The 57,671-nt window shown below is 54.9% G+C and carries 38 protein-coding genes (2 of these 38 cut by a window edge); 11 read left to right on the top strand and 27 right to left on the bottom strand.

What is annotated here, in order from left to right; translation table 11 throughout:
- Together ABD971_RS04945 and ABD971_RS04940 are read right to left on the bottom strand one after the other, a co-directional pair.
- Nucleotides 1-1,040: the 5' portion of a DUF1501 domain-containing protein gene (locus tag ABD971_RS04945; protein ID WP_339946021.1), read on the bottom strand. It extends 469 nt beyond the left edge of the window; 1,040 of the gene's 1,509 nt are visible here — the first part of the coding sequence; the start codon lies at nt 1,038-1,040; the stop codon falls past the left edge of the window.
- A 120-nt stretch (nt 1,041-1,160) separates the two neighbouring features.
- Nucleotides 1,161-4,322, bottom strand: a complete 3,162-nt coding sequence (locus tag ABD971_RS04940; RefSeq protein WP_345319990.1) for a PSD1 and planctomycete cytochrome C domain-containing protein — start codon at nt 4,320-4,322, stop codon at nt 1,161-1,163.
- A gap of 12 nt (nt 4,323-4,334) precedes the next feature.
- Between ABD971_RS04940 and ABD971_RS04935 the strand changes: the two genes are divergently transcribed.
- Nucleotides 4,335-4,568 carry a hypothetical protein gene (locus ABD971_RS04935; protein ID WP_345319988.1) on the top strand — a complete coding sequence of 78 codons (234 nt, stop codon included), beginning with the start codon at nt 4,335-4,337 and terminating at the stop codon, nt 4,566-4,568.
- A gap of 335 nt (nt 4,569-4,903) precedes the next feature.
- Here the strand turns inward: ABD971_RS04935 and xylA are convergent, their stop codons facing one another.
- Nucleotides 4,904-6,220: a xylose isomerase gene (gene xylA / locus ABD971_RS04930; RefSeq protein WP_345319984.1), complete on the bottom strand. Its 1,317-nt coding sequence runs from the start codon at nt 6,218-6,220 to the stop codon at nt 4,904-4,906.
- 237 nt (nt 6,221-6,457) lie between these two features.
- Between xylA and ABD971_RS04925 the strand changes: the two genes are divergently transcribed.
- Together ABD971_RS04925 and ABD971_RS04920 are read left to right on the top strand one after the other, a co-directional pair.
- Nucleotides 6,458-7,612, top strand: a complete 1,155-nt coding sequence (locus tag ABD971_RS04925; protein WP_339946013.1) for a XylR family transcriptional regulator — start codon at nt 6,458-6,460, stop codon at nt 7,610-7,612.
- A 275-nt stretch (nt 7,613-7,887) separates the two neighbouring features.
- Complete coding sequence (locus ABD971_RS04920) at nt 7,888-9,489, top strand: pyridoxal phosphate-dependent decarboxylase family protein (RefSeq protein WP_345319981.1); 1,602 nt, start codon at nt 7,888-7,890, stop codon at nt 9,487-9,489.
- Nucleotides 9,490-9,696: 207 nt separating this feature from the next.
- Here the strand turns inward: ABD971_RS04920 and ABD971_RS04915 are convergent, their stop codons facing one another.
- From ABD971_RS04915 to ABD971_RS04905, 3 genes are all read right to left on the bottom strand, one after another.
- Nucleotides 9,697-12,945, bottom strand: a complete 3,249-nt coding sequence (locus ABD971_RS04915; RefSeq protein WP_345319979.1) for a sulfatase-like hydrolase/transferase — start codon at nt 12,943-12,945, stop codon at nt 9,697-9,699.
- A 182-nt stretch (nt 12,946-13,127) separates the two neighbouring features.
- Nucleotides 13,128-14,477: a sulfatase family protein gene (locus ABD971_RS04910; protein WP_345319977.1), complete on the bottom strand. Its 1,350-nt coding sequence runs from the start codon at nt 14,475-14,477 to the stop codon at nt 13,128-13,130.
- Nucleotides 14,474-16,129, bottom strand: a complete 1,656-nt coding sequence (locus tag ABD971_RS04905; RefSeq protein WP_345319975.1) for an arylsulfatase — start codon at nt 16,127-16,129, stop codon at nt 14,474-14,476. The genes ABD971_RS04910 and ABD971_RS04905 overlap by 4 nt, the downstream gene beginning before the upstream one ends.
- A gap of 312 nt (nt 16,130-16,441) precedes the next feature.
- On the opposite strand from ABD971_RS04905, the gene ABD971_RS04900 reads away from it, so the two are divergent.
- Nucleotides 16,442-17,959: a sulfatase-like hydrolase/transferase gene (locus ABD971_RS04900; RefSeq protein WP_345319973.1), complete on the top strand. Its 1,518-nt coding sequence runs from the start codon at nt 16,442-16,444 to the stop codon at nt 17,957-17,959.
- A gap of 58 nt (nt 17,960-18,017) precedes the next feature.
- Here the strand turns inward: ABD971_RS04900 and ABD971_RS04895 are convergent, their stop codons facing one another.
- The 5 genes from ABD971_RS04895 to ABD971_RS04875 form a co-directional block, all read right to left on the bottom strand.
- Nucleotides 18,018-19,961 carry an arylsulfatase gene (locus ABD971_RS04895; RefSeq protein ID WP_425571259.1) on the bottom strand — a complete coding sequence of 648 codons (1,944 nt, stop codon included), beginning with the start codon at nt 19,959-19,961 and terminating at the stop codon, nt 18,018-18,020.
- A 146-nt stretch (nt 19,962-20,107) separates the two neighbouring features.
- Nucleotides 20,108-21,526: a sulfatase family protein gene (locus ABD971_RS04890; protein ID WP_345319971.1), complete on the bottom strand. Its 1,419-nt coding sequence runs from the start codon at nt 21,524-21,526 to the stop codon at nt 20,108-20,110.
- Nucleotides 21,527-21,565: 39 nt separating this feature from the next.
- On the bottom strand, nt 21,566-21,742 hold the full coding sequence (locus ABD971_RS04885) for a hypothetical protein (RefSeq protein ID WP_339946001.1): 177 nt from the start codon (nt 21,740-21,742) through the stop codon (nt 21,566-21,568).
- Nucleotides 21,743-21,868: 126 nt separating this feature from the next.
- Nucleotides 21,869-23,038 (bottom strand): DUF1559 family PulG-like putative transporter, encoded by a 1,170-nt coding sequence (locus ABD971_RS04880; protein ID WP_339945999.1) that lies wholly within the window; start codon nt 23,036-23,038, stop codon nt 21,869-21,871.
- Between the two features lie 695 nt (nt 23,039-23,733).
- Nucleotides 23,734-23,856 carry a hypothetical protein gene (locus ABD971_RS04875; RefSeq protein ID WP_345319968.1) on the bottom strand — a complete coding sequence of 41 codons (123 nt, stop codon included), beginning with the start codon at nt 23,854-23,856 and terminating at the stop codon, nt 23,734-23,736.
- Between the two features lie 634 nt (nt 23,857-24,490).
- Between ABD971_RS04875 and ABD971_RS04870 the strand changes: the two genes are divergently transcribed.
- The 6 genes from ABD971_RS04870 (at nt 24,491) to ABD971_RS04845 (ending at nt 33,528) form a co-directional block, all read left to right on the top strand.
- Entirely contained in the window at nt 24,491-26,401 is a 1,911-nt protein-coding gene (locus tag ABD971_RS04870) for a potassium/proton antiporter (RefSeq protein WP_345319966.1), read from the top strand.
- Nucleotides 26,402-27,187: 786 nt separating this feature from the next.
- Nucleotides 27,188-28,483, top strand: a complete 1,296-nt coding sequence (locus ABD971_RS04865; RefSeq protein ID WP_345319964.1) for a DUF1559 family PulG-like putative transporter — start codon at nt 27,188-27,190, stop codon at nt 28,481-28,483.
- A gap of 256 nt (nt 28,484-28,739) precedes the next feature.
- On the top strand, nt 28,740-30,284 hold the full coding sequence (locus ABD971_RS04860) for a hypothetical protein (RefSeq protein ID WP_345319962.1): 1,545 nt from the start codon (nt 28,740-28,742) through the stop codon (nt 30,282-30,284).
- 495 nt (nt 30,285-30,779) lie between these two features.
- A complete protein-coding gene (locus ABD971_RS04855; RefSeq protein ID WP_339945989.1) occupies nt 30,780-31,850 on the top strand; it encodes a DUF1559 family PulG-like putative transporter in 1,071 nt (356 codons plus the stop codon).
- Nucleotides 31,851-32,061: 211 nt separating this feature from the next.
- Nucleotides 32,062-32,529: a carboxypeptidase-like regulatory domain-containing protein gene (locus ABD971_RS04850; protein ID WP_339945987.1), complete on the top strand. Its 468-nt coding sequence runs from the start codon at nt 32,062-32,064 to the stop codon at nt 32,527-32,529.
- A gap of 162 nt (nt 32,530-32,691) precedes the next feature.
- The gene (locus ABD971_RS04845) at nt 32,692-33,528 is read left to right on the top strand and encodes an SAM-dependent methyltransferase (protein WP_345319959.1); all 837 of its coding nucleotides are present in this window, start codon (nt 32,692-32,694) and stop codon (nt 33,526-33,528) included.
- 482 nt (nt 33,529-34,010) lie between these two features.
- Here the strand turns inward: ABD971_RS04845 and ABD971_RS04840 are convergent, their stop codons facing one another.
- From ABD971_RS04840 to ABD971_RS04795, 10 genes are all read right to left on the bottom strand, one after another.
- Nucleotides 34,011-35,516: an arylsulfatase gene (locus ABD971_RS04840; RefSeq protein WP_345319957.1), complete on the bottom strand. Its 1,506-nt coding sequence runs from the start codon at nt 35,514-35,516 to the stop codon at nt 34,011-34,013.
- A 64-nt stretch (nt 35,517-35,580) separates the two neighbouring features.
- Entirely contained in the window at nt 35,581-37,278 is a 1,698-nt protein-coding gene (locus ABD971_RS04835; RefSeq protein ID WP_345319955.1) for a sulfatase family protein, read from the bottom strand.
- Nucleotides 37,279-37,708: 430 nt separating this feature from the next.
- Nucleotides 37,709-38,605 carry a 3-keto-disaccharide hydrolase gene (locus tag ABD971_RS04830; protein WP_345319953.1) on the bottom strand — a complete coding sequence of 299 codons (897 nt, stop codon included), beginning with the start codon at nt 38,603-38,605 and terminating at the stop codon, nt 37,709-37,711.
- Nucleotides 38,606-38,767: 162 nt separating this feature from the next.
- Complete coding sequence (locus tag ABD971_RS04825; protein WP_345319951.1) at nt 38,768-40,906, bottom strand: sulfatase-like hydrolase/transferase; 2,139 nt, start codon at nt 40,904-40,906, stop codon at nt 38,768-38,770.
- A complete protein-coding gene (locus ABD971_RS04820; RefSeq protein WP_345319949.1) occupies nt 40,896-42,254 on the bottom strand; it encodes a Gfo/Idh/MocA family protein in 1,359 nt (452 codons plus the stop codon). The genes ABD971_RS04825 and ABD971_RS04820 overlap by 11 nt, the downstream gene beginning before the upstream one ends.
- Before the next feature lie 162 nt (nt 42,255-42,416).
- A complete protein-coding gene (locus tag ABD971_RS04815; protein WP_425571255.1) occupies nt 42,417-43,793 on the bottom strand; it encodes a Gfo/Idh/MocA family protein in 1,377 nt (458 codons plus the stop codon).
- A gap of 78 nt (nt 43,794-43,871) precedes the next feature.
- Nucleotides 43,872-45,473, bottom strand: a complete 1,602-nt coding sequence (locus ABD971_RS04810; protein WP_345319947.1) for a sulfatase family protein — start codon at nt 45,471-45,473, stop codon at nt 43,872-43,874.
- A gap of 58 nt (nt 45,474-45,531) precedes the next feature.
- The gene (locus ABD971_RS04805) at nt 45,532-45,834 is read right to left on the bottom strand and encodes a 3-keto-alpha-glucoside-1,2-lyase-like domain-containing protein (protein ID WP_345319946.1); all 303 of its coding nucleotides are present in this window, start codon (nt 45,832-45,834) and stop codon (nt 45,532-45,534) included.
- Between the two features lie 10 nt (nt 45,835-45,844).
- Nucleotides 45,845-47,485, bottom strand: coding sequence for a LamG-like jellyroll fold domain-containing protein (locus tag ABD971_RS04800; protein WP_345319945.1), 1,641 nt, complete (start codon nt 47,483-47,485; stop codon nt 45,845-45,847).
- Nucleotides 47,482-48,021: a sigma-70 family RNA polymerase sigma factor gene (locus ABD971_RS04795; RefSeq protein WP_339944861.1), complete on the bottom strand. Its 540-nt coding sequence runs from the start codon at nt 48,019-48,021 to the stop codon at nt 47,482-47,484. Before ABD971_RS04795 ends, ABD971_RS04800 begins: the two co-directional genes overlap by 4 nt.
- Before the next feature lie 284 nt (nt 48,022-48,305).
- Here ABD971_RS04795 and ABD971_RS04790 point away from each other — a divergent pair, with 284 nt between their 5' ends.
- Complete coding sequence (locus ABD971_RS04790; RefSeq protein ID WP_345319944.1) at nt 48,306-49,829, top strand: sulfatase family protein; 1,524 nt, start codon at nt 48,306-48,308, stop codon at nt 49,827-49,829.
- 127 nt (nt 49,830-49,956) lie between these two features.
- On the opposite strand, the gene tnpA is transcribed toward ABD971_RS04790, so the two are convergent.
- The 6 genes from tnpA to ABD971_RS04760 all read right to left on the bottom strand — a co-directional run.
- Nucleotides 49,957-50,412, bottom strand: a complete 456-nt coding sequence (gene tnpA, locus ABD971_RS04785) for an IS200/IS605 family transposase (RefSeq protein WP_345319942.1) — start codon at nt 50,410-50,412, stop codon at nt 49,957-49,959.
- Nucleotides 50,413-50,602: 190 nt separating this feature from the next.
- Complete coding sequence (locus ABD971_RS04780) at nt 50,603-53,218, bottom strand: tetratricopeptide repeat protein (RefSeq protein ID WP_345319940.1); 2,616 nt, start codon at nt 53,216-53,218, stop codon at nt 50,603-50,605.
- Nucleotides 53,215-55,356, bottom strand: coding sequence for a vWA domain-containing protein (locus ABD971_RS04775; RefSeq protein WP_345319939.1), 2,142 nt, complete (start codon nt 55,354-55,356; stop codon nt 53,215-53,217). Before ABD971_RS04775 ends, ABD971_RS04780 begins: the two co-directional genes overlap by 4 nt.
- The gene (locus ABD971_RS04770; protein ID WP_345319937.1) at nt 55,353-56,399 is read right to left on the bottom strand and encodes a vWA domain-containing protein; all 1,047 of its coding nucleotides are present in this window, start codon (nt 56,397-56,399) and stop codon (nt 55,353-55,355) included. Before ABD971_RS04770 ends, ABD971_RS04775 begins: the two co-directional genes overlap by 4 nt.
- Entirely contained in the window at nt 56,396-57,208 is an 813-nt protein-coding gene (locus ABD971_RS04765) for a hypothetical protein (protein ID WP_345319935.1), read from the bottom strand. The genes ABD971_RS04770 and ABD971_RS04765 overlap by 4 nt, the downstream gene beginning before the upstream one ends.
- A protein-coding gene (locus tag ABD971_RS04760) for a DUF58 domain-containing protein (RefSeq protein ID WP_339944851.1) crosses the window boundary here: on the bottom strand, nt 57,209-57,671 show its 3' portion. 419 nt of this gene lie beyond the right edge of the window; only the last 463 of its 882 coding nucleotides appear in the window; its start codon lies beyond the right edge, outside the window — the gene reads right to left on this strand; the stop codon is at nt 57,209-57,211. It abuts the gene before it with no gap.

Below are 57,671 nucleotides of genomic sequence, written 5' to 3'. Positions count from 1 at the left end.
CGTTCCGCCAATCGGCGTGCCAGCAAGCAGTTGTTGGCGTACGTGCCGCGTTTCATCACGTCAGGACCATAACTATCAAGCACGTGTTGCGGCTCATCCGAGAAATCGGTCAGCTCTGGAACCGAGGTCTGCATCCGATACGCCAATTCGTATTGTTGAATCCGAGTGTGAATTTCTGGGTCACCGAACTCGTCAAGCTTTTCTTCATTCAGCTTCGCCAAATCATCGAGCATCCGCCGCCGTGCCGTCGCGTCGAGTCCAGCGGGGTTGCTCAAGTACAGCACCGGGTCACCAATACTCATCAATTTGACGCCCGCGTAGGTCGACGGCAAAAATCCGCTTCCCCACAGTCGGTCGTAGAGCGGTTGGCAATTGGGACGCCCCGTGCCACGCGAGACCATGGCGATGAATGTGGGCAGATTGTCGTTCATCGAGCCCAACCCATAATGCATCCAGGAACCGATGCTTGGTCGTCCCGCCAATTGATGCCCCGTCTGGAAGAACGTGATCGCTGGGTCGTGGTTGATCGCTTCGGTTTGCATCGACCGGATCAGGCACATGTCATCGGCGAGCGAACCGATGTGTGGGATCAGCTCGCTGCACATTTCGGTGCCCGCTTCGCCAAATTTCTCAAACTTCCAGCGAGCTCCGGCCAGCGGAAACTTACTTTGCCCCGCCGTCATCCCAGTAACCCGCTGATTCATGTCAACGAAATCACGCAGCTCTTTGCCCTCGTGTTCGCGGAGTAGCGGTTTCGGGTCGAACAGTTCTTGCTGAGACGGCGCACCGCTTTGGAACAAGTAGATGACCCGCTTGGCTTTGGGTGGGGCGTGATACTGCTTCAGCACACCGTTGGGGGCTGGGAAATCGGCTGCCGACGGCGTCGCTTCGGCACCCCAAGCTTCGCTGCCCAACATCGATGCGAGTGCCGCGGTGCCTACGCCCGAGGCGGTTCGCCCAAAGAAATGCCGACGTGTCAGCATCAATCGGCTTTCGTCGGCAACGTGGTTCGGCTTCTGATTCTCTGCAGGCATGGTCATCACGAGTCCACGTGGGGGTGGGGGAAGTGGGGTAAATGATTTTTCGAACGCTTGCGAGTTGGTTCTATCAATATTTAGGAACGTCGGAACCATCCACGCCATTCATGGTTTCAGCGTTCCCTACTCAACCGAAACAAATTGATCGAGGTTGAAAATTAAGTGTGCAACCGAGGTCCATGCCGCATGTTCAGTGCCGTCGAGACTTTCGTCGCGGGGTGACGCTCCCGTCGAGATCAGCTTGATCGCATCATCCGGTTTGGTCTTGAAGTGTTGACGAAAATAGGCGAGCGAATCGAGCAAGACTTTGCTCGAACGGTCCGAAATTGGCTTCGCGATCGCCTGAGTATAGATCGCTTCGATTCGCTGGGGATCGGAAAGCTCGGGCATCCGCAGTGCTCGCTCGGAAAGTTTTCGAGCCGCTTCGATGAAGGTTGGGTCGTTCATCAACACCAACGCTTGCAGTGGCGTATTGGTGCGACGGACTCGGACGTTGCACACCTCGCGACCGCCTCCGTCAAAGATGATTTGACGCGGTGGATTGACCGCACGTTTCCAGTACGAGTACATGCTCTTGCGGTATAACGCGTTGCCGCCGCTGATGCGGTACTTGGTTCCAGCGCTGGCAGCCAACGATTCCCAAAGTCCGTCGGGTTGATACGATTTGACCGAAGGACCACCCACTTGTTCATTAAGTAGTCCGCTGGCTTGTAACGCAATGTCGCGAATCACAAAACCATCGGCGCGGTAACGGGGGCCATGTGCCAGCAGGCGATTTTTCGGATCGGCGGCGACGATGGCTTCGCTGCTGCGTGAGGATTGCCGATATGTTGCACTGGTGACGATCAGTCGGTGCATCGCTTTGACATCCCATCCCGATTCGATGAACTCGACTGCCAACCAATCCAACAACTCGGGATGAGACGGTACCTCGCCTTGCAGCCCAAAATCTTCGGTGGTGGAAACCAACCCTATTCCAAAATGGTCTTGCCAGATGCGGTTGACGGTCACGCGAGCGGTCAGCGGGTGCTCGCGAGAGACCAGCCACTTTGCTAATTCGAGCCGGTCGGCGGGCTGTGACGCGTCCGCCGACGACAACAGGGCAACGGGCACGCCACGCGATAACACTTCGCTCTTGTCGGGTGCATCGTACTGGCCTCGCATCAGCAAATAGGCGGGCAGCGGATCGCCGTCGCGTTCTTTCATCACCATCGTGGTCGCGATTTGGCCGCCCGCTTCCTGCAATGCCTTTTCCGCTTCGTTGAACCGTCTTTCGGCCTCGACCAACGTCGGGTCAATCGACTCGTAGTAACTGGACAGTGTCTTTTTGTCGTCCTTGGAGCGTGATTTTTCGGGTTTTCTCAGGATGGCCACAATGGCTTGATCCGAGATCAACGGTTCTTCATCTGTCGTTGCATTTTTGACCGCCGTCTGCAGACGCAATTTTCCAATCGAGTGATTGGGGAAATCTTGCGTAAATCGCAGTCGTAATTTGATCGTTGACTGTGGATCGGGCTTGATCGGGGTTTTGAGTTCGAGGATCAAGCGGACGTTTTCGGCTTGATTGCCGTGGATAGCCCATCCCGAACGCGTGTCGTCATCAAGCACATTGTCGGCAATGTAATTGGGTTGCTGGCGACTCGCCGATGCGGATGCAATCTCGACCGGGGTGTCCCCGACCGTCAACGTCACATCGGTCAGCACAAAGTTGCCGTTGGAGCTCGGAGCTAATTGATTCGGTTTGGTAAAGGAATCATCAACGAGTGCTTCGATTTGCAATACATCCAAATGGTTGGATTCAGCGTTTGCTGCGGACGCTGTTGTGGGGTGAAACTCGATCTCGTACGTCACGCCGCTGGCAGATCCGGCGGGTGAGTACTGGACGGTGTTGTCGTCATTGACGCGAAGTGTGCCGTCACCGTGAAGTGTCGCGTTATGGACCGCGACGTCGCTCCAGTGCTGATAGGGCGATTCGGGCAAATGCTGCTCGCTTTCCGCGATCCATGCGTGCATGCGATGGCTAAGCCCGTTGCGAGCGGCAATGCGTTCTTGCTCGGCATTGTGATAGGAAGTGATGAGTTCGTCGGGAACCGGTGGCAATGGTGAAACGACTTTCATCGTTGGCATCGCATCGACGCCTTTGCCGATCCCTCGTTCGCCAATGTTGTTAAAGTAGCCGTAGAGTTGAAAGAATTCTTTTTGGCTTAACGGGTCGTATTTGTGGTCGTGACAACGCGCACAGCCAAACGTCAATCCCATCCAGACCGTCGAGGTGGTTTCCACGCGATCGATGACGTTTTCGACCAAAAATTCTGCGGCAAGGGCTCCCCCTTCGCTGTTTTGACGATGGTTCCGGTTGAACGTTGTTGCGAGTCGTTGCGACGCGGTGGCGTCGGGTAACATGTCGCCCGCCAACTGCTCAATCGTGAACTGATCGAAAGGCATGTTGTCGTAGAAGGCCTTGGTGACCCAGTCTCGCCATGGCCAATTCGTTCGGCCGTTGTCGTTCTGATACCCGTCGGTGTCGGCATACCGCGCGGCGTCGAGCCAGCGAAGCGATTGCCGTTCGGCATACGCCATCGAATCAAGCAGGCGGTCGACGGCTTGGCGATACGTTTCGTCGGTCGGGTTTGCTTGTACCATCGCTTGAAGGTCTTCCGGCGGCAGCAGACCGGTCAATGTCAGTGAAGCACGTCGCAGCTGAGTCAGTGCATCCGCCTCAGGCGATGGAGGAAGTCCCGCTTCAATCAATCGTCGACCGACGAAGGCATCGATCGGGTTCGAGGACCAGCGCTCGATCGTGGCCGCATCCCAGCCCGCGTGCGATTCCGCCGACGTGATCGCGTCGACGGGAACTTCGGGCCTTTGCGGGATTTCAAACGCCCAATGGCCTTCGTAGGGTGCACCCTGCTTGATCCACAAATCGAGAATGCGTTTTTCTTCTGCCGACAGCGATCGATTGCTGTCCGGTGGCGGCATCTGGTCCCCTTCGTCCGTGCTGTGGATTCGTGCGTGCAATTCGCTCGAATCCAAATCGCCGGGGACGACGGCAAAGTAGCCGCCCAGGTCGGCGAACAAGTTTTCTTTGTTGTCGGCCCTGAAGTCAGAGTCCTGGTTTTCGGCATCTGGACCGTGGCAATGAAAGCACTTGTCCGACAAGATTGGGCTGACTTGGTCGCTGAAGTCAATTGTTTCTTCGCCATGCAAAACGCATAGCGTGCCACTGATCGTAGCGATCACAAACAAACAGACACGCAGTGGCGTATTCAGGAGGGGACTGCTCACGTTTCAATCCGAATGAAGAAGGGAATTGGCAGCGTCGATACGACGGGGCAGCCAATTCAAGTTGCAGCCAAGTCGGTATCACAGCCAAAGTCACTGTACGGTGGGGTCACATCCTTTGCGAATGTGACTCAGCGACTTGTTGATTTGCCCGCCGTCTCACTCCACCCGGTCTTTAATGAGACTGCTGATTTGTTTAGCCGTTTTGGCGTTAGCCACGGTTTCGTCAAACATCCAACCGGGGGCTAGTGCCCATACGGCTAACTTTACAGCGGTGATGTTGGACTCAATCAGCAATCGCTTATATCGGAGCGAAGCTTGCGGTAGGGGGCACGAAGTTACGGTCTTCTTCGTTGCTGTCGACTTGTGGACAACACTGGGATTTTAATCAACGAGGCTCAATACTCCAAGACGCTTTCTAGCCACCTCTAGATGACGGTGGGGGCTGAGCAGGCAGTGATTGCAATATTTTGTCACGCATACGCGTGTTCAGAAGCGAGCAGCCAGCGATCGATTTAGACACTTGCTATTGACGACCAGCCTGCGGAGTTGTGATCCACAGGCTGGCGATTCATCGAGGAAAACTACTTTTTGTCCAAGTAGCGGTTGAAGATATTTTCCAGCAATTCTTGGCGTCCGCTCGCGTTCGCTGCGGCTTCGCCTTTTTCGAGCATCAGTTTTTCGAGCTCGCTGAAGGTCGTGTTGCCCGATTCGATTTTCTTGCCTAATTCGCCGTCCCAGCTGCTATATCGCTGGTCGACCAAGTTGCTCAGGGCACCCTCTTCGATGATGTTCGCTGCCACTTTCAAACCGCGAGCGAACGCGTCCATGCTGCCGATGTGGGCGTAAAAAAGGTCGATGGGTTCAAAGCTTTCGCGGCGGACTTTTGCGTCAAAGTTCACTCCGCCGGGCGCCAAACCGTACTTCAGCAGCACCAACATCGTCTGAGTCGTCAGGTAGTAGTTAGTTGCAAATTGGTCGGTGTCCCAGCCCAGCAGCAAGTCGCCGGTGTTCGCATCGATCGAACCGAGTGTGCCTTGCATCCCAGCGTACTCGAGTTCGTGCATCATTTCGTGACCCGCCAAGGTCGCATGATTGGTTTCGATGTTCAGTTTGAAGTGATCGGTCAGATCGTAGGCACGCAGGAAGTTCAAACAGGCGGCGGCGTCCGAGTCGTACTGGTGCTTGGTCGGCTCTTTGGGTTTGGGCTCGATCAAGAATTGGCCTTCAAAACCGATCTCTTTCGCATAGTCGACGGCCATGTGAAAGAAGCGAGCGAGATGATCGAGTTCGCGTTTCATGTCGGTGTTGTACAGGCACTGGTAGCCTTCGCGGCCACCCCAGAACACATAGTTTTCGCCACCGAGTTCCTTGGTGACCTCCATCGCTTTTTTCACCTGAGCCGCAGCATAGGCGAATACTTCGACGTTACAGGTTGTCGCTGCACCGTGCATAAAACGGGGATTGCTGAACATGTTGGCGGTGCCCCACAGCAATTTGACACCCGTTCGCTGCTGTTCTTCGCCGAGCACTTTGGCGACGGCATCAAAGTTTGCATTGGACTCTTTCAGCGTCGCGCCTTCGGGAGCCACGTCACGGTCGTGGAATGCATAAAACGGAGCATCTAGTTTTTCAAAGAACTCGAACGCCGCTCGAGCACGGTTGCATGCGTTTTCGACCGATTCGCTGCCGTCGTCCCAAGGCCGCTGCATCGTTCCGCCGCCAAAAGGATCGCTGCCCGTGCCACGAAATGTGTGCCAATACGTGACGGTGAAACGCAAGTGATCCTTCATCGTCTTGCCCGCGACCACCTCGTCAGGGTTGTACCAGCGAAACGCGAGTGGGTTGTCCGAGTCGGGGCCTTCGTACTTGATCTTGGAAACTTCAGGAAATGCACTCACGGGTAGGCTCGCCTTGTTAAATCGAATGAATGGAGTATCGGATAGATTTCACACTTCACGCTCGGTGGATTGCTTGACAGTATAGACGTTGCCACCTCGTTCGATGGCCGATTACATCCCTGCAAGTCCCGGGCTAAGGCGTATTTTCCCTTTCAAAGCTGCCTTGATCCAGTAGACTTTTTGCAATCGATCAGAGATATTTCACATGGTTTCAAGGCTAGGGTTTAGGAGGATTTAATGACGCGGCGATCCGTGGCACTACTGATCGAGACGTCCAACGGCTATTGCCGCGGGTTGTTGGACGGCATCATTGCGTACGCAAAACATCATGCAAATTGGTCCATTCACCTGACCGAACAAGAGCGTGGAGCTGCTCCGCCGGCATGGTTGCAATCATGGAAAGGAGACGGAATTATCGCCCGCATCGAAACTGACACGATTGGTCGTCGTCTGAGAAAATTTGGACTGCCGATCGTCGATCTCAGTGCGGCGCGGCACGTCAAAGGTATTCCCTGGGCCGATACCGATGACGAGGCGATCTCGCGTTTGGGGATACAACATTTCACCGAACGCGGTTTTACACAGCTTGCCTACTGTGGCGATCCTGGATTTGAATGGTCCAACCTCCGGCGTGACCACTTCAAACGTATGACCATCGCGGCAGGATGCTCCTATCACGAGCACCAGATGACGCCTCGCTATGATTCAAGCTTTAGCTGGGATGCCGAGAAACGAGCGATCGCGGCGTGGCTGAATCAACTGCCGCGGCCCGCCGCGATTATGGCCTGTTACGATTTCCAAGCGCAGCAGGTCTTGGATGTTTGTCGCGAGCTTGAAATCGCGGTGCCCGAAGAGATCGCGGTCTTAGGCGTCGACGACGATCGCTTGATTTGTGAGTTGGCCGAGCCCAATCTCTCCAGCGTGATTCCCGACACGAAGTCCACCGGCTACGAAGCCGCCGAGCTGCTGGACCGAATGATGCAAGGCGAGTCAGTGTCCCCCCGCCAGCGATTGATCACACAGCCGCTGGGGATTCGCGTCCGCCAGTCGACCGATACATTGGCGATCGAAGACATCGAGGTCGCCCGGGCACTCAGCTATATCCGACGCCATGCCCTTGCCAATATTCGTGTCACCGACATCCTGCGCCACGTCTCGCTTTCACGGCGGGCACTGGAGCATCGATTCATGCGACTGATTGGCCATACGCCGCACGAAGAGATCATGCGAGTGCGAATGGATCGTATCAAGGTCTTGCTACGCGAAACCGAGCTGTCCATCCATGAAATCGCCCAGCGTGCCGGTTTTGAGTACGCCGAATACATGGCCGCTGTCTTCAAACGCGAAACAGGAACGACCCCGACCGAGTTTCGTGCCGAATGCAAAGCGTAGGTCGTTGGCGGGGGAAAATGGTTTGTGCTGACATACCCGCAGCGTCCCCAGTCCAATAGCAGCGACTCCTGTTGAACGATGGCGAGCAGAACTATCATGCAAAGCAGAGCGTTTGGATCGCTCTTTACGGATCGAGCCGAACAATAAGTGACGGGTTTTCCCGTAGCGGAAGTCGTCAAGGCTTTCGGGCATTCCGGACAGAAAACGAAAGTCTTGACGACTTCCGCTACACTGCATTAGATGCATTGGGTGAAGTCTCAGTCGAAGGAAACATGATGGACGCGAAGAAGCTACAAGATTTGGTCGATATGTTTTTCACATGTCGGCGAGACGATCTGATGCAAATATTCGGCGAAATGTTGTCGGCGCTCGAGGCCGAGCAATCGATGCCGCCGGGCCGATTGATGTCTCGCAACTACGAAACGGCTCAAGCAAACCCCGAGATTCATACCTTGCCGGGGAATCTAAAGGATGCGCGTGACGCCATCTTTCCGTTCTATTGGGGGACCGATAGCTGGCAGTCCAAACTGCATCTCGAAAACGTCAAAGGTCCACCCAACTTTGCCTCGTTGATCGGATCGATTGCGGCGCTACTGAAAAACCCCAATCTCTGTGTCGATACGTATTGCTTGCGATCCAATGAATTGGAAGTCAAGTCGATCACGGCGCTTGCGAATTTAATCTTCTATCACACCGAGTCCCCTTGGGGTGTGTTTACGATCGGAGGCACGATCTCGAATCTGTACGGCGGGAAGATCGGGATTGAAAAAGTCGCTCCCGGCACGATGCAAAATGGGCTCGGCGACAAGAAATTGGCGGGACTGGTTTCCGAGGCGGGACACTATTCCAACGCGACCTTGGCCGGTTGGTTGGGTATCGGAGTGAAAAATCTGCACTCGATTCCGACCGATGAAAATATGTCGATGCGGTTGGATCGACTGGAGCAAAAACTCGACGAAATGTACTCCGATGGCGTCAAGGTTGCATTTGTCATCGCCACCTTCGGCACCACGGATGCCTTCGGGATTGATGACATTCAATCGATTAAGGAAATCATCGATCGCAAATCGCAACAATATGGCGTTACGCCCGCGCATCTACACGTCGATGCTGCGGTCGGTTGGATCAGTTGCTTTTTAACCGAATACAATATCCAAACCAATCCGCTCGGGGCGAACGCAGAAACATTGGAATTGATTCAGCGCACTCAGCAAGCGACCGTCGGATTTCGCTATGCCGATTCGGTCACGCTCGACTTTCACAAAATGGGATGGGGACACTACCCCTCGAGCGCCTTCATTGTCCGTCATCGCGACGACCTGTTGCACCTGACTCGAACGCTCGAAGAGATTCCCTATTTTTCCGAAGCTGATTTTCGTCATGATCCCGCACTGTTTACGCTGGAGTGCTCGCGGCCTGGGATTGGCCCCTACGCCGTGATGGCGTCGCTCAACGGCATCGGGCTAAACGGTTATCGTTGCCTCGTGGCGAACGCGATCGAAAAAGCGAACCAGTTGAAAAAGCGGATCGAAGAACTTGATTTTTGCAAAGTGCTGAACTTAAATACGCCCGGGCCCAGTGTGTGTTGGTGGGTATTGCCGCGAGGACGCAACGCCAAAGAGTTGTTCAAGCAACTCGAAGAGGGGACCATGTCGGTCGAAGAGCAGACGCAGTATTTCGGGGAAATCAAGCGACTTTACAACAAACGAGCGGCCACGCTTGATCCCGCCGTCGATGCACGATTGAGCTTTACCACTTCGATTGGCTACTGTCCTCATGGGATCCAGTTGCCTGCTTGGAAAGCCGTGATCTTTAATCCAAAAACCGACGACGAAGTGATCGACCGTCTAGTTGCAAGTATCAAGGATCTTGTTTGATTCGATGATTGAGCGTAGCGCCGGTTCCATTGAGCCGTTAAGAGCGGTCGGAACAATAAGTGACCGGTTTTCCCGTAGCGGAAGTCGTCAAGACTTTCGTTTTCCAGGCTGGTCGAAACTCTTGACGAGTTCCGCTACGTCAGTAATGACTCCTTAGGCCCTACTTGAAACTACACACTCGTTTTCCGCTCGTTCCCAAAAAAACACTCAGTCCGCGATCTCGAACCTTTGTGCTTCATCGGGGCCTGGGTTTCGATAGGCGGGGTCTTTGGCACGAATGAAGATTTCGCCATCATCCAAAACTCGGACCTCCAGCGGCACAATCGTGACGCCTTGCTCATTGATCGTTTTCGCGTTGTCGCCGATGTCGCGAGTTTCAATTCCTGTTCGCGATAGCGGAGGAACGTTGCCGTTAAAAAAAGCAGTGCACCACCACCGGCCCTGTTTGTCTTGGAACGGAGTGCCGTGTCCGAGGAAGCGGCCGGCAAATTTGCGTGGACCATACGGACCGGTAATCTCGTCCGCGACACTGTAGTACAAGTTGTACGAACCCCGGCGGCCTTGATCGGTCGACCATGCGGTCCCCAGGTGCACGTATTTGCCATCGACTTTGATCATCGTCGCGCCCTCGTGACCGATGCGGCTGATCGGTTTTCCGTCGGGACCTGGGCGGCTTCCCGCCGGATCAATTCGCACCGGATCGCCGGTGTAGCGGCTCAGATCCTTGCTCAAGGGAGCAATCATCGTGTTTTGCCAAAGCAGATAGATCGTTCCATCGTCGTCGGTAAACAGCGACGGATCATGGCGAGGGCCCATGCCGCCCTTCATTGGATGCGTCCATGGGCCTGCGAGCTCTTTGCCCGCGGTCGTTGCGAGGCTGGAAACCTGTTTCGGGCAATGCACCAGGGCCCAGCGGTCGCCGAGCCAATGAATTTCAGGAGCCCAAATGTGTTTCGGCTTCTTGTCTTTTTTCGTCGCAGCAAAGATGTCGTCGATCGTGAAAATCGGACCGAGTGATTCCCAGTGGATCAAATCTTTGCTGCGATAGACTCGCACCTGATCGCCGACGATGCTCTCGCCGCCAAGACCGATGTTGTAAGGATCCGCCGCCTCGCGTGGATCGTCCGCGTTGGGCTGCGTCCCGGTCAAATAATAGTAGTCGTCGGGCCCGAGTGTGATATACGGATCGCGGATCCAGCCCGATTTGATATGTAGCGCCCGGTCATGCGATTGCAGTCCAGCCCGAATCGTTGCGGCGTCCATCACCGGTCCTGGTTTTCGATCCGTTTTTTGCTGGATGAATGCGGACGCCGGGAAGTCATCGGCCGCAGTTGTCGCATCGCCTGATTGTTTCTTCTTCTTGGCCTGCGTTGTGTTGACTTTGTAATCGATCACTTTTCCGTTGAACGGATTCGGTGCCGCGTAGTCGCCCGCAGCGGTTCGGTCGTCAAAGCCGACGCTCAATGCGTCGATCGGTTGTGCAGGAATAAAGCCGGGCGAGGGACGACGTAGCGGCGGTTGGTCGTTGACCGATAGCTGCATCTGATCGTCCGACAAAATGGCTTGCAGTTTGATCTTGCCGCGCACTTTTTCGGTCGCGATCAATCGCGTGACTTCGCCGTTGACTCGGACATCAAACGCGGGCACACCATCGATGAAGTGCAACGCGTATCCATGCTGGTTGCCGCCTTGCGCGAGCACGATGCCATGCGGGGTGTTTGCCTCGACAACGGCTTCGATTTTGATGCGTCGATTCGCGATTGCGGGCGACTCCACCGCCTTCGTTGCACCGCCACCCTCCGATGGCTCGGGGTCCCAGATCACTCCAACGCGGCGTGCCCATTCTTCCCACTGGGCTACCATCGATCGGGTGCGTTCAGGTTCCTTTTCCGCCAAGTCGTTCAGCTCGCTGCGGTCTTCGGCAAGGTTGTAAAGTTCCCACTTCAATTCGTCGGGCATGCGTTTGGCGTAGACCGCTTTCCAGTCGCCCTTTCGCAACGCGTGAGCTGCCTGATGATCAAACCCGATCGTGCGTTCGGGCAGTGTTTCGCCACGCATTGCCGGCAGCAGACTGGTGCCTTCGAGCGGCGTGATTGCGTTGCCGCCGAGTGTTTCGGGGTACGTCGCGCCAGCGGCTTCCATTAGCGTCGGCATCACGTCCATCACATGTGCCGGGTCACGAATCCAGTCGTCGGATTTGCCAATCCCCTTGGGCCAATGGGCGATGAAGGGCGAACTGATGCCGCCTTCGTTGGTAAAATGTTTGTACAGCCGGAACGGGGTGTTGCCGAGGTTTGCCCATCCGCTGCCGTAGGACTGATGCGTGCCCCGTCCCCCAATTTCTCGAATCTTGTCACCCGTGTGAAGTGTCGTCGTACCGCGTCGTGATTTGCCGTCAAAGCCGAACGGGCCCCATTCGTAACAAGCTCCATTGTCACTGAGAAATAGAATCAGCGTGTTCTCCAGGTCGTCGGTTTGTTTCAAATGATCGATGATTTGGCCAACACCCTTGTCGACTCCTTCGACCATCGCGGCAAATACTGCCATCCGTCGAGCGAGGTCAAGTTGACGGTCTTGGTCAAGCGAATCCCAAGCAGGGTTTTGCTGGCCCGAGAAACCGTTAGCGATGTCATCGCGGTCAACCGGAACGAGGCTGCGTGGACTCAGTCTCCAGCGATCTCCGTCGACTAAACCGAGTTTCTGCATCCTCGCGAACCGTTCCTCTCGCAACACATCCCAGCCACGTTGGTAAGTCGCGTCGTACTTGTCCGCACGCTCCGCCGGAGCTTGCACAGGAAAGTGGGGTGAAGAATGGCCGAGAAACAGGAACCAAGGTTTGTCACTGCTTTGTCCTTTGCGAATGAAATTCAACGCGTACTCGTTAAACACATCCGTCGCGTAGAAATCGTCCGCCGCAGGATCGATCTCCTTTTTGCGACCTTCCGGTAATCGGATGTAGTAGTCCGCATCGTATTGGTCGTGCGAATGATCGTCGGTGTAACCATAGAACTCGTCAAATCCACGCCGGATTGGTCCAGTTTCCGGATGTAGGTGCCATTTGCCAACGTAATAGCATCCGTATCCCGCTGGTTTCAGAACTTCCGCAAGCGTCGCACATTGATCGTTCAGTCGGCCAATGTATCCAGGGCCTCGTTTGGCGTCAGGCCGACCTGTGGTGAAGTCACCAATGCCGGTTTGCGAAGGATACAATCCTGTCATCAACGATGCTCGCGTCGGACAACAGCGGGCCGAGTTATAGACTTGAGTAAATCGTGCACCACCCGCGGCGAGAGAATCGATATTGGGGGTCGGGATCTCGCCGCCGTAGCAACCCAAATCCGAATAACCCAAGTCATCCGCCAGGATCACTAGGATGTTGGGGCGTTCGGCGGCGGTCGCCCATGTTGACAACATGACAGCCGCGATGGCGGTGAGTCGCTGAAGGAGGTAAGTCATTCGCATTTGATTTGTTTTGGAATAAACGTTTGTTGTTCTGGGGATAACGGCGGGATGAGGGATCGGGACATTGTGAATCGGGTGCTACGTCTTTACTGAATCGCTGTAAGGCAACGCCTGCTTAGCGTTTCGATCCCTTCAGCACGTCGACCGGTTTTGGACCCGTGATTGGATACGGCGTATTAAAAATCTGTTGAGTATCGCCCTGCTGCACCATCCAATGCGTCTAGCATCGCGGACATTTTCTTCACTTGGTTAGCGAACGTTGGATCGTTGGCCAAGTTGTGTTGTTCATCGGGATCGTTTGCCAAATCATAAAACTCGACTGCAGGACGCTGATAGTATTTCGCCACGATCGCGGCGGCTTTGGGATCGGTCCTCGCCGCTTCGTCCCACGAATCCCAATAAGCACCGGCGCCGTCTTTGCGGTCGATATCCGAATGGTTCGAGTGGTAGCAATCCGGACGCAGATTACGGATGTATTTAAATCGATCATCGCGAACGGCACGGATCGGGTAAACGTTTCGATTGCCGTCGCCACTGTGAGTGGTGTAGATGACCTCACGATGTGAGTTGCGTTTGCTCCGCAGCACGTCGGCAAACGATCGGCCATCAATGCCCTCGGGCACTGTTCCGCCAGCGAATTCAATCAGCGTGGGCATTAGGTCGATCCAGCTCACCATGGCGTCGCTACGAACGCCGGGCGTAATGTGTCCGGGCCAGCGAACAATCAGTGGCGTTCGAGTGCCGGTGTCATATAGATTCCATTTGCCAAAGGGCCACTGCGCTCCATGGTCAGCGCTGTACAGAAACAAGTAGTCGTCATTTCCGAAATAGGCCTTCGCCATGCGGTCGACTTCGCCAATCATGGCATCCATCCCGGTCACATCGGCAAGATAGCGGGCCCAGTGCTGGCGAGTTTCGGTCGTGTCGACCGAACCGACGGGCAGTACGACATCGTCCGCGTTGTACGATGTTTCTTTGATCCATGACACATGCGGCCGATGGTCGCCGACCATTAAGCACAGCGGTTGATCCGATTCGCGTTTGGCAAAGTAATCACGAACCAGTCGCTTGATGCCGTCGCGATTACGGCCTTTGGGATAATCCTGGGCGTGATCAAATCCCGCCATTTCGGTTTCCTTGCCATGTCCGACTTTGCCAAACGCGACCACTTCGTAGCCTTCGGTTTGCAACTGTTTGACCATCGAAAGCGTGTCGGGCCGCGGCATTTGATGATTCGGTTCGGCGCCGTTGCGTGCTGGCATCAATCCACTTAGCAGCGCCGCACGACTGGGACCGCACGCGGGCGAAGCGACAAAAGCACGGTCAAAAACCATTCCCTTATCCGCTAGCGCTTGCATGTTCGGCGTCTTCGCTGAGGGGCTGCCGTAGACCGAACTGTCTTTCCAGCCGTGATCGTCGGCAACGAAAATGACCATGTTTGGTTTGTCTGCTGCCGAAACGGTGCAAACAATCAACAGCGTGATGGCAATTGCAGCAGAGTAGGTGCGTGTCAGGTGACTCGTCATTTTTTTCCCCCCTCGCCCGCTTGATCGGCTTTGTTTTGTCCCGCTTTGCCTCGTTGCTTTTTGCCTTTCAGTTTTCCTTTTGTCGCAGGTCTTGGCAATACATTGGCGTACTTGGCCCAGTCTCGCCACTGTTTCGCCATTGCTTCGGCGACTTCGGGATTTTGGCTCGCCAGATTGTTCTGCTCGGTTCGGTCCGATTTCATATCAAACAGTTCCCACTCGCCCTTCAGGCCTTGGCGAACCAGTTTTCGATCTCCCACGCGAATCGCTGCGTTTCCTTCGTGTTCCCAGTACAGCGGACGATTGGCAAAGTCACCGCTGCCGATGAGCAGCGGTTTCAAGCTTTGCCCCTGCATCGGCACGATCGCATTCCCCTTGAATTCATCTGGGTAAGTCGCTCTGCCGAGATCGACACAGGTTGCCATGATGTCAATCAGATGCGTCGGTGTCTGGATCCAAGCATCCGGGCCCGTGCGAGGCTCGATCGCCGCTGGCCAATGAGCGATCAAAGGGCTCGACGTGCCGCCTTCGTGGTTGTAGTGCTTGTACTTGCGAAACGGGGTGTTGTTTAGATGGGCCCAGCAGCGACCGATGAAGACATCTGAGTGCGGATCGCCAGGGTGCTCGCCATTGTACTTGCCCGACACGCCTGCTTCGGCATTGCCGCCGTTGTCCGAAAGGAACAGGATCAGCGTGTTGTCGAGTTGTTTTCGCTGACGCATTGCGTCGACCAATTTGCCGATGTTCTTGTCGACCTCTTCGATCATTGCGGCGTAGATCGCCATCATGTCGTCATAGCGTTTTTGTTCTTCAGGCGAGAGCGAATCCCAAGCCGGAATTTCCTCGGGACGCGGTTCGAGTTTCCAGTTCTTGTCGATGAATCCCTGTTCGATCTGTTTCGCATAACGCTGCTCACGCAACTTGTCCCATCCGGCCATGTATTTGCCGCGATACTTGGCGATGGTCTCCTCGGGTGCCATGCATGGAAAATGGGGTGCGACATGTGCCAGGTACCAAAAGAAGGGCTTCTCGTCCGCGATCGCTTCGTCGATGAACTTCAGGCCTTGTTCGGTCCACAGGTCGCTGCCATACCACGGAGGATTCAGTCGCGGGTCCTCCGATGAAATCGTTTCTCCATTGAGGAACAGGTTGGCGCCCCCTTTGCTGCCGGTCTGGTTCGAAAAATGGACGCCGCCTGCTGCCAAGTTCAAACTGCGGTCAAACCCGCGGCCCCACGGGTTGACGCCATGATTCGCACCGACATGCCATTTACCCGTCATCGCGGTAAAGTAACCGGCTTGCCCCAGCACTTCGGCGATCGTGACACATTGTTCGTTCAGCCGTCCCTGGTAACCGGGGACGCCTTGGTCGGTTGTCATCCAGCCGATTCCGGCCTGGTGTGAATACAGTCCGCTCAATAGCGATGCACGTGTCGGGCAACATCGGCCGGTATTATAGAACTGCGAAAATCGCACTCCGTTTTCGGCCAGTGCATCAAGGTGAGGCGTGGGGATCTCGCTGCCATACGGTCCGATGTCCGACACTCCCATGTCGTCGACCATGATGACAACAATGTTGGGACGGTCGGCTGCGGAAACGAACATGGAGGTAAGCGTTGCAATCGACAACGCCAGTATGAAAGGGAGCTTCATGGGGGAGTGCACAATTTTGAGGAGAGGGGGGGAAGACTCGTGTTTACCTGCAACGGCTTGGAAAATCAATCAAAAAAGGGTGCTTCTGCTGTATCGCGGGTCCGGGTGAAATGGAATACGATCAGCAATGCCAACTCTCGACATCGTTTTGTGGGATTTCTGAGGGATTTTTCGATCATCGGCAACATCAGCAGGCGGGCGAAGCCGTTGCCTGCATTTTCGAGGATGACGGCTGGAAGTCTATCTCACTTTTTTCTTGTCCGTCTGACTCTGAATGACTCTTCGTCGGTACAGCACTTTCGTCCATAGACTATGAATATTTTCTACATGCGATCACTGATCTTTTGTGCTGCAACGTTCGTCTCTTTGCCGAGTCTCCTTTGGGCCGATGACGCTACCCGGCCAAACTTGATCTTCATTTTCGCTGACGATTGGGGCTATGGTGATCTCAGCGCAATGGGCAATCTGTCGGATGTGAAGACGCCGCATTTGGATGCCTTGTCGCAACAGGGGGTGATGTTCACGGACGCCTACATCACCGCGCCGCAGTGTTCGCCATCACGTGCCGGGCTGATGACCGGTCGTTATCAACAACGTTTTGGATTCGATACGATCCCAGACGGCCCGTTGCCGCTGGATCAACTGACGGTCGCAGAACGATTAAGAGAAGTCGGGTATGCCACCGGTATGGTCGGCAAATGGCACCTGGAACCGAACGCAGTCTGTTTGAAATGGGCAAAACAACACCAACCTGATGGCATTCAAGGCAATCGAGTGCTCGTTCGTCGCGATTTGTCGATGCCATACTGGCCACAGTCACGTGGCTTCGATGAATTTTTTCAGGGTGAGCTCAATCCGTACTGGGCCAACTTTGACCTCCGCGGCAAAACTCTGAATCCGACCGGCGAAACAGTCCACGATGGTCGCTTTCGGGTCGACGTTCAAACTGACGCTGGGCTGGCATTTATCCGGCGCAACGCCGACAAGTCGTTCTTTCTGTACCTCGCTCACTATGCACCGCATGTTCCACTGGAAGCGAGCGAGAAGTATCTGCAAAGGTTCCTGGGGGATATGCCCGAGCGTCGCCGAACCGGTCTCGCAATGATCAATGCGGTTGACGAGGGCGTGGGGCGCATCATGAAGTTGCTTCAAGATAAAGGCATTGCCGACAACACATTTGTGATGTTTGCCAGCGACAACGGTGCTCCGCTGGGGGCTCACACCGGAGAATTGATGGCCGACATTCTACCTGTCGGAAAGCCTGGTCCGGCGTGGGATGGTTCCCGCAACGATCCCCTCCGTGGCGAAAAAGGAATGGTCGCCGAAGGAGGGATCCGTGTTCCTATGATCTGGTCGTGGCCAGCAAAACTTCCCAAAGGAAAGATCATCAGTGAACCCGTTATCAGTCTGGACATGACGGTGTCGGCATTGGCGGCGGCAGGAGTAAACGCGGATTCAACTTCAAGTCTTGATGGAGTTGACCTTGTTCCCTGGCTCTCAGGAATCGAATCCCAGAAGCCGCAGCGTGACCTGTACTGGCGATTCTGGAACCAGGGAGCGGTTCGCGACGGAGACTGGAAATACATTCTCACTGGCGATGGACGTGAACTGCTCTTCAACATCCGCGATGACAAAGAAGAGCAACACAACCTGATCAATAGCCGACGTGGCCGGGCAAAAATCCTGCGTGACAAACTGAAAAGCTGGACGAGTGAACTAAAGCCGCCGGGGCTGCCCTCGGCACCACTGAATGTGCAAGAGGTCGGCTGGTACAAATACTATTTCGATGAAAAGGTCACAGCGACGATGTCTGACGTTAAGTCGGACTGATCGCTCGTTCTCGAATTTTCGGATGGGGTTTATCGGGCCACGAAGTTGCCATTGCTTCTTATTGGGGCCAATTTGACAGCGTCTTTCCGTCGGAGCCGAGCAGTTGCAAGTCGGCAATCGTCGCCGCACCTGGACCGTCGCTAATATCAATACGCAATTGATAAAGTCGCACCGCTTCGGCGATGTCGATGCGGACCGCTTGCCATGCGTTGCTCGATTCCACCACAAACGGAATCTTGTTGCCTTGCGGCAAGATGATTTTGGCGTCGGTGGTGTAGAAGACTTCGCCTTCGGATGCTTCACCCGACTTGGCATCAACCATCAGCCTGAATGTGATTTGGTAGGGGCCTTTGGGAAGTTGCTTGTTTCGCAAGTCCATCGCGATTCCAGGATCGTCACCCGTGAACTGCAAACGCAATTCGTTTCCGACGATTTTCAAAGTCGTGTTTTTGCGGGCACGGATGTGGTTTGCAGATTGCAAGTTTGCGGATTTGCCCTTCTTAGTGGAACCGGCGTTTGTTTGCCTTTTCTTTTGGTACTCCGCAGGCGTATCTGCGTCAAAGTTGGTCCACTCGCGATGGCGATGCGGCAACGAAGCTTCCTTGACGGGCGCACGTGCTTTGGCCGGAGCGTGCACGACGTTCTCGGCCATCTCGTGCCACATCGCAATCATTTTGTTTAGCCGTTCGGGCTGCTGGTCGGCAAGGTTATTCAGCTCACATCGGTCCTCGGCGACGTTATACAATTCCCACGCTTCACGTTGAAAACTGACAAGCTTCCAATCGCCATCGCGAAGACCGCGGTCCTCGGCAAACATTAGGTGAATGGGGGAGCGTGCTTCAAGCGGTTCACCCCGAAGTAACGGTTGCAGCGAGACTCCCGAAACGGGACGCAACGTTCGATCCTCGTGTGATTCAGGAATGTTGGCTTTGGCAAGGTCGGCCAGCGTTGGTAAAACGTCGATCAAGTGAGCCGGTTGCTGGATCATGCTGCCCGATTCGACCTTCAAACCCGCTGGCCAGTGCACAATCGCAGGAGTCGAAATTCCGCCTTCGAATTGGTTTTGCTTGTAGTAGCGAAACGGGCTGTTGCGAGCCCAGGCCCAACCGGTTGAATCACCGAAGGAGACATTCGCACTGGTTGGCTCGACATCCAAGCGAGCCGGTTTTCGGTCGTACGGGCACGCTCCGTTGTCCGAGACGAACAAGATGAAGGTGTTTTCGAGTTCGTTGTTTTTCTTCAAATCGGCGACCAAACGGCCCACCTCTTGATCGACGCGATCAATCATTGCCGCAAGCGTGGTCATGCGATTGGCTTCGTAGTCGCGTTTCCACTGTTCGAGATCATTCCACGCCGGAATGTGTTCAGGCCGAGGGCTCGGTTCGAGCGATTCAGGCAATACTCCTGTACGCTTCTGCTTGGCAATTCTCGCGTCACGTACCGCATCCCAGCCTTGGTCGTATTTGCCTTGGTACTTTTTGTAGTCTTCGGGTAACGCGTGCAGCGGCGCATGCGGTGCGTTGAAGGCCACGTACAAATACCATGGCTTGCCAGTGGTGCGGGCTTCGTCGAGGAATTTCAAACCGTAGTCGACGTTGGCAACGGTCGTATAAAACCCATCGCTCGGAACCTGCCACGGCTCGCCGTTAAGCCGGAACGTGTTGTCGCCCGAAAAATAATTGCATGCACCACTGAGGTGACCAAAGTAGCGTTGGAAACCAAAGTCAGTTGGCTGTTTGTCCAGATGCCATTTGCCCGTCATGGCGGTGAAGTAGCCCGCATCGCCAAGCACTTCCGCCGATGTCACGGCATGCGCAAGCGACGTGTCTCCCGCCGCGATGCAGTACTGGCCGGACAGCAAGCAAACTCGTGATGAATGGCATTTGGCGGTGTTGTAAAACTGTGAAAACCGTGCACCATTGCGGGCAAGTGCATCCAAGTTCGGCGTCTGGATCTCGCTGCCATAACAGCCGATATCCGAAAACCCCAAGTCGTCGACCATCATCACTACGACATTGGGGCGCTCGTCGGCGATGCAGGGACGCACCGACAGGATGCAAATGAATCCCATGCACCATGTGGTTATCTTGAGAAGGTTGGTCATGGGTGGTTTCCGGTGCGGGACGGTGAGCGTTGACTCACTTCTGATTACTTGCGTTTGGCTTGCTTTTTTCGATACGTTGCGCCATTGTCCGCAGGCATCGAGTTGTGCCAATCAAGAAGCTTTGTCTTTAAGTTTACCGCAATCTCCGGATAATTGGACGCCACGTTCGTCGATTCGGCTCGATCATGACTTAGGTCATACAGTTCCACGTTCGACCCGTCGTACTCGCACAATAGTTTCCATTTGCCCGATCGAACCGCGAGATCGGGCAGGTCCTCGACCCCGTAAAACGAATCGCGATCCGGAGGGCGGCGAAAGAAGATGGGCTTGTTGCGTGAACCCCCCTCTCCTCGCAGTGTGGCGACTAACGGTTCGCCGTCGAATTGGACATCCTTTGGGAACGGCGTGTCCGTCAACGTCAGCAAGGTCGGCGCAAGGTCAATCGCCGAGAACACCGATTCTCGGTCGACGTGCTCCTGCCGCCGAACGATCGATGGCCCCCACGCGATCAACGGAGATCGGACGCCCCCTTCGTACAGGTGCGTTTTGAATCCACGAAATGGACCCGCTTCTCCGGCCCCCGGTGCCGGACCGTTGTCCGAGCAAACCAGAATCAGCGTGTTGTCACGGAGCACGGCGTCGTTACGGATTCGATCAAACAATCTGCCGAACTGCTTGTCCATCGTTTCAAGCACGGACAGATACAACCGTCGCAGCGAACCATCGCCCCACGTTTCCACCGGTGGCCAATACGGGCCGTGAACATCATCGGGCCACAGGTTGATGTAGAAAGGTTGCTTGGCCGCGGCGGCTTTGTCGATGAACGGGATTGCTGCATCGACGAACCCCGATGTGATCTCCGATCTCAGCATCCAGCGATACCCGTCCCCAAGATTCTCGGCGTCCTCCCAGATCCGTCCTGGTTTTTCTTGCCCCGGTTTCAAGGTCAACGGCAGCAGTTTTGGCCCCATGCCCTCGAAATTGGTCAGCGATTCATCAAAGCCATAATCGGTGATCGGCGGAGCGTCGGTGACATCACGCTGCCCGCCCATGTGCCATTTCCCAAAGTGACCCGTTGCGTAACCGGCCTTCTGAAGCGAACGTGCCAGCATCGGAGCTTTGGGATCGAGCCATTGGGCCACGCCACGTTCATCGTTGCTCTTTCGATTGTTCAGATACGAAGTGATCCGCCATCGCTGTGGATACTGGCCCGTGGAAATCGCAACTCGCGATGGCGAGCAGATCGGCGAGTTGACATAGAACTGCTCGAACCGAACTCCCTCGGCTGCCAGTCGGTCGATGTTGGGTGTTTCAGCATCCTCATTGCCGAAGCACGAAAAATCGCCCCAGCCCATGTCGTCGATAAAGACAAGGATAATGTTGGGACGCTCTGCAGCCACGCTGGTTTGAAAAGATTGCCCCCAAAGGATGGCGAGAAAGGGGATAAAGAGTAGCTTTTTCATTGTGTTTCCGTTTCTGTCCGCTTCTAGTTACAACGGCAATCACATTCCGTCCCGAATCGCCGCTTCTCGTGCGCGATCACTTTCCGCATCCATCTGCTCAATCTCTTCGTTGGTCATCTCCGGCGCCGGGTTGACCGTTACCTCTGAACTCGTGCCGCATCCGAGCAGTGATACGAAACCCACCGCGATCGCGAAAACAATTGTACTGAACTTCATCGGGATAAGCTCCATTAAAGGATGGCTCGAAAGGAAAGTGGTTATCAAGCTTGGGATACGAATGCTGTTTTCTGGGCTTCACGACAACGTATCTCTTCACGACGACGCATCGCTGTGGTGGTTTGGCTATTGGTCACTCAGCGACGTTGTCTCTCTACCCGCCACGCTGCCCGCTGCGCCCCAAATGCCGTAATTGCTCGCCGAGCCTGCTGGCGGAGCCCCGGGCGCGGAGGTGCCGATTGGGCCTTGGTTCGTGTTCCCGGTATCGATGCTGTCGGTGATAAAGGTCACCGAGCCGTCGCCCATCAGCACGTGGCATCCGCCCTGATGACGGCTACCAGCGGAAAAGATTCCCCCTGGCCCATTCGCATCCCCATTGCCGCGGACACAGTTTGCAGAGTTTGGCGGCAATGTCTGACCCACCCCCGACATCATTGGTTCCCCTTGTGCCCAATTGGATCCACGATAACGATGGCCTCCCGAACTGGTGTCGATCGCAAGTGTCACGCTCGGCTTATAGAACAGGGGGCGTTCCGGATCGCGGGCAAACTCCAGGACTTCCGCCTTTGGGTTGTCCCGCATGTCATTGCCACTTCCGTTGCGCACCAAAACGTCGCCGGCAAGTTCGCGAGTGCCACTGCTGCGTTGAATTTCGGCCATCGCAATCGTCGTGCTTAAACCATCCAAGCAGTCACGGAATCGCGTGACAAAACGATCCTTGAAAAAGCCGCGATGTTGGCCAATGTTCACCGGAGTGCCCGCATTGTTGCGCGTGTTGTTGCAATTCCAGAACGAATCTCCAAAGCTAAATCCATAGTTCAGTTGGCCGAACGGGATGCCCGCGTTAGGGGCAAGGTCCGATGGGCATAACAGCGTCGGAATTTGAGTTCGCCAGGGCACGTAGTTCACGTTGTAGGACGCCGGCCCCATCGCAGGCCAAGTCGTGCCGCCCGCGTCGGTGTAACGATTGGAAATCTGCTCCCACACCGCTTGTTGCTCGAAAAACGGTGTTAAGCCCGGCATCGCAGAGAGACGTTCACGATTGGTCGTCAGCGCACTCGTTGTCGGTGTGCCGCTGCCGCCACCTTGTTGCGGAAGCTGATTGTAAGCCGAGTGGTAATTATGTAACGCCAGCCCCAATTGCTTGAAATTGTTGCTGCACGACATGCGACGAGCCGCCTCGCGGGCCGCCTGAACCGCAGGCAACAACAGGCCGACTAACACTCCGATGATCGCGATGACCACTAACAGTTCGACCAGCGTAAATGCCGAGCGACGTAACTTCGGTAACTTCATGATTAGACTCCGCAAAGAAGAGGGAGGACGCAGGCGACGATCTGGAAATATAGCTCAGAGAGATACTCCGAGATTTTCGACAAAGAGAATGGGGCCCTATTCGCGGCTCCGGCGATCCGGCTTGGTTTTTGGTGCTTTCAGGTTAGCGGTTTGCTATGTGTTTGCAATGGTTGCTAGCCGAGATACGTGCGAAGTAACCAAGTCTATACATTAAATGCTGACAAAATATGTAAGTTTTTTTTGGCGGGAGTGTCGCGGTTGCTAAGTGTCGCATTGGCGAGACTGGCTTGCACTGAAAAGCCTCTGAGAACACCGAGTGTGTTTGACAAAACGGACGAGGGTTGCCGCAGGAACAGGCGGTTGATCCAGTGCGCTACCTATCGACTTGGCTGTGTATCGATTTGATTACGAGTCGGTCTGGCTACACAGCGAAATTTGCATCGGAGAAAATTGCAGCAGAGAAATTTGCAGCGGAGAAGAGAAACGAAGTCGTTTCGGGTGACAGCTCGGACGAGAAGTGTCGGTGTGCGCCGACGCGATCCGCCTGCGGGATGCGAGCATTACCTAAACCCTAATTCAGAAAAGGCTTCAACGCGGAGAGCGTTTCGTTGAGAGAACTCTAGCCAGGGAAGGTTGAATTGACGAGGGCACAAATCTGCCAAAGAGACGCGATTTGCATCGGCTCGATTTGCAAGCTAAGTGTCTCCGTCATTGACAAGGATGCGAATGTGATCCTTGCCGGCACCCACGTGCAAATGGAAATGAAGTTGTCGCCCGTCGTCGCTGATCGATGGCAAATCGGCTGGTCGATGACGCACTGCGGTGTCAAAGAATTCGAGGTGAGTTCATTTTGGGAGATAGGCGTCCTCGGTCAGTTGAAGGTTTCGGGTGACGGTTTCGATGGATGATGATGTGAGTGTGTGACGATGTCGAAGTAGTCGTTCCGGGATCGGCTCGTGCCAGTGGTCCGCTGGTGTCAGTGGGCCGCTGGGGATTCAACTTTTCGTTTGGCCTCGCAAAACTAAACCCATGCGAAGGGCCGCGATCTACAATAAATTTTTCTGCCGCGATCAGGATTCTGGAAAAGTTCCTCTTTGAGCGACTGGCGGATGCGAGGGCGTTGTGAGCTGGGGGACCCCGTTTCTGCTGTAACCGTGGGGGGTGTCGGTTTCCGCTAGCCGCCGGATAAGGGGGGAGGGCGCGCCGGCAACGTGCCGCTGATCCATTGGGTCGAAAACGGTCGGCCGATGTCATGCCGACGCCAAGGCGGTTGCCGCTGATTGGACCTGTGCGAACATTCGATCGCATTGGGGGGTGTGGTTTCGAGAACCACATGGCAATTCGAACGCCAGTCCGATTCTCCAGCGACACGCAGTCGGTAAACTGGGGCAAACGCGATGGAGTGCTATCGCATATTTCCTCTGACACTGTGCGTCCTGCGATCGATTTGACATGTTAAGTATCGAAGCTTTGATTTTGATCACCGGCATTTTGCTGTTGCTGGGGATTGTGTCGAACAAATTTTCAGCGCGCATGGGCGTGCCCGTCCTGGTTCTATTTCTGCTCGTTGGCATGTTGGCGGGATCCGAAGGGATTGGCGGGATCGAGTTCGAAAACTATTCGCTCGCCAACGGGATTGGGACGATTGCGCTCAGTCTGATCCTTTTTGACGGAGGGCTACGCACTCCGTATCGCTCGATCCGTGCCGCTTGGAAACCGGCCGGGGTGCTGGCAACGATCGGGGTGTTTATCACTGCCCTGATCACCGGACTGGCTGCGTCGTGGTTTTTGCAGATTCCGCTTATGGAAGGTCTGTTGTTGGGCAGCATTGTGGGATCGACCGATGCCTCGGTCGTCTTTTCGGTACTCCGCTTTGGTGGCGTTCATATCCGCCGGCGACTCGCTGATACGCTCGAAGTCGAGAGCGGATCGAACGATCCGATGGCAATCTTTCTGACCGTGGGGCTGATTCAAGTGTTGACCGGGGCGGTGCCGCTCGGCCCCGGCTTGTTGGTTTTGTTTCTCACCCAAGTTGTGTTCGGAACCGTCGTTGGGCTGTTGGTCGGGTGGGGCGGTGTGTGGGTGCTAAAGAACATTCAACTCAGTGCCGCGGGGTTGTATCCAGTTTTGGCGACCGGGTTGGCGCTGTTTTCATTTGGTTTCGCAGCAGCGTTTGGCGGCAGCGGTTTTCTGGCCGTTTATTTGACCGGCATTGTGATCGGCAATCGCCGTCCCGTGTTCCACCGCGGTATCTTGTTGTTCCACGACGCCGCCGCATGGCTGTGTCAAATTTTGATGTTTATCGCGCTGGGAATCCTTAGCTTCCCCAGCCGGTTATTGGACGTGGCCGGACCGGCGCTGATGATTTCCCTCGTGCTGATTCTCGTCGCTCGGCCGATCGCTGTCTTCTTGTCCGTCTCGCTGTTTCGGTTTTCGTTCCGAGAGCTAACGTTTCTGTCTTGGGTGGGGCTCAAAGGAGCGGTGCCGATTACCTTGGCGACGTTTCCGATGTTGGCGGGGCTGCCCGGCGCCCCGTTGATGTTCGACACCGTCTTCTTTGTGGTGCTGGTTTCGGCGCTCGTGCAAGGCTGGACGCTGCCCTGGGTGGCGCGGTCATTGAAACTCGAGGTGCCCGCTCGCTTGCCACCCCCTGTGACGCTAGAGATCAGCTCCTTGCGAAACGTCGAAGGAGACATTGTCGATTACTTTGTCGATGATGAATGTCGCGCCGCCGGCCATTTGATCAAAAACCTGGCGCTGCCCGACGGCGTGGTGGTCGCGTTGATCGTCCGCGACGAGCAAATCATTCCCCCGCAAGGCCGTTCTCAGATTCAGTTCGGCGACCACGTCATTGTCGTGCTGCGGCCAGGCGTTCGTGCGATGGTGGATCGCGTCTTTGCCCATCGCGAATTGGAACCTGTGATCTTGCCGACGGCGCTCGAGTTCCCGTTGCGGGGGTCGATCACGGCGGCCGACGTAGAACAGTTCTACGACCTGCAGCTGGGCGCAAAGCCTGATGCGACTCTCGACGAAATCATGCGATCTCGGTTAAGTGCCAAGTCGCTTGTTCCCGGAGCCGCCGTCCAGTTTGATCGAGTCGTGCTGAGCGTCCGCGAGCTCACTGCAACGGGAACTGTGCAATACGTCGGCATGATGATTCTGCCCGAACCTTCGCCATCCGCAAAGCCAGCACTCGAGCCGGAGTTGGTGGATTCAGAAAACGAAAAGGATCAAGAAGACGCGCCGGTGGGATCATCGTCTTCGTCATCCCCTAGCGATCGTGCCCCCGACGAACTCGATGAAGAGCCAGGTGATGAGCTAGGTGATGAGCTAGGTGAAAAGCCCTCTTCTTCTCCGTCTTGATGTTTTGTCCATCCTGAGTTCTTTTCTTGGCTGGCTCTCGGCAAGTTGCAAAACCAACGACTGCAGCGTGCTGCAGGGTCTGTCGTTGGACGCCCGGTGGCTGGTGGTGCAAGGCAGCGCTCCCTTTCGGCTGGACTAAGCCGACGCGCAGCGGGCGAGATTCCATCCGCCGCCTGGACTGCAATTCAATCGAATCGAACGGGGCTGGAAACGCCCGTTTTTGTTTCGCGTCGTTGAAAACGTTGGCGACTTCAAAGCGAATTCGCATTAGCAAATGCGAAGTCCGTGTTCGGTCCGACGGGGCGAATTGCGGCGTAAGTCCCGGGTTGGGTCTTGACCCGGCACCCTTAGCGTTCTAGATTTAGTCTATAGACTTTTTCAGGTGTCTGTTTTATGAGGTGATGGAAGTGCGTTTTCTGAAAGTGCGTGGGGCTTTTGTCGCCGGTTCAGTTCTTCTGTTCATGACACTCGTGGGGTGTGGAGGGCCGGATAAGTCGAACGCGTCACCCGGGGTGGATGAGTTACAGCAATTTTTGGCGGAGCATCCCGACATCGATAATCCTAAGGACGAAGGACCTCCTTGATCTCGCGAGATTCGAAGTTTGCCACGCCTCTCTCGTGTTGCATCGCATTGAAGGGAACTGTGCTTGCATTCTTGGCTGCCGCTGGCAGGGTCGTTCGGAGGGGGACGCTGCCACGTTTTGATTCGCCAGTGTTTTTGATTGGGGGGCGACTGCTTTTCTTTTGCCATTCTTTTTCTTTTCTTTCGGAGACGGAGGTTCTCAAATGGATCAATCATCAAACCGAACGGGCTTCACTCTGGTTGAGTTGTTGGTCGTGATCGCCATCATTGGAGTGTTAGTCGGGTTGCTGTTGCCGGCGGTTCAAGCGGCTCGCGAGGCGGCACGGCGGATGAGTTGTAGTAACAACTTCAAACAGTTGGGCTTGGCGACTCATAACTATCATTCCGCCTACAATCAGTTGCCCGTGCAGATGGGAGGATCCGCCCAGGTGTCTGAGTTTGCAGCCGATGCTCGGCGACCAGGCACGGCGACGATCGCCAGAGGGAACAATCGTTTTTGGTTGAGTGCTCTAGTGGGGCTGACGCCTTTTTTTGAACAGCAAGCGATGTGGGAGCAGATCAGTAATCCTTATCTGATACCTGCCGGCGATCCTGGAGAAGGGCTTTTGTTTTCGGCAATGGGACCGTACCCCGGCAAGGGACTTGGCACAGGATCGCAGGGGCACGGCGAGAGCATGTATCGGCCCTGGTTGACCACGATCGGGACATTGCGTTGTCCAAGCGATCCCGGTGAAGGGTTGCCTGCGCAAGGTCGTACCAATTATGCATTTTGTCTCGGTGACGCGATTCAGCAAACCGACGAAGGGTACACCAGCGTGTCGGGATTCGAAAACAGTACCCGCGCCCAACGTGCTCGCGAGTCTTGTCGAGGTGCGTTCGTACCTCGAAAAACCATGCGGTTCCGCGATATTTTGGATGGGCTTGCCAACACGATCGTGATGGGCGAAATCAAAACGGATCTCGGAGATCGGGATGCATCGACCGAGTTGATCAAAGCCACCACGGAAAATATTCTGCGTACCAATCCTGGAGTTTGTGGATCGCAGCGAGATCCGCAGCGACCCCTGTTTTGGTCACAAACGCTCGGCAGCGGATTTGCGTTCACCGGTGGAGCGGAGCGTCAGCGAGGCTTTGTGTGGAGCTTCGGCAACGCGATGAATACCGGGTTTCATACCATACTTCCTCCCAACAGCGAGATCTGTGCGTCGGATTGGGTGAACGCGTCCGGCGGCTCTTCGGGCGGGGCATATTGGGGAGAAGGAGTGTATTCGGTAAGTAGCCGTCATCAGGGCGGAGTGCACGTTTTGATGGGTGACGGTGCCGTCAAATTTGTCACCGATTCAATCGAAGCGGGGCAAAGTAGTCACGCCACGGTGCGACAGGGGGGCACTGCCGCCGATCCTGTGTTCGCGACCAGCCCCGGATCGCCAAGTCCGTTCGGTTTGTGGGGATCGTTGGGAACCCGCGCTGGCAAAGAAGTCATTGACGAAGCGTTTTAATCTTGATCGCCCATGTGGCTGCCCTCGCTGGGTTGTCGCTGAGACGGAAAATACAACACCGCCGTGCCGCAAACTTGGACTGGAAAAAAGCGAAAAATGGATTGCCTCTGTTTTTCGCTGACCTAGGGTTGCTAAGCGGCGGTAGCTTGCAACACCCCGGTGGTTGCTCGATTGTTTTTTCCATCGATCTCAGTTGGGCGACGAATTGTGAAACGCGTTTGACTGGATTTGCCTTCGATAAAGGTCGTCCCCCCAGATGCGCGCGTTCAAAATTCTGCTTGTCCTGTTCGTAACGCTTTTCGTAGCCGTCCCCACCGGGATGATATTCTTGTTGGCGATCATTGCGACGATCGGTAGCAATGCCAATTCGCAATTTGACGCCAATTCGCAATTCGGCGGCGACGTGAAGGTAACCTCGGTTTCTCATTCCGAGTCGATCTTGGATCCTGCCGATCAGATCAAGATACAGCAGGGCAATGTGACGCTCTATTTTGATCCTGCCATGGACAAGGCGCAAGCCAAGGCGGTTTTGGGGGTACTGGCTTCGAAATGCCTACTGGGAACCAGCGATTATCAATACGCCTTTAGTTTGAGCTCGACTCCGGCGGCCCATCAGCTGAGATGCCTCGATAGCATGTCTCTGGAATTCTGCGAAAAACTGCAGCCGATCTACCAGTCGATGGCCACGATCATCAGCCACCAGTGTTTTCAAGGCGAGACGTTTCGCCTGGTAATGCAACCGTCTGACGCCGATGCTGCGGTGATCGCTGAAAACCGAAGCGATGTCGCAGCATGTTGGTTTAACGGTTCGCAGAGTGTCTTTTTCGAACAGCCCTTTTCGGCTCAAGATATCGAGGCCATTTTGGATGGCTTTCGCGAGCTTGGGATGGTTTCCCCCGAAAGCGACTTGGCTCACCTGTTTTTTCGCCACACCGAGCAATCTGGCGAGGTGCAGGTCATTGGCAAACAAAGCAGTCTGGATGCGATCGATCCGGCCACATTGCATGCAACGCTTCGCTATCGCGCCCTTCAATCGAGTCTGTTGTTATGTGCGGGGCGTCAATGCACCTTTTTGGTCACCGATCCCGGATTTAATCCCATCCAAAGCGTCGTGCATACGCCGCCGTTTCAACCCACTCAGTTTGCCAAAAACGGATGCATGCTGTATTTGTCTGACGACTCAATCTCTCAGGCGACACTCGATGCCATTGCCGCACGTTTGCCGACGATCCCCGACCGCGAGATCACGGTCGACTATTGGATTAGCCAGTCTGGCAATCAGTACACGGTCTTGGCTCCCTCCTCGGACGCCGTGCTGGAACGCGGTGCGGTGCTGCAGCGAAGTCTGTTGTCCACCGGAATCGGTATCAACAGTGAATTGCCCGACGAAGCGACGTTGACGATGATCGCGTGCGACGATGGTTTTCAGCCCCATCATTCGATCCCGGTTCGCAAGCGAATGGGACCTTATCTCGCGCGTAACAACAACCGCTTGAGCTATGCGATCTCATTTGATGAAGAGTTTGCCAATCGCGTTGCCGATTATTTCGAAGCTCAAGGCGTGTTCACCGAGCGTGGATCAGCCCACGTTGAAATCTTTCATTTGGATCAACCCGAGTCACTGCCGTGCGTGCAGTTGTATGTCACCGAGACAATGATTTCACCTGCATCGGCAGCTCAGACGAAAGCGTTTGGAATGAAAGTGGCCGCAGATTTGTTTCCCGAGCAAAGGTCTGTCTTTCAGCTGTGCAATGCTCTGGGCGTGCCGCTAAACGGATATGTTTGGGTGAACGAAGGGTAGGATCCGAGTCGTTGCCGATCGATCGATCGAGATTTGACCTGCGTCTCGGACATTTCGCCACACACAAACGCGGGGTCGCACAAAATTTGTGCATCTATCGCGTGAGCTGTGTGCAATTCCAGACGCTGGGTGGCCGGGTGGTAGGGTCGCCCCTAAGTCTCTTGTTCGTCAATTTCTGAAAAAAACGAGCCATTTTTGAAATAAAAATTGGAATCGCAATGTGGCCAAGCAGGACATGACTTGGCCCTCTAAGGGCGGTGCTCGGACCTTGTTCGTATCTGACAAAAGATCTTCGCTGCAAATTTTGTTGTTGAGTTCGGGCGAGGTATATCGCTTGCTTACCTTTCGCCTGCATCGGCCCTGAGGACTTCCGAACGGCATCCTCGGGATTCGACGACCCTGACAAGTTGTACTTGGATGGGCGTTATTGATGTTTTTTTTTGAGGGCGGTCTACGGGCCTCCAGAGCGCAAACAACGAAACAACGGAAGAAGAAGTGATCAAGAAATTTTCCCGTACTAACAGACACCATGACGCATTTACGCTAGTTGAATTGTTGGTTGTGATTGCGATCATCGGCGTGCTCGTCGGTCTACTTTTGCCAGCGGTACAGGCGGCTCGCGAGGCTGCACGGCGGATGCAGTGCAGCAACAATATGAAGCAAATCGGGTTGGCGGTGCATATGTACCACGACACCTTTACCGCAATTCCACCCGCCTCGTTCGCGAAAGCGAGCACGGATCCCAACTCGCTGCCCGCATCGTGGTTGGTGCGGATTTTGCCTTACATGGAACAATCCGCAGCGTATGAGCGAGCCGTTTTCGCTGGCAGTGATTGGGGAAATCGAGGTAACGGGATCAACCAAAGTTGGCAAGGGTTTCACAAGTTGATCGTCGAAACGATCAACTGTCCCTCCAGCCCTTTGCCGATGACTCGTACTGAAACGGCGCGACCGGGCACCGTTGCCTTAGGAGCTCCAGATCAACTGGAGACTCAAATCTCGTCGTATGCCGGCATCTCGGGTGAATACGGCTACGGATACTCCACCGGTACATCCGCTTGGTGGAATGGATACTTCGGTATGGCCGATTACTCGGGATGTATTCTGCCGGTCGACAGCAAAAATAGTCGCCCGCTTCGTTTTGCCTCGGTGATGGACGGTTTGAGCAATACGTTTGCTGTGGGGGAACAAGCCAATTTCAAACTCGTTCGCAACGCCGATGGAACCACCAGCGAGTATGATCATCGCAGCAGCAATTTCTACGGCGGAGCGTGGTGTGGCGGTGGGGGTGATGCCGATCCCAAAGCACTGTACGGCTATCGCCAAAACTATGCTTCGGTGCGACGAGGAATCAACTTTTCGCCGACCGCTGCAAATAATCCTTGGGGAACAGGTCAAAACGGCGGATGGCCCGGAAATCACTCGATCTTCAATTCGGCTCACCCTGGCGGAGCTCAATTCCTTCGCATGGATGGTTCAGTCCAATTTGTGACGGAGAACATCAATTTCCAAACTCTGTCCAAACTGGTGAACCGACGCGACGGCGAAACGATCGAAGAAATTTAGTCTTCGTATGAGTCGCGTTAAGTCGAACTTGCTTTTTGTATGACGGCCATTCGTGGCCGTCGTTTCTTTACGGGGATAATGATTCCAATCATGCCCGAACTTCATGAGCATGATGTCGCGCCGATGTTAAAGGTTGCCATTTGCAGCCGTCGCAGCAGCGGTTGGTCATTGGCTCACCTCACCATCACCTCTGTTTGAGATCTATAGGAAGATGACACGAATATTCGACATCCATTGGAATGTCTCGCGTTTCGCCACGATTGCGATGCTATCGATTGCTACCATGACGGTTGGGTGTGCCCCCAATGACAAGCCGGATCTAGCGGTCGTGACAGGAACTTTGACTAAGAATAACCAGCCTTTTGTCGGGGCAACGGTCGAGTTCTATCCGGAACAGCCCGGTGCCGCCTCGTACGGTATTACCGATGAAGAGGGCCGCTTCACACTGAGTTACTCAACCGGAGACCCAGGTGCTGCGCCCGGCAAGCACACCGTGCACGTGATCGGCGGTAGCGTTAAGGGGGGTAGCGGAGCGAGTGACAATGTCCCAGCCGAAGGGACTGATGACGCGCCAGCCATGGCGGCTTCGCCCTTGGCGGGCGGTCCAGGAGCCGTCGCCAACTTGACGGCCGAAGTGGTCGAGGGCGAAGTCAATGATATTAAATTGACCATTCCCTGATGGGATCGTCCCGCAAAGAAAGCCTGTTGCGGTTGACCGATTCGGAATGATTTAAGCGAACTGTTGTTGGAATTCGAGACGAAACGCTTTGCAGCATCGCCTGAACTCGTCACGATAAAGACAGATTGATCGCTTGCTTCATTCCAAGGGGGGGCGAAGACCATGATCGCCATCGAAGGCGTCCGCAAGGATTCCATCCGCAGCCACTATCAACTCGGAACGCTTTTCTATCGTTTGTTGTGGGGGCCACATATCCATCATGGATTGTGGAACGGTAACGAATCACCCTATGTCGCGCAGTGTCAATTGACCGACACGCTTGCTGATATGGCGCGTATCTCAACCGAGGACAAGGTGGTCGATATCGGTTGCGGAATGGGCGGATCATCGATCCGGCTTGCTAAATTGCGTGGGTGTGACGTGACCGGCGTCACGCTCAGTCCGGTCCAGCGGCGTTGGGCGATGGTATCGTCAAAGATCAAACGTGTCGGGAAACGCACGCGGTTCATTGCCGAGGATGCCGAACACGTGAGCTTTGATTCCGCCAGCTTTGATGTGGTGTGGAGCGTCGAATGTACCGAACACCTGTTCGACAAGCCCGAGTTCTTTCGCCGAGCGTGTCAGTGGTTACGGCCGGGCGGCCGGATCGCGATTTGTGTTTGGTTCGAAGGCGAAGACACGAGCGTCGCCGATCACCGCAAGCAGTGTGAAGAAGTCTGCCAGCGTTTTGTGTGTCCGTCGCTGGCCACGCGCGCGGATTATGCTCGTTGGATCACCGATGGTGGAATGCGGGTGACTCACAACGAAGACTGGACCGCCCGAGTCGCACAGACCTGGGAAATATGCAAGCAGCGTGTCCAGCGAACCGGGGTGCGGCATATTGCCAAAGTCCTCGACCGCGAACAAGTTGATTTCATCGACGGTTTCGACACGTTGCTTCAGGCGTATCGAAGCGGTGCGATGCAGTACGGCGCCATCGTCGCCGAGAAAGATGCGTGATTCACGATGCAAAGCATGGCGGCCGGCGCTACTCAGTTGAGCCGTGAGATGTAAGAGAGCGGGGGATGCATATGCCTGATCTGCTAAATCGTTGTGGATGTAGCGGTTCGTTGGTTGCGCTGTTTTTTCTGCCACCTCTCCACCAACACTGTTGACTGCTGAAGTAGTAGCATTGATTGCAGGCCGGAGGCCGATACACCCTCTGCCGGTAGCGTAAGCTACCGGTCAGGAGAGGCGGAAGAACATAGCCCGGAGGGCGACACATCTGCTGCCAGTGTGTCGGCCTCCGGCCTTACGTTGACAAGTCGCCCCTAAACCGTTGGCTCACGCCAACGGCTGTCTATCTGTCGGCCTCCGGCCTGTGCGTTTGCTACTAAGTCAGTAGTCTCCTTCGTCGGCTGATAGGTAACTGCAGTAAGACCCGGCCGCTTACGCGTCACGGCTCAATTAATCTGATCCATCCGCGATTCCGCACGCGATCGCTACAGCGTCGGAGCAGTCCACTTGGGAATGCCGCGTTCTTTGAGTTGCCTCTCGTAACGAACTCCTTGCGGATGTTCGGCCGAGTACGGAGCGTCTTCGTTGACCATCAATGGAACCGTATCGCTCCACCACTGGTCGTAGGCTTTTCGTAGCTCGGCAACAACTTCGGGATGGTCCGACGCGACGTCCTGTTTTTCATGCGGATCGGCTGCAATGTCGTACAGTTCTTTGTTGTTAACAAACCGCCAGCGTTGGGATCGAACACCACAACTCTTGAACTTGCTGTCGTTGGGATCAGCCCCTTTCTCCCAGCGACCGACGTGCACGAACAAATTGCGATCGGCCCAGTCGGCATCGGGATCTTGCAGCAATGGCAATAAGCTGCGTCCATCAATCGGCTGGATGTCAGACGGGATTTCGGTGCCGGTCAGTTCGCAAAACGTCTTGTATAGATCGATGTGGGCGGTCAGTGCAGGGATATCAACGCCTTCGCCAAGTTTGCCTTTCCATCGCCAGAACGCGGGCACATGCGTCCCTCCTTCCCATGGCGATCCCTTGCCCGTTTTGAATCCGGCGGTGTACATCGGAGTTCGCTTGCCATTGAGCTTGCCACTGCGGCCGGCTTGGCCGTTGTCGGTCATGAAGATCACCAGCGTATTGTCCCAAAGCTTCCACTGATCCAGTTTCTGCATCAGCACACCAAAGTTGTCGTCGATATTTTCGATCATGCCATAGCGACCTTGCGTGCCGGCGTCCCAGCCCAAATCGGCGAATCGTTTTTTGTACTTCTCGGGTGCCAGCATCGGACCGTGCGGAGCATTGGTGCTGACGTAGGCGAAGAACGGAGTTTTTGCTTCGTGTTGTTTTTTGATCCACCCGAGTGCGGCCTGGAAGAAAACATCCGTGCAAAATCCTTCGGTTTGGACGATCGTGTCGTTGTGCAAAATCACGTTGTCAAAGTACTTGCCTTCGTTTTCGCGATTGGGCGGGAAATCAGCACAGCTGCCTTCATAGGCCTGGCCAATTCCGCCGGCGCCGTGAATAAAGACTTCGCTAAAACCGCGGTTGTACGGCTGATACGCGTCTTCATCGCCAAGATGCCATTTGCCAAAGATACCGGTCTCGTAACCCGATTTTCGCAGCAGTTGCGGAAACGTGGTGGTCGACAGCGCCATCCGCTCACGTTCCTTGATCGTATGCGTCACGCCATTACGAAACTCGTGTCGACCGCTGAAGATCGACGACCGTGTCGGAGCACACGTCGGGCTGACGTGAAAGTCGGTAAACCGCGTTGACATCTGATAGAAACGATCGATATTCGGAGTCCGCAATACCTTGTTGCCCATACACGATAGATCGCCCATGCCCTGATCGTCAGTCATGACCAGAATGATGTTCGGACGTGATCCTGCCAAATCGTCAGCACGGGCCGGCTCAGCAGGCACGACTGACAACATCAGAGTAAACAGACACGAGGCTAACGAAGCTGAGAGATAATGGTTCATCATAGGAGGAAATCGTTTGCAGGTTGGGGAGGATGAGTTCTTTGCGGACTGTTTTGCCGTCGGCTCAGTTGTCGCCGACCCAGGTTCGAATGTTGACCTTTCCCTCTTTTAGTTCTTGCAGGCGACGCTGCAAGTATTGATGAGAAATCTCGCGAGCCTTGGCCTGATCGGCTTCGTCATAGTCCCAGAATTCTTGGATAACTTCCTCGCATTCTGGGAAATGCGTGCCATCATCTCCGACGCGTTTGCGTGTCGCTTCCAGGCGTGACTTCATCTCGGCGACGAGCTTGGCATACTCGGGGTTGCTGTACAAGTTAACGGTCTCGTGCGGGTCGTTGACCATATCATACAGTTCCCATCCCGGCGGCGTTTGATAGCCGCCATCGTAATTGCATCCGTAATAGTAAATCAGTTTGTGCGTCTTGGTGCGGATGCCTACGTGCGCTGGGTTATCGTGGTGTGCCATGTGCATCCAATAACGGTAGTAGGCTTCTTGCTTCCAGTCGTCCGCTTCCTTGCCCGTTTCCAGTAGCGATTTGAACGAGCGTCCTTGCACCGAATCGGGAATGTTTGCTCCGGCAAAGTCCAACATCGTTGGGCCGTAGTCGACGTTTTCGATGATCGTGTCGAACCGCCCTCCGGCAGGTACCGACTTGGGGTAGCGAACGAGAAACGGCATCCGCTGTGATGGGTCGTACATCCATCGTTTGTCTTGATAGTCATGTTCGCCCAGCATGAAACCCTGGTCGCCGGTGTAAATGATCACCGTGTTGTCGAGTTGCCCACTGTCCTCGAGATGTTGGAACAGTCGGCCAAGGTTGTCGTCGATTCCCTTGATACATCGCAGGTACTTTTTCAGATAAGCGTTGTAGGCAAATCGAGTGTTTTCTTCATCGCTGTAGTTTTTCGGGTCAAAGTTGGGCGGGAACTCATTGGGATACAATTTTGGTAAGTCACCAAGATAAGACCGCCGCGGATTGCGACCACCGATGGACGTGCCGATATGAGGAATCAGCTCGTCGTCAGCACCTCGCGTGGCCATCGATCCGAATCGTGGATCGCGTTTCCAAAGCGTCTCGGGTTCGGGAATGTTGACATCCGCCAGATACGATTCGTAACGCTCGGCATTGTCGAAGTAATCATGCGGAGCTTTGTAATGGTGCATTAGAAAGAACGGCTTGTTTTTGTCTCGACCTTCTTTTAACCAATCAAGCGTCAGATCAGTGATCGTGTCGGTCGAGTGTTTGCCGTCGAACTTGATCAGGTTCTTTCCCCATGGTTTGTCACCGCGGATCAGGAACTCAGGGTTGTGGTAATGGCCTTGGCCGGGAAGCACACAGTAGTAATCAAAGTCCGCAGGTTCATCGTGCAAATGCCACTTGCCGATCATTGCGGTTTGATAACCGGCTTTCTTCATTTGGATCGCCAGCATTTGCTTTCCAGGCGGCACGTTTCCTCCCAAATCAAAGGCACCGTTGACGTGATTGTACTGGCCCGTCAGCACACAGGCTCGCGACGGCGAGCAGATTGAATTGGTGCAGAACGCGTTGGTGAACAACGCCCCTTCATTTGCCAAACGATCGATATTCGGAGTCGGTGCCACTTCCGCAAGCCGGCTGCCGTAAGCCGAGATCGCGTGTGCCGCGTGGTCGTCGGACATGATGTATAGGATGTTCGGTTGGTCGGCGGCATCGCAGGGCTGGCCGCTCGCCAGCCCAACGCCAACGAGCAAAAGGTTCAAGAGTTTGGCAAGGTTGTTCATGTTGGGGTCTTTCGTCTGTTACTGATGGTGGGGAGGTATGTGTCGTGGCAAGATTTCACTTGAAGGTGATTGCTTTCTTCAAGTTCGTATCTGTGTTTTTTAAGCAGGGGTGCTTGGCTAGCCAGTGGTTATTTGGACGGCAATGGGAATTTCCGGACCATCATCCTAACTCGAAAGCATCAACGAGGCACCGCATGTCGTCGCAAATTCGGATGCTTTGCTGTTCGAGGCACGAAGGCCGGGTTAGGACCTTCGGAGTCATTACTGACGTAGCGGAACTTGTCACGAGTTTCGACCAGCCTGGAAAACGAAAGTCTTGACGACTTCCGCTACGGGAAAACCCGTCACTTATTGTTCTGACGGTCCTTAAGTCAATGGGAAGTAAACAGGATGCCTGTCATCGAAAGGGGTGAGTTCGAGAGTCGCGTTGTCAGTTTTCGACGACCCAGATGTTGCGATACTGAGTCGGGTTGTGGTGGTTTTGGATGTAGATCGGACCTTCAGTGACTTCGGGTCGTGGGCCGGAAGGACCGCCGCCGGTTCCCTCGGGAAGTTTAAAGTTGTCATGGATCAAAACACCGTTTTGGTACACGGTCATCCTCGCACTGGAAACCTTTTTGTCATTTTCAAATCGAGCCGCCGTGAATTTGACGTCGAAGGTTTGCCAGCTCAGCGGCGGCAGACACATGTTTACATCCGGAGTGCGGAGTCCGTAAATGCTGCCGCACCACGTGCTGGGCTTCTTCAACTGTTTCATCTCGGTCCAGGCACTCGGCGAGAAATCCAGACCGAATGTATCGGCAACTTGCACTTCATAAGCTCCCACGGCGAACACGCCGCTGTTGCCGCGGTCGGGGTGACTTAGCGGCAACTCGGGTTTGAAAGGAACGAGGCACTCAAAATGCAATGTGAAGTCTTGAAACTTTCGTTTCGTACCCGCACCCGCTTGCAGCAACCCATTCTTGATCTTTCCATGCCCCCATTGTTTCATGTCGGAGCCATCGAATAACACGATCGCATTGGCAGGAGGTTTTGTGAATTCGAGCTTCGAGGAACGATCAATTTTTTCGTACCCTTTCAAACGATTTTCAATCGCATCGCTCGTGACCCATTCATGCTGGATCGTTCCTCCGTCCCAACCTGCTGCGGGCAGTCCGCCCTGGTAGATCGAAAGATAGAACCGGTCCTGGCACGGAACAACCTGAATCGCTTGATCGTCCATGACGTATTCACCCAGAAACGCAAAGCCAGGAAATTCTGCTGCGGCAGTTTTCGCGTCGGTCCAGGTGGGCGTTTCTTTCCCTTCGGCCTTGGTAATTCCAGTCATCACAGGCGTCAATAAAGATGCCAACAAAAAACAGAGAAAGCAACGGTTCTCGAATTTCATAATTCTAGCCAATGGATTCGTTTGAAAATTCTGTGATAACGATGTTCATCACGATTGTTTGGCGCTGGACGAAGTTGCAGGGACAATGCTACGGATGCAACGTCACCTGCAATGGAATCTGGATATTGAAGGGCTGGCGGAAACGGCATGAGCGATTTCGGAATCGGTTACCCAGGCCCAGACCAGGTCACGTGGCCAGCGTGAATAGAGCATGTGGTACAGCTCGTCCTCGCCCTTGACCAGCGATCCGCCCCAAATGCTCATCGTGTCACTGCGAAAAGCGGACTTTCGTGAAACCTTGCCGAACTTGATTTCCATGTCCGTCGCCGATGGTTTGGGTTGCGGCTGTTTGGGTTGCGATGTCAACTCGTTCACGCGAGGCACAATGTTTTTTGGAATGTCCAATTTCCCATCGTGAGCTCCGGCGGCAAAGTTGCTGATTGCAAACTCGTTTTCTTTTGACCAATCCGATTCGACTCGTCCGTCACCCAAGATGATGCGGCCGAGTTTGCTGCGGAACCAGTCGGATAACGCCAGGTACGAATCGTCATTTGCGGCATTGTTTCGCTCTTTCGGATCAACGCGAAGATCGAACAGCGCCATTTCGACTTGCTCACGCGGAGCCGTCAACGCCCATTTAATATCTTCCCCCGGCGGATGCCCCCATTTTTCGCCCGGCTTGCCGTTCTTTTCTCGAACTCGCATCGAAAACGCAAAGTCGTCGGATCGCAAGTAAGCTCGCGGGCCAATCACATGATTCATCTCTCCGATCACATAGTCGCGATCGGTCGCGCCGCTGAGCGTGTTGCCGATGGGATGTCCGTCGAGATGGGCGTAGCGATCGTCGGACAAATCCGCACCGGCCGCTTGCAAAAACGTGGGAGCGAAGTCGACGAATTCGATCGGTTTGTTGCAAACCGTGCCCGCCGGATATTGTTGGCCGTCCGACGAAACGGCGATCACGGCACAATGGTTCGATGTGTCATACGGTGCGAACTTCGATTCGCCACCCTGTTCGCCCAAATGCCAGCCATGATCACCGATCACATATAGAATCAAATATTCACGCTTTTGCTTCGCGCTGAATTCTTTGAATTGTTCGACCGCTTTGCCGATCAATGAATCACCCATCGCGCAGAACGCGTAGTAGTCGCGAATCGCCTGCTGCTTGTCTTCGGCAGACAGGTCGGCGAAGTTGGTTTTTTCGAACCACAACACCAATTGCGGTGGCAGTTTTTCAAGTTCATTTTTGCTGAATTCAGGGACTTTGTAGGTCTTGCCGGCAAACCGATCGCGGAACTCGCCGGACGGCAGCACGGGGGTATGTGGAAAGTGAAATCCAAGGTTCACGAACAGCGGTTGGTCCGTCGGCGGTCCGTCAAGTTTGCGTCCCCAAGGCGTCTTGTACGATTCACCTGCGTGTTGAATGTAATCCACGAAGGACGCCAAGATTTCACCGTCTTGCGTCTTTTCAGTCGGTTGCGGGCTGACGCCACCAATCACCAGATCGTTGTGGTCACCAAACGAGAACAACAAGTCGAGCTCACGTCGCACCCGAGCTTTCTGCTCTCTCGCGGTTTCGCTCAGTGGCTCTTCCACCGGCGTCAGAATCCGCATCGGTCCGTCCGGCATCAACCAGAATTCTTCCATCCCGGTCGATTTGCCTTTGCCCCAAGTCTTTTGATGAAACCAATCGGTATGCTCATTTTTGTAAAGCTCCTTTTGATCAACGCTGACTTCGTAGATCGACGTTTTCTGTAGCTTGCGTTCGTCCCACTTGAAACTGGCAATCCCGCTCTTGCCAAAGTGGGCTGTTCGATACCCGTTTTCAACCATCATTTGGGGAAAGAACGGCTTCGCAAAGTCGGTCGATTGATGGCCGGATTCGAAACCGTACTGCCCACTGTGATGAGGGTACATTCCAAAGTGCATCGACGTTCGACTCGGTGCACAGCCGGGCGAATTGCAGTAGGCTCGAGTAAACAAAACCCCTTGTCTCGCCAGTGCATCGGCATTGGGCGACGAGACATACCCGAGTTCGCTGTCGTCCCGTCCCGCGGTCGCACGATTATACGCCGCAATGGAATCGGCGCGATGGTCGTCGGTCAGGATCCAGAGGATGTTAGGCCGATCAGCGGCCAACGTTCTGGTCGCGATGCCGAGTGTCACGAGCGTCACCGCCATCGCAGCGAGCGTCACTCGCATGTGAACCAGCAAGCAGACCTCTCGTTTAGAGTGCATAATATTGTTCCCAGCCCTTTCGTGGCGTGTCTTTCAGTAGCGAGTTGGCTAATTCGTTGTTGGTGATCTGTTTGCTTTGGCGATCAAACTCGAGTTCGCCTCCGAGTCGCTGAGCCAAGCAACCGAGCGCCAACATCTGCGAGAGCGGACCCGAAACCGAGAACGGCGACCGCGTTTTTTCATCGCCGCGACAGGCGAGCAAGAAATTGGCGTAGTGATCCGAATGCTTGCCAAAGTCCGTTTGCAAATTCCCGGATGTTTGCAGCGAATTGCGTTTTTCCTCGTCAAGGATTTCGAGTGTTGTCGCGTGACTGCCGCCTTGCAAAGCCAAATCGCCCGCATAGATAAACTTGCCAGGAGTATTCGTGTCGAGTTTTCGTCCTGCGAAATCATCCGGCAATGGCGGCAAGTTTTCGACTCCGTCGTACCAATCAATGTCCATTGCGGGCATTCCGTTCCGCTCAGGAAACTGGAAGTTGATAGTCGACTCGAGCGGATAAATCAGGTTATTAGGCTGCACCAATTTCGTCGCCGAGATCCTTTCCGGCAGCCCGAGTTCGAGGAAGCGATGAATCGTATCGAGGATGTGGGCGCCCCAGTCACCGAAACATCCGGTGCCATGTTGGTACCATCCACGCCAATTGCCGGGATGAAACATCTTGCTAAACGCATGCACTGGTGTCGTACTGTGCCACAGATCCCAATCCATGGTTTCCGGCGCCGTCTCACCACTAGGCATCGACTTCACGTCGCCCCAAGGGTGCCAGCGACGCCACTTGTTCATGTAGGCATCGACGTGGGTGACGTCTTTGATGATGCCGGCATCCTTCCAAGCATCGAACTGAAAATGGTTGTCGCCCGAGTGTCCTTGGTTACCCATTTGGGTCGCGACTTTGTATTTCTTCTCGGCCGCCATCATCAGTTCGATTTCTTGAAACGTGCGAGCGAGTGGCTTTTCGGTGTAGACGTGTTTGCCAGCGGCCATGGCAGCCATCGTGATCGGAAAGTGCGAATGGTCTGGCACCAAGACCACCACCGCATCGATATCTTTGTTCATCTTGTCCAGCATCACCCGCCAATCTTGAAAGATGCGAGCCTTGGGAAATTTTTCTTTCGTCGCATTGATATGTGGGTTTTCCGGATCGACGTCACAGAAGGCGACGAAGTTGGCTATGCCGGCTCTTTCAAAATTCTCGATAATGCGAGGGCCGCGGTTACCAACGCCGCACCACGCGACGTTTACTTTTTCATTCGCACCTAACACGTCCCCAAGGATCGTGAGGGGCATAAGTGCAGCGGATGCGGCAGCCGCCGTGGTGAAAATTGCGTTTCGTCGTGTGATCTTCATTTTGTTCTTTCCAACGTTTGGGTAATGTGAGCCGTGGGCCGTAAGGCACCGGGTTGTGCGTGAGACCCGGCCGCTCACGCGTCACGGCTCACTAATACCGTGAGACCCGGCCGCTCACGCGTCACGGCTCACTAATACAACGAGTCGCTGGTGCCTCTCCACTTAGCTCATGTCGATTTCGTAACCTTCGCGGTACGGACGACTCATCATGCTGTGCGCTAGTTCGTCACCGACAACCTGCTCGGTCGATTGGTCCCAGTTAATCTTGCGACCCAGCCGGCAACAGATCCCCGCGAGGTGACAGACATTCAACATCTTCATGTGCGAATGGACATCCGAGATCGGTTGGACTCGATTTTCGATCGCATACATAAAGTTTTCCCAGTGCGCCGGGCGATCGTTTTGCTTCATCGGCATGCCACGATAGATCTTGGAGATGGCGTCCTCAGGCAACGGGTTGGACGCGAGGTCTTCGACTGGCTTGCCGACCAATTTTCCACGATTGACGAAGATTCGTCCGAGTTCGCCTTCGAACAGAATGCCATTGTCGACGTCATGGCGAATGCTCATTTCAACATCGCCATCAGCAAACGCGACGTGCAAATCGAATCCCTGTGCCGTGTTGTAACGATCTGTTTGTACGGGAATGCCGTCTTTGAAATCGACCGCATGTTTGGCGGTGCCATCGACTGAAACGGGATCGTTGTTCTGGCCTGCCGCCGCGATCCCTAACATCGCAATGTCGATATGATGGGCACCCCAATCGGTCAATTTGCCACCAGAATGTTCGTACCACCAGCGAAACTGGGTATGGCAATTCGTGTAGCCTTTGTCGGCTTCCTTGCTGGGATGGCGAAGGTAGCGGTAAGGCATCTCCGGCGTTGGGCCGAGCCAACGATCCCAATCGAGTGCATCGGGAACCGCGACGGCCGGAATCTCGGGACTCCATCCGCCACCATCAATTCCAACGACCATTCGTTTGAGTTTTCCGATGCGGCCCTCAGCGATGATCGCCAGTGCCTTATTGAATTTGTCAAAACTACTTCGTTGTTGCGTGCCGACTTGCACCACGCGACCGGTTTCCTTCTGCATGCGACGAACGAGTTTGCCTTCTTCAATCGTCAGCGTGAGCGGTTTTTCGCAGTAGGCATCTTTGCCAGCCAACATCGCTTCGATCAAGATTTTCGCATGCCAATGGTCGGGCGTGGAAATCTGGACGACGTCGATGTCGTCGCGTGAAAGGACTTCGCGATAGTCGGAATAAGTGTCAGCTTTGCCACCCGTCAGCAGTTGGTTGCCGTCACGCAGGTGATCCGCATCGACATCACACAACGCCACCAAATTCGCGAACTCTTTCCCCACCGGAGCCGTCCGCGTTCCATTTCCACCCACGCCAATCAGAGCAAACTGCAACTGCTCGTTTTTCGATTTGCTCTTCGTCGACTCTTGCGCTGACGTGAAGTGATAGGGGATCGCGGCAGCCGCCGACACCGCAGCGGTTTGGGCGAGAAACTGTCGACGTGTCGTTGGTTTCTTCATGGTCGTCATTTCGGAATTCCGGTTTGTAAGTAGGGTGTCTCGTTTCTCGTGCTTGTCGCTTCCTCCAGAGCACTTCGGCTACTTCTTTTTGTTCTTCTTGGCGGCTTTCTCTTTCTTCTTCTGAGTGAAAGCAATCACGGGGCGTGCGACCTTCTCGCTCGGTCCGCGGAACACATACGGAGCCCATAGATCGCGCGCCTTCTGCCACTCTTCCAAAGTGCGGGTGGGATACCAGCCCGGCGATCCGTATTTGTTGAAGTCGTAGTTTTTCACGTTCTTTTCGACCCATTCACCCACCGTCGCCGTGGGACATGTGTCAGGGAAGACGCCCACAGCACGAAAGTCCTCCGACACTCCTTGGTCCTTGATCACGTTGTTACGCCAATTCTCGAGTTCGGCGAGTAGTTCGGCTTTCACATCGGCGTAATTCGGATCATCCGCGACGTTGTGTACTTCGTGCGGATCTTTTTTCAGGTCAAACAGTTCGATCTCAGGCTTGTTCGGTGCCATGAACGCGGCTTGTTCCGGCGTCAACTTTCCTTCCAGATTCAGGACATTCATTTCTGCGAGCGCAGGATATGCACCTTCCTTGTAATGGCTGAATTGGCAATACGCACGTTCGGGCATCAGATTCAGAATCAACTTGTGATCCTTTGATCGAATCGATCGCATCGCGTCATGAGCATCGTCCATCTTGTCACGTGCTGCGAAGACGTATTTGCGATCCTGGACTTCCTTGCTGAATAGACTTTTGCCATGCAGTGGAACCGGGGCCTTGATGCCGGCCGCTTCGAGGATCGTCTCGCAAATGTCGATCGACATCACAAGGTCCTCGTTGACTTGTCCTGGTTTGACTTTCCCTGGCCAACGCATGATCATCGGAATGCGAGTTCCTTCGTCATAAAGAAACTGCTTGCCGCGGATATGACAGCGGCCGTGGTCGCCAATGAAAAATACGATGGTGTTTTCGGCCAGCCCTTCGTCATCCAAGCGTTTCAGCAGTTCACCGACTTCGCGATCGACGATCTGCATCTGTTCCAAACCGGTGGCCCAGTCGCGGCGGATGAATGGGGTGTCCGGATAATAAGGCGGCAGTTCAACATCCTTGGGATCAATCGGACGCAGCGGATCGCGATTCCAAGCTCGGTGCGTTCCCCCAAACGTGATGCGAGCAAAGAAAGGTTGATTCGCTTCACGCTCGTTCCAGTCCTCGCCCATAAACAATTCATTCTTCTTGTCCGGCAAGAAATTGCAGTCCGTTTTCCAGCTCATTAGCGCCGTGAAGTAGCCTGAATCGGCCAGCAGATGAGGGATCGGGCGAATCCCATACGGCAGCGGTTTCTTGTCATCGGTGCGGTGTTGGTGGGCACCGATGTAGTTTTGGTGGAACCCCGTCATCATCGCGGAACGCGACGTCGAGCAAACCGGCGACGTGGTGAAAGCCCATTGGTAGCGAATTCCTTCGGAAGCCAACTTGTCCACGTGCGGAGTTTCGATCCCCTTTGTGCCATAGCATGACAAGTCGGGGCTCCAGTCCTCGATCGTGATCCAGAGAATGTTGGGGCGGTCCGGCGTCGCGCCAGCCTCGTCCGCCGCCGAGGCGACGGTTCCTAGCGAAAGCAGAAAGAGAGCACTCAGTAGCAGCAAAACGAGGGAACGTTGAGGGGCGGTATTTTTCATCGTGCAGGGGCTTTTTAAAAGTGGACTTGGAAGAGGAACCGCTGTGGGGAGCTTCGGACTATTGGCTAACGCTGAAGACTTTCAAATTGTCAAAATCGATGGTCGATCCGTTGACGGTCATGCCAACCTTTGTTTTGGTCGGGTGGTCGATTCCAGGCGAACGAAGCTCGGCAATCTTCTTGCCATCGAGCGAAGCCACTAGAGAATCGCCCTGGATGCGAACGCCCAATCGGTACCATTGGCCAGGTTTTAGATTAACGGCAGCGGTGTTGGTCTTTTCGGCGAGCAGTGTATCCAGCGACTTCTGTTGCTCGGGAGACAGGTTTTTGGATTGACGTTGTTTTCGGACCTCCAGATTCATGTCACCAGTCCTAACGTCCAGCCTTGTAAATCTCTTTAATCGTTTCCGCGTCCAGTGCTGAGCGGAACAACATAAATTCGTCGATGCGGCCGTCCAAATTGCGGATCGGTTCGTCGCCAGTTTGTCGCGGACGTAACCAGTTGCCGATTTCGGCGGTTCCAATGTGCAGCGGCTCGGCGACTGGTAACACGTTCGAGCCCGCTTGGATACCGTTGACGTAATGTTCGACGGTTTTCTGCTTTGAGTTATAGACGGTCGCTAGGTGCATCCAGCGTCCCAAGGGGGCGAGTTCTTTCAGCGGTGCCGATGGGCTTCGCATCCGTCTGGATTCCTTGACGGTCTCTTGACCAATGCCGAGCTTTAGCACGCCTTCTTTGGCGATCTGCCAATGAGGTTGCCATGCGTCAAAGGAATCCGTCAGCAGCAGTGCTTGATTAACGCCTCGCAACTCGTCCAGCCGAACCCAGCACGCCATTGTCAAATTTGGCCAGCGACCAGGGATCCGCACTCGCAATCGGTCGGCGGGATTGTAGAACCCAAGGGCCTTTTTCTGAGGCCAACGTCCCGTCAACGTTTCACAACCGACCACGGTTGCATTGATTGGTTTTTCACTGGCAAGATCAATGACGGTGTTGCGTCCGTTGCCTTTTTCGCCGAACTCTTCAAAGTTGTAGTACACCAGCAAATCGGGACGCTTGGCAAATTCGGTGCTCCACGCCTGCCATCGTTCGAAGCGGTTGGCCACCGATTGGTCCATCGATTGTGCCGAGGGGAACCGATCAAGCGCAAACTCTGTCTCGCGAGTTTCAAACGACAGATCGACTTCGACACTCTCACCTTCGCCGACAGGACGTCCGATCTTGTCATCACGTGACTTTTTGCCGCTGGGATAGAGATCGACCAACCCGTCAAACACATGAACTTGGGATCGCCCGTCTTCACCCGCCGAAATCGCAAACTCGGTTCCTCGGTCCACCAACCGCACTGCATCGGTGGTGACGGTGAATCCTTCGGCTTGTTCGGCAACGCGGGCTCGCAGTTTTCCATGTCTCAGATGGGCGTGCTCAAGCGAATTCAAATCCAAGTCGACGGGGCCTTCGAGATACAGCGTCACTCCGTTGTAAACTCGGATTTCCGCTAGCCCGGATTCGAGTTGTAATCGGCCTGGTGACAGCAGTAGCGGAGGTTCGATGTTGCCATGCCAAACATCCTCGGATGTCTGGGCGAGGATCGCGATCGTGGTGTCTAGCTGCTTTGGCGTCGCCACGCTGGCAAATTGCGATAACGATCGGTCGGTCGCGAACAGGAATGCCAGAAAGAGAACAGACACAGCCAAAATTGCCGTGATTGCCCACCACGCATTGGATCGAGATCGGTCTCGTTTGCGGTATTCCGTTTGAGTCAACACAGGCAAAACGTCATTGCCAGACGAATTTTGTGGGCAAACCAGATCGACGAGATCGACGACCGATGAGCGATCAATCTCGTTGCTTAGTAGCGAATCGAGTCGAAAGTGATCGATCCAAGCGTTCATCCGCTCGGGGTTACCACGCATCAATTCTTGCAAGCGTTGGCCTTGGCCTGGATCGATTTCGCCATCGATCGCCAATTGAAGCAGGTTGATAAATTCGCGTTCGGTATCGCTGGTCATCGCGAAGTCTCCGGCATGTGCAACTCGATACACTGCAGCAACAGCCCGCGGATTCGGTACAGCGTTTGTCGAATCGAGCCCTCGGGGCGTCCCAATTCGTCCGCGATGCTGCCGATCGACCGCTCGCTAGAATACCGCATCTCGATCAATGCCCGTTGCGGACCCGGCAATTGTTTCATGCAGTGCCGAAGCGCGGACTGTTGATCTTCAAAACCACTCGATCGTTCGGTGGCAAGATCCGCCAACTCGGTCATGAACGACTCGTCAAACACCAAGCGGTCGCGTGAATACTTGCGAACTTGGTTCATTACCTTGAATCTTGCTACCTGGCTCGCCCACGCCCAGAAATCGGTTCCAATCTCGAATTGGTCCGCTTTCTGCCAAAGCACGACGTTCACCTCTTGCAACAAATCGTCAACATCTTTGTCGTGAACGAGCAAACATCGCACGAATCCCCGCAACCGAGATTGGTGCTGGGCAATCAATGCAACCACCTCCGTCGATGCATCCGTCGTGTTGCGGTCGTTTGACGTCACGAAGCGAAAATCCTTAGGGAAAGTGCACGAATGGCACGGTTCGGGGGGGCGGTGCAAATGGCAAATGTCTGTCCGAAACCGCGTGTCAACAAATTATTTCCGTTTTTTGGCTGACGCTGCGGCGGTCGCGACACCCGTATCGCTCACGCCACCAACATGAAGACGAGCCGAAATTAGGTGTGGCTGGACACGATCCCTTCGATGATAATCGTTCGTGGACGCGTCAGGCGTCCTTGAATTCGCTTGAACGCTCACCCCCCTTTCAAACCTCAGAAAATCAAGCCATGGATCTCCTTCGACGGTTCTCGAAATCATCTCGCATTTGGGCCACTTTGTTGTCGTTTGCGTGCGTCTCTACCACACTGGCCAATGAACGGCCCAATATCATTTTCCTGATGTCCGATGATCAGAGCTTTTACTCGCTTGGCTGCTACGGCAACGAGGATGTGAAAACGCCCAACATTGACCAGTTGGCCGCCGACGGGATGGTGTTTGACAATCACTACGATACGACCGCGATTTGTATGGCGAGTCGTGCCAGTGTGATGACAGGGATGCTGGAATACAAAACGGGCTGCAATTTTGATCACGGCCCGATGACGCGGGACAAATGGCAGCAGAGCTACCCCATGCTGCTTCGCGCCAACGGTTATCGCACCGCGTTCGCGGGTAAATTCGGGTTCGAAGTCGTCGATACGCCGGAGTCCAAGAAATTACAACTTCCCAGCGACGACTTCGACGTGTGGGGCGGCGGCCCCGGACAAACGAGTTACAACACTCGGCAAAACAAATCGATGGCGAAGTACGCCGACGAGTATCCGCACTCGACGTTGTCCTACGGCGCCTTCGGTCGTGACTTTGTTCGTGATTCGGCTGCGAAGGAGCAACCTTTTTGCTTGTCGATCAGCTTCAAAGCCCCTCACATGCCGGCGACACCGGATCCTCGATTTGATGATGTCTATGCCGGAAAGACATTCAAAAAACCTGCCAACTTTGGTCGTGAACACGGCACCCACTTTTCCAAACAGAGTCAACAAGGACGTCAATACGAGCGGTTTCATTCGTGGCACTACTCGGACGATTACGACAATGTGATGGCAAAGTACCATCAACAAATCTACGCCATCGACGTGGCGGTCGGGATGATTCGGGATGCGTTAGAAGAGCATGGTGCCAGTGACAATACCGTGATTTTCTATACTTCGGACAACGGGTTTTTGTGTGGTTCGCATGGCTATGGTTCCAAGGTGCTGCCGTACGAAGAAGCGTCACGCGTGCCATTGATCGTTTACGATCCTCGCCATCCCAATCGTGGGAAACAGTTGCGATCCGATTCGCTAACCGGCAATATCGATTTTGCCCCGACCATTCTTGAATTGGCCGGCATCACGCCACCCCGCAACATGGATGGACGCAGTCTAATGCCGATCCTTGATGATCCCGCAGCCGAGATTCACACTTCGCTGCCGTTGATCAACGTGTGGGGCCCAGCGGAAGTCCAGTCGCTTGCGATCGTGACCAAAGACATGAAGTACATTTACTGGGGTTACGCCGGAGACGGATTCTCGCCGACCGAGGAACTTTATCACACGCGAAAGGATCCGCTGGAATTGGTCAACTTGGCCAAGAACCCCGAGTACAGTGAAGCGATGAAATCAATGCGAGCCGGTTATGACCAAGCGGTGGAAAAGTGGAAGCAGGATGCGGTGCCCTACAATCGCTATCAAGAGTACGGTGTGATCTTCGACCGCCACGCCCCCTGGGCCGAAAAGGCAAAACGATTGCGAAAAGGCAGGTCGCGGGAGTGAGCGGCTGGCTAGCATGCGGCATGTTTTCGGGCCAACGGCCCAACAGTTGGCCTAGCCCAGGCCAGCGGCCTGGGAATCCGTGTCCAAGAACGCTAGGTAGGGCCAACGGCCCGGTCGTTTGTACGCCTCAATCCCACACATATCGTTCGTCGATTTCTATATCATGCCGTTTACAAATCGCCCGAAATTCATCCTGGAACGACAACTGGTCGTGATGTTCATTTTGGTTGCGTATGTATTCGTCAACCTCACCACGTTTGGAGTGGCTGACTGAAAAAACGCCATAGCCTGATTGCCAAGAGAATTGTGAAGTCCCACCCACGGCGGTTTTCGCCCACTTGGACGTTTCCGTTTTGATGTTCTCGACAAGTTTCGCGATACTGATCGTTCTTGAAAGCCCAATCAGAAGATGAACATGGTCGATGTGTCCTCCCACGGAAGCATTCACGCATTTTGATTCTTTGACGTGGTGAGACAGCATGCGAAACATTTCTTCGCGGAACGGTTCGCCCTTTAGAAACGGTCGACGTTCTTTGGTTGAGAAAACGAGGTGGATCCAAACTTGAGAAAGTGATTGAGGCATTGGGCAAACCCTGAGTTAGCGATGCAAACTGCCGGGCCGATGGCCCTATGGAAGTATTTTACAACCATTCCCAGGCCGTTGGCCTGGGCTAGGCAAATGAATGGCCCTTTGGGCCGAAGAGGGGACTGCAAGATTAGGTGATTCAGTGACACCTTCCGCGCAACTACCGCCCTGCCCTGCCTCCCTCCCCCTATCGCTCGTTGAAGATCAATCGGGTTTGGTCGGCGGGGATCCAGCACTCGCGGCCGTCGGCTAGTTCGATGTTTAACCAATCCGCTCGTCGCGATTGGACATCGAACTCTAACCCGTCATGCAGCGGCTCAAAAAACGCCGTGTCATATGAATACGCGGGGCCTTTGCGACCAAACGTTTCACCGACGATCACCACGCCTTCGCGGCCCGATTGAATGTCGGCGTAAAACGCGGTCCCCGCGATGACCGCGACGCTGGACGCCGCCAACATCACCACCGCCGCCGTCGTCCTTGTTCGGTAGCGAAGGTGCACGAGCAGCAAACTCAGAAACAATGTCCAACTGAGGACCAACGCTGCGCAGATCCATCGCAGCGGCCAACGTAGGAAACGGTCTGCGCGGACATCGTCGATGGCATCGACCGCCAACGCCCGTGCGGCTTTCAAGTTTTCGCGGACCTTGTCGTCAAACGGTCGATACACCTGTGCTTGACGATAACATGCGATCGCCCGACCTAGCTCGCCTGCTTTGAACCATGCATTGCCAGCGTTGTACCAGGCATGTCCTCGTTGTCGGGCGTCGCCGGCAGCACTCTCGAATTTTAACGCCGCTTGCTTGAACAACGATTCGGTTTCTGGCAATCCAGGATCCGAGTGGATGGCTTGATCAAAAAGCACTTCCGCCTCGCTCCACTCCGATGCGACCGCGGGCAGCGGAGTCATGCAGAAGACAATCCATGCGAAAACCGAAAGGCGGCGGAGCTTTGCAAACAGTCGACTTGCTACCCCGTTGAGTTCAGGGATCGAGGCGGTGGATTTCTGTGACGAAAAATCGGATCTGTCCGCAACGGCATGGGTTTTCGCGATCAAGTCGATGTCGGATTGTGAAAGCTCAATCTCACGCAGACGATTTTGAGTGTCCTGGATCGTCCAAGCGTTCGGTGGCACCGAGAATCCGGTAGCCAAAAATCGCAGAAAGGCGTCCCACTTTTGTACGCTGCCCTCGGGTTGCCGCAGCAGTTCCTGGTAAGCGGCTACTTGTCGTCGGTAAACCGGGTGAGTCGCACGACGCCGTCGCTCGCGGACCCAAGGCACAGCAAAGGCAAACAACACGGTGGTGGAGATCATCCACAACCAAAAGTAGTCTGCCAAAATCCCAATCGCGTGATTCAAAAATGGACTCATGATGCCTGGTTGTGCGTTGTGCCAAACCCCTTCGGGTTGTTCGGTCAGAGTTCGTTCGGCGAGGAGCGTTCGTACTTCGAAAAAGTCGCGTCCGTCATCCGCGAGTACTTTCAGGGGAATCGCTGCGGTTTGGATGAAGCGATATTCGCCCGCCTCTGCGTCAAAGACTTGGATTCGCAGCGATGGAAACGCGGTGATGTTGGTGGTCAACGGACGCACACGGATTCGGAAACTGGTTCCATCGGGGTGCCAGGTTCGCCCCATTTCGCTTGAGACGTGGAACCGTCCCCGCAAACTCCGCTGCAACGATAGCGGTGGAAGTTCGAGCATTCCGTGCGGTGCGTCGCTATGCACACGGACGTCGATTTGCAGAACTTGCCCGACCGTGATCTCATCGGTTGCCGACGTGACATCAATCTTGCATGGAGTGAACAACCCGCTAAACCATTCCGAGCGATTTTCCGACGGCAGCGGAAGCACGCGGACCTGCGTTTGTTCGGATTCCACATAGACTCGCTCGTATGACTTCAGCGCCGAAAATGGCTCGAACAATCCATTGTTGTAATAGGCGGCATAAGGAGCGAACGCGCCTTCGGGTCTCTTCAGCAGGGCACACTCTAAACGCGTGGGGCCGATGTTGACCGTGTTGGGTTCATGAAAACGAATGAACAATGGAAACTCGACCGTGCCGAACAAGGCTGGTTTGCCGTCGGGCGGCACACGAGGAACAATGATTCTTCGACCGCCCAGTGGCATTCCCATCTGCTGTTCTTCGGGGGCGGTGCAGCGAGGAATTACCACCTCGGCATCGTGGTTTCGAAAAATGTCCGGATAACATTGCAGTGAGCGAAATCGGTTTGTCTCTTCCTGGCTCGACCATTTGACATTCACTCGCACCGGTTCGCCGACGTAGACCGATGTTTTTTCTGGTCGAAATTCAAACTGCATGTTTGAACTCGGCTGAGGGACGCTGACCAGGAATTGCGTGGGCAGAGTACGGTAAAGATGGGTTGCCGATCGGAACTCGAGCGATGGAAAAACCGATACGCCAGGATGCTGCGGGACAAATCGAACCACCGCCTCGGGTTCGCGGAAATTTGACGTGGAGGGAGCGTTCAGCTCCAAGCCGACAAACGAAACATCCTTGTCATCCGGCGGCAACGATTCCGGTTGCTCCACCGCTTCGGGGAATTCGATCACGACCGTTGCAACCACGTCGGTGAACCAGGATTGCTCTTTGAGTTTGATCGGGATTTCGACGATTTCGAGTTCGGGCTCGGTCGCTGGTGCCTCGGTCGCTGGTGTCTCGGTGGATGACACTTGGGCATCCGCATCTTCATTGTTTAACTGCGCACCGGCAACGTTCGCAGCGGCAAGAGCCAAAACGATTCCAAGCGTCCTCAACAATTCGAGATGCCATCGATGGCTCACCAATCTTTCTCCACTTTGCCTTGGTTGCTCTTGGCTCGCTGTTGTTGGCGAAATTGCAGACTGCCCTGCTCTTGCATCAAAATGTCTTCCACCGAATAGTTGGGGACCGGCAACGGTTGCATTTCTCCGCCGCTGGCAAATTCGCCTTCCCCTTGCATCGACGACATCATCGCTTCATCGGACTCGCTCGATTCCATCATGTCTTCGTAGGACTCTTCATCGTCCCAGTCGCCTTCGTCCGAGTCTTCGGAACTGTCGCTGGCCAACAGGTCCAGGATCTCTTGGATCTTGCGAATGGCAATCTGTTGTAGGTCGCGAGCATTGGCCCAGCGGCTCCATTGCCGTAGCGGATCGACCGCCAAGTCTTGGGCCGTGATCACTTGTTTCATCAGCCTCAGTGGCTCTTCCAGTACGCTTAGCGGTTGCGTGTCTTCGGACGGAACCGATTGCGACATCGCTTGGTCGAGTGTCTGCATGGCCGCGTCGATCGCAATTCCTTCTTGATGCAATTGTCGCTGCTGTTGCGAGAATTGTTTGCCATCCTCGGCCGCAGTTTCCGGTTCGCCATCCGGCGGTTGGGCAACCGCCGGATGGCGACGCCCTGGGACCGGTCGGCTGGGAACCTTGTCGCTCAAGTCCGTTTGTTTTTGTTGCAGTTCCTGAAGCAGCTCGATCAAATTTTGAAGTTGCTCTTGCAGTTCCTGCTGTCGCTCATCCTCTTGTTCGATTTGCTGTTGCAGCTGAGTGATCCAGTTTGCGGTCGGATCGAGTCGCATCCTCGCACGCTCGAGCTCGGGTGACATCCGGCATGCATCCAGAAAACAGGTCTGGGCTTGCTCGACGTTTGACAAGGCGGCTCTCGGTTCCACATCCGCGTCCTTGGCGGCTAGATCCAAGTAGCACAGCCCTTGGTTGAATCGCAGTGCTGCGGTTTGCTGAGCCGAAATCTGGCCGGCCACGATGCTCGATTCGATCGCGTCATAGATCTCCATCGCATCCGCCGTCCGGCCTGCGGATTGTAGCCGTACGGCTTCGGCGAACTGCGTCGCCACACCGGTTTCCTCGGCCGACAATGATGGCGTTGTCACGACGCTGATGGCGGCGATGAAAAGCAAGGCCGCAATCTGCTGCACTGGTAATCGTGTTCGCCTGCGTCCGTGCGAACGATGCTGCCGCTCGGCGATCAATAACATCGCTAATGCCAGCCCCATCAGCGGGAATCCAAGCTCTTGATAAGTAACGTAGGTGTCGCTTCCGCCGACATCGGCGATGGGTTTCTCGCTCGCGTATTGCCAATACAGACCAGCCAGATCAAATGCCGACGTTCCTGCCGAGACGTAGGTGGCGCCGCTCGCCAAACGAGCAAGCTCTCGAAGTCCGCTTTCGTTCAATCGCGTCGTGACAAATTGTCCGTCGTGTTTCAAGTACTCCGTCGCGCCGTCGTCGCCGGTGATAGGAATGCGTGAACCTGACGCTGTGTCGCCAATGCCAACGAGCAGTAATCCCGAGTCATGCTCGTTCAGCAGTTTCGCGATCCGCTGATTGTGCGTTCCGTGTTCTTCGCCGTCGGTCAGGACGATCAAATCCTGCATCCCTTTGCGCTGTTCGGTAAAGATGCTGTCGGCACACTTTTCGGTGGCGGATAGTAAGGTGGTGCCGCCGAAATCGACGGTTCGCGGAGTGGCTTGGTCCAACACGTATCGCACAAAGTCGTAATCGAACGTCAGCGGACAGAGAATGTTGGCACTGCCCGCGTACACGACCAATGCCACTCGTTCGGATTGCAAGTGGTCCAGTGCGTCACGAATCGCGTCTTTGGCGGCATCCAATCGCGACGGATAAGCATCCTCGGCCAACATGCTTTGCGAGACATCGAGGACAAACACCACGTCACGCCCACTTTTGGCCACCGAGTGACGTTGCGGTGAAATCCCAGGACGCGCTAACGCAAGGATCAATAACAGCATCGCCGCCAAGCAAAGCCGGTCACGCCATGGCGATCGCTGGCCAAGATCGCCGCCCATCGCATCGATGACACTCTTTCGGCGACGCTGCGCACGGCGAAGCAACCACGCCACCGGCAACAGCATCACCAGCAGTGCAAGCATGCTCGGATTTTGAAAGGTAAAGAACGTCATGGCACCGTCCGTAACCACGTGGCTTCGAGCACAAGAGCAATAATCAATATCGATAGCGAAACGGCCAATGGCAACCCGAACCACTCGGCGACTCGCGTGTATTGGCGCGTCACGATGCGGGAACGCTCTAATTGATCCACCTCGGAATACACCGCCAACAACGACTCGAAATCGTGAGCGGTGCGAAAAATGCCCCCCGTTTCGCTGCTAATGTGTTCCAGCACACGTTCGGCTTCGGAAAGCGGCGGATCTGCAAGCGGTGCGGACGACGATGACGCGGATATCGATGGAGGGGCATGATCCCCCAAGCTGATGCAGTAGACGCGGCAGCCCCACTCTTTCGCCAATCCCGCGGCCTCGACTGGCAAATGTTGCCCCGAGTTGTTCTCTCCGTCGGTCAGCAGGATGATCACGCGGCTGGAAATTTCACTTTCGAACGATCGTCGCTCGCGAACGTCGGGATCATCGAGTTGTCGCAGACGGGCAGCGGCAATCGCCAAGGCATCTCCATAAGCGGTGCCGTCTTCGTTGGGCCGCTGTTGGATTTCGAGGTCGCGAACCAATTGCAGCAGTGCTTCGTGCCCAAACGTCAACGGGCTACGTGTGTCGGCGTACCTTGCAAACGTGATCAGCCCCAGCAGATCGCCTTCGCGTCCCTTCAATTTTTCGCCGTCGCCCGCGATGAAGCGTTCCACCAATTCCTTGGCCACCTGCATGCGGCTGTTCTGTTTTTTGTCAGGCAGCTGGATGCTCATGTCCATACTGCTGCTGACGTCGACCAACAACTCAATCGCGATTCCTTCGGACACCTGGACCGTGTGCGTGCTTCCCGCTTGCGGTCTGGCCAGTGCCACGATCAAGAGCATCAGCGAGACGATGCGAAGCAGCGGTAGCAGCCACAGGTAACGAGCACGTCCGCGATCGGTATGTTGCCAAAGTTGTAGCGACGGGACCTGCAAACTAGGACGCGCAATTCGCATCCGCCATGCCAATATCGTAGGAACCGGCAACAACAGCAGCAGCCAGGGATAGGCGAAACTCATCTCCCCTCCTGCTGTTGCAACTGTTGGGCAAGTTGCGCAGTGTCGTAGTCTTCGGCGTAAACCGCTCGCTCGATCGCCGCACGCACGTCAACCGATGCGGTAAAGTTCGGGTCGGCCAGCAACCGTTCCAATTCGTGACGCGGCATTTGGCCGGACTGCAGCAAATGTACGAGATCGTCCGTTGGCGGCGGTGACTGCGAGGTGGACGGTGCGACCGTGGGTTGCCGATTCCGGTGCTTTCGAGCGACAACGAAGATCGCGAGCAAAAACACCAAGCCGATGCCGACAGCGGCTGCAAAAAAACTCAGCGACTGCGATGACTGCGCCGGCGTTGAGGTCGGCAATGGCACAGGCGTCGTCGCGGTGTCGGTGATTCCGATTGGCTCAATCACCAGCGTCAGATCAGGGATCGTTACCGTTTGCCGACCGCGCGAGGTCACGACATCGATGGTCGCACCTGACACTCGCAGCGACCCAGAACGCTTGGGTTGAAACACCAAACTTTGCCGCTGTTGATAACGTCCGTCCTGGTATTGCAGAGGGAGTTTTTCCACGGTGATCGCGTGCATGTCTGGGTTTGCAGGAACATGCAAATCGAACTGGCCCCACGCGTCTCGGTCCATCTCGGCCCGCAGTTGCACGACGTCCCCTGGGCTGGCATGGTCAGGGATAAACCGCACGGTAATGCCAAACGATTTCGGGCTGAGCTTGCTTTCCGCCGATCCCGCAATTTCCGCCGCGATCGTAACGGTTGCCAAGATCGTGATAAAAACGAACGGTAAAATGGAACCGAGAGCACAACGCAACATTTAGCCACCCGTCTCGTCAGCAACACGTCGATGCCGCGACTGGAAATAGCTCGCCAGTGCCGTCACGCAGTCTTCGTCAACACCCAGCTCCATCAATCCGATGCCGCTCTGCAGCATCTGTTCCTGCAGCGCGATAGGGTGCTCGTCGGTTTGCTGCTTCGTGCACTTCAAATCGACATAACGCTGCGATCCCGTCTCGGTGTCTTCCATGTGAACCAGTTCGGTGGATGCGGCGAGCTGCGTTTGCGTATCAAGCACATTGACGGCATTCAGATCATTGCGGGCCGCCAATGCGCGGAGTTCGTCAAAGTAGTCGGACGCCAAAAAATCCGAAATCACGAACACCACCGAGTGTTTTCGTGCCATATGACCAAACCGGCTCAACACCGCCTTGAATGCGGTTTCCCGGCCGGTGGGCTCGAAGTTCAGCATCGTGTCCATGATCCGTAACGCATGCGAACGA

The organism is Novipirellula rosea (genome assembly GCF_039541335.1).
GTDB classification, from domain to species: Bacteria; Planctomycetota; Planctomycetia; order Pirellulales; family Pirellulaceae; genus Novipirellula; species Novipirellula rosea.
The sequence above is the reverse complement of the archived record's forward strand: the minus strand, read 5'-3'. Positions and strand labels throughout refer to the sequence as shown.

What these genes read in the sequence shown, in the direction of transcription:
- ABD971_RS04935 (WP_345319988.1), top strand. Translation starts at nt 4,335, where the DNA reads ATGAAGAAGGGAATTGGCAGCGTCGATACGACGGGGCAGCCAATTCAA.
- ABD971_RS04925 (WP_339946013.1), top strand. Translation starts at nt 6,458, where the DNA reads ATGACGCGGCGATCCGTGGCACTACTGATCGAGACGTCCAACGGCTAT.
- ABD971_RS04920 (WP_345319981.1), top strand. Translation starts at nt 7,888, where the DNA reads ATGGACGCGAAGAAGCTACAAGATTTGGTCGATATGTTTTTCACATGT.
- ABD971_RS04915 (WP_345319979.1), bottom strand. Translation starts at nt 12,945, where the DNA reads ATGACTTACCTCCTTCAGCGACTCACCGCCATCGCGGCTGTCATGTTG.
- ABD971_RS04910 (WP_345319977.1), bottom strand. Translation starts at nt 14,477, where the DNA reads ATGACGAGTCACCTGACACGCACCTACTCTGCTGCAATTGCCATCACG.
- ABD971_RS04905 (WP_345319975.1), bottom strand. Translation starts at nt 16,129, where the DNA reads ATGAAGCTCCCTTTCATACTGGCGTTGTCGATTGCAACGCTTACCTCC.
- ABD971_RS04900 (WP_345319973.1), top strand. Translation starts at nt 16,442, where the DNA reads ATGAATATTTTCTACATGCGATCACTGATCTTTTGTGCTGCAACGTTC.
- ABD971_RS04895 (WP_425571259.1), bottom strand. Translation starts at nt 19,961, where the DNA reads ATGGTCGACGACTTGGGGTTTTCGGATATCGGCTGTTATGGCAGCGAG.
- ABD971_RS04890 (WP_345319971.1), bottom strand. Translation starts at nt 21,526, where the DNA reads ATGAAAAAGCTACTCTTTATCCCCTTTCTCGCCATCCTTTGGGGGCAA.
- ABD971_RS04885 (WP_339946001.1), bottom strand. Translation starts at nt 21,742, where the DNA reads ATGAAGTTCAGTACAATTGTTTTCGCGATCGCGGTGGGTTTCGTATCA.
- ABD971_RS04880 (WP_339945999.1), bottom strand. Translation starts at nt 23,038, where the DNA reads ATGAAGTTACCGAAGTTACGTCGCTCGGCATTTACGCTGGTCGAACTG.
- ABD971_RS04870 (WP_345319966.1), top strand. Translation starts at nt 24,491, where the DNA reads ATGTTAAGTATCGAAGCTTTGATTTTGATCACCGGCATTTTGCTGTTG.
- ABD971_RS04865 (WP_345319964.1), top strand. Translation starts at nt 27,188, where the DNA reads ATGGATCAATCATCAAACCGAACGGGCTTCACTCTGGTTGAGTTGTTG.
- ABD971_RS04860 (WP_345319962.1), top strand. Translation starts at nt 28,740, where the DNA reads ATGCGCGCGTTCAAAATTCTGCTTGTCCTGTTCGTAACGCTTTTCGTA.
- ABD971_RS04850 (WP_339945987.1), top strand. Translation starts at nt 32,062, where the DNA reads ATGACACGAATATTCGACATCCATTGGAATGTCTCGCGTTTCGCCACG.
- ABD971_RS04845 (WP_345319959.1), top strand. Translation starts at nt 32,692, where the DNA reads ATGATCGCCATCGAAGGCGTCCGCAAGGATTCCATCCGCAGCCACTAT.
- ABD971_RS04840 (WP_345319957.1), bottom strand. Translation starts at nt 35,516, where the DNA reads ATGAACCATTATCTCTCAGCTTCGTTAGCCTCGTGTCTGTTTACTCTG.
- ABD971_RS04835 (WP_345319955.1), bottom strand. Translation starts at nt 37,278, where the DNA reads ATGAACAACCTTGCCAAACTCTTGAACCTTTTGCTCGTTGGCGTTGGG.
- ABD971_RS04830 (WP_345319953.1), bottom strand. Translation starts at nt 38,605, where the DNA reads ATGACTGGAATTACCAAGGCCGAAGGGAAAGAAACGCCCACCTGGACC.
- ABD971_RS04825 (WP_345319951.1), bottom strand. Translation starts at nt 40,906, where the DNA reads ATGCACTCTAAACGAGAGGTCTGCTTGCTGGTTCACATGCGAGTGACG.
- ABD971_RS04820 (WP_345319949.1), bottom strand. Translation starts at nt 42,254, where the DNA reads ATGAAGATCACACGACGAAACGCAATTTTCACCACGGCGGCTGCCGCA.
- ABD971_RS04815 (WP_425571255.1), bottom strand. Translation starts at nt 43,793, where the DNA reads ATGAAGAAACCAACGACACGTCGACAGTTTCTCGCCCAAACCGCTGCG.
- ABD971_RS04810 (WP_345319947.1), bottom strand. Translation starts at nt 45,473, where the DNA reads ATGAAAAATACCGCCCCTCAACGTTCCCTCGTTTTGCTGCTACTGAGT.
- ABD971_RS04805 (WP_345319946.1), bottom strand. Translation starts at nt 45,834, where the DNA reads ATGAATCTGGAGGTCCGAAAACAACGTCAATCCAAAAACCTGTCTCCC.
- ABD971_RS04800 (WP_345319945.1), bottom strand. Translation starts at nt 47,485, where the DNA reads ATGACCAGCGATACCGAACGCGAATTTATCAACCTGCTTCAATTGGCG.
- ABD971_RS04790 (WP_345319944.1), top strand. Translation starts at nt 48,306, where the DNA reads ATGGATCTCCTTCGACGGTTCTCGAAATCATCTCGCATTTGGGCCACT.
- tnpA (WP_345319942.1), bottom strand. Translation starts at nt 50,412, where the DNA reads ATGCCTCAATCACTTTCTCAAGTTTGGATCCACCTCGTTTTCTCAACC.
- ABD971_RS04775 (WP_345319939.1), bottom strand. Translation starts at nt 55,356, where the DNA reads ATGACGTTCTTTACCTTTCAAAATCCGAGCATGCTTGCACTGCTGGTG.
- ABD971_RS04770 (WP_345319937.1), bottom strand. Translation starts at nt 56,399, where the DNA reads ATGAGTTTCGCCTATCCCTGGCTGCTGCTGTTGTTGCCGGTTCCTACG.
- ABD971_RS04765 (WP_345319935.1), bottom strand. Translation starts at nt 57,208, where the DNA reads ATGTTGCGTTGTGCTCTCGGTTCCATTTTACCGTTCGTTTTTATCACG.